The 54,068-nt window shown below is 41.9% G+C and carries 49 protein-coding genes and 1 pseudogene; 18 read left to right on the top strand and 32 right to left on the bottom strand.

What is annotated here, in order from left to right; translation table 11 throughout:
* Together V7K55_RS02710 and V7K55_RS02705 are read right to left on the bottom strand one after the other, a co-directional pair.
* Positions 1 to 5,026 (bottom strand): nSTAND1 domain-containing NTPase (locus tag V7K55_RS02710; RefSeq protein WP_334827924.1); only part of this gene is annotated, 5,026 nt, incomplete at its 3' end.
* A gap of 95 nt (positions 5,027 to 5,121) precedes the next feature.
* A complete protein-coding gene (locus V7K55_RS02705; protein WP_334827922.1) occupies positions 5,122 to 6,477 on the bottom strand; it encodes an ATP-binding protein in 1,356 nt (451 codons plus the stop codon).
* Between the two features lie 386 nt (positions 6,478 to 6,863).
* Between V7K55_RS02705 and mgtE the strand changes: the two genes are divergently transcribed.
* The 3 genes from mgtE to V7K55_RS02690 all read left to right on the top strand — a co-directional run bounded on the left by mgtE (position 6,864) and on the right by V7K55_RS02690 (position 10,755).
* Entirely contained in the window at positions 6,864 to 8,216 is a 1,353-nt protein-coding gene (mgtE, locus tag V7K55_RS02700) for a magnesium transporter (RefSeq protein ID WP_334827920.1), read from the top strand.
* A 122-nt stretch (positions 8,217 to 8,338) separates the two neighbouring features.
* Positions 8,339 to 9,352, top strand: coding sequence for an aspartate carbamoyltransferase catalytic subunit (locus V7K55_RS02695; RefSeq protein ID WP_334827918.1), 1,014 nt, complete (start codon positions 8,339 to 8,341; stop codon positions 9,350 to 9,352).
* Positions 9,353 to 9,552: 200 nt separating this feature from the next.
* A complete protein-coding gene (locus V7K55_RS02690; RefSeq protein WP_334827916.1) occupies positions 9,553 to 10,755 on the top strand; it encodes an FtsW/RodA/SpoVE family cell cycle protein in 1,203 nt (400 codons plus the stop codon).
* Positions 10,756 to 10,896: 141 nt separating this feature from the next.
* Here V7K55_RS02690 and V7K55_RS02685 read toward each other — a convergent pair whose 3' ends face one another.
* The 3 genes from V7K55_RS02685 to rpiA form a co-directional block, all read right to left on the bottom strand.
* The gene (locus V7K55_RS02685; protein WP_334827914.1) at positions 10,897 to 13,215 is read right to left on the bottom strand and encodes a COG1470 family protein; all 2,319 of its coding nucleotides are present in this window, start codon (positions 13,213 to 13,215) and stop codon (positions 10,897 to 10,899) included.
* 13 nt (positions 13,216 to 13,228) lie between these two features.
* Positions 13,229 to 15,463 (bottom strand): hypothetical protein, encoded by a 2,235-nt coding sequence (locus V7K55_RS02680; RefSeq protein ID WP_334827912.1) that lies wholly within the window; start codon positions 15,461 to 15,463, stop codon positions 13,229 to 13,231.
* A gap of 390 nt (positions 15,464 to 15,853) precedes the next feature.
* Complete coding sequence (gene rpiA / locus V7K55_RS02675) at positions 15,854 to 16,561, bottom strand: ribose-5-phosphate isomerase RpiA (protein WP_334827910.1); 708 nt, start codon at positions 16,559 to 16,561, stop codon at positions 15,854 to 15,856.
* A gap of 297 nt (positions 16,562 to 16,858) precedes the next feature.
* Here rpiA and V7K55_RS02670 point away from each other — a divergent pair, with 297 nt between their 5' ends.
* Positions 16,859 to 17,533 carry an S-layer homology domain-containing protein gene (locus V7K55_RS02670; protein WP_334827908.1) on the top strand — a complete coding sequence of 225 codons (675 nt, stop codon included), beginning with the start codon at positions 16,859 to 16,861 and terminating at the stop codon, positions 17,531 to 17,533.
* Between the two features lie 34 nt (positions 17,534 to 17,567).
* Here V7K55_RS02670 and V7K55_RS02665 read toward each other — a convergent pair whose 3' ends face one another.
* Positions 17,568 to 18,809, bottom strand: a complete 1,242-nt coding sequence (locus V7K55_RS02665; RefSeq protein WP_334827906.1) for a hypothetical protein — start codon at positions 18,807 to 18,809, stop codon at positions 17,568 to 17,570.
* Positions 18,810 to 19,238: 429 nt separating this feature from the next.
* Between V7K55_RS02665 and V7K55_RS02660 the strand changes: the two genes are divergently transcribed.
* A complete protein-coding gene (locus tag V7K55_RS02660) occupies positions 19,239 to 19,859 on the top strand; it encodes a CP12 domain-containing protein (protein WP_334827904.1) in 621 nt (206 codons plus the stop codon).
* 68 nt (positions 19,860 to 19,927) lie between these two features.
* Here V7K55_RS02660 and V7K55_RS02655 read toward each other — a convergent pair whose 3' ends face one another.
* The 12 genes and pseudogenes from V7K55_RS02655 to V7K55_RS02600 form a co-directional block, all read right to left on the bottom strand.
* The gene (locus V7K55_RS02655) at positions 19,928 to 21,043 is read right to left on the bottom strand and encodes an LptF/LptG family permease (RefSeq protein ID WP_334827901.1); all 1,116 of its coding nucleotides are present in this window, start codon (positions 21,041 to 21,043) and stop codon (positions 19,928 to 19,930) included.
* A 348-nt stretch (positions 21,044 to 21,391) separates the two neighbouring features.
* Positions 21,392 to 22,120 (bottom strand): LPS export ABC transporter ATP-binding protein, encoded by a 729-nt coding sequence (gene lptB / locus V7K55_RS02650; RefSeq protein ID WP_334827899.1) that lies wholly within the window; start codon positions 22,118 to 22,120, stop codon positions 21,392 to 21,394.
* A gap of 30 nt (positions 22,121 to 22,150) precedes the next feature.
* A complete protein-coding gene (locus V7K55_RS02645; RefSeq protein WP_334827897.1) occupies positions 22,151 to 22,648 on the bottom strand; it encodes an LptA/OstA family protein in 498 nt (165 codons plus the stop codon).
* A 231-nt stretch (positions 22,649 to 22,879) separates the two neighbouring features.
* The gene (locus V7K55_RS02640) at positions 22,880 to 23,272 is read right to left on the bottom strand and encodes a DUF309 domain-containing protein (protein WP_334827895.1); all 393 of its coding nucleotides are present in this window, start codon (positions 23,270 to 23,272) and stop codon (positions 22,880 to 22,882) included.
* The gene (locus tag V7K55_RS02635) at positions 23,269 to 23,634 is read right to left on the bottom strand and encodes a ferredoxin thioredoxin reductase catalytic beta subunit (protein WP_094328080.1); all 366 of its coding nucleotides are present in this window, start codon (positions 23,632 to 23,634) and stop codon (positions 23,269 to 23,271) included. The genes V7K55_RS02640 and V7K55_RS02635 overlap by 4 nt, the downstream gene beginning before the upstream one ends.
* Before the next feature lie 343 nt (positions 23,635 to 23,977).
* Positions 23,978 to 25,141: a DUF58 domain-containing protein gene (locus V7K55_RS02630; protein ID WP_334827893.1), complete on the bottom strand. Its 1,164-nt coding sequence runs from the start codon at positions 25,139 to 25,141 to the stop codon at positions 23,978 to 23,980.
* A 267-nt stretch (positions 25,142 to 25,408) separates the two neighbouring features.
* Positions 25,409 to 25,660, bottom strand: a complete 252-nt coding sequence (locus tag V7K55_RS02625) for a BrnA antitoxin family protein (protein WP_334827891.1) — start codon at positions 25,658 to 25,660, stop codon at positions 25,409 to 25,411.
* Positions 25,623 to 25,916, bottom strand: a pseudogene (locus V7K55_RS02620) (BrnT family toxin). Before V7K55_RS02620 ends, V7K55_RS02625 begins: the two are co-directional and overlap by 38 nt.
* Positions 25,917 to 26,046: 130 nt before the next feature.
* Complete coding sequence (locus V7K55_RS02615; protein WP_334827889.1) at positions 26,047 to 27,171, bottom strand: AAA family ATPase; 1,125 nt, start codon at positions 27,169 to 27,171, stop codon at positions 26,047 to 26,049.
* Positions 27,172 to 27,313: 142 nt separating this feature from the next.
* Positions 27,314 to 29,104 (bottom strand): translational GTPase TypA, encoded by a 1,791-nt coding sequence (typA, locus tag V7K55_RS02610; protein ID WP_334827887.1) that lies wholly within the window; start codon positions 29,102 to 29,104, stop codon positions 27,314 to 27,316.
* Between the two features lie 568 nt (positions 29,105 to 29,672).
* Positions 29,673 to 31,343 carry an ABC transporter ATP-binding protein gene (locus V7K55_RS02605; RefSeq protein ID WP_334827884.1) on the bottom strand — a complete coding sequence of 557 codons (1,671 nt, stop codon included), beginning with the start codon at positions 31,341 to 31,343 and terminating at the stop codon, positions 29,673 to 29,675.
* A gap of 196 nt (positions 31,344 to 31,539) precedes the next feature.
* Positions 31,540 to 31,836: a hypothetical protein gene (locus tag V7K55_RS02600; protein ID WP_334827882.1), complete on the bottom strand. Its 297-nt coding sequence runs from the start codon at positions 31,834 to 31,836 to the stop codon at positions 31,540 to 31,542.
* A gap of 479 nt (positions 31,837 to 32,315) precedes the next feature.
* Here V7K55_RS02600 and V7K55_RS02595 point away from each other — a divergent pair, with 479 nt between their 5' ends.
* Positions 32,316 to 32,624 (top strand): hypothetical protein, encoded by a 309-nt coding sequence (locus tag V7K55_RS02595; RefSeq protein ID WP_334827880.1) that lies wholly within the window; start codon positions 32,316 to 32,318, stop codon positions 32,622 to 32,624.
* 282 nt (positions 32,625 to 32,906) lie between these two features.
* On the opposite strand, the gene V7K55_RS02590 is transcribed toward V7K55_RS02595, so the two are convergent.
* Complete coding sequence (locus V7K55_RS02590) at positions 32,907 to 33,116, bottom strand: hypothetical protein (RefSeq protein WP_334827878.1); 210 nt, start codon at positions 33,114 to 33,116, stop codon at positions 32,907 to 32,909.
* A gap of 385 nt (positions 33,117 to 33,501) precedes the next feature.
* Between V7K55_RS02590 and V7K55_RS02585 the strand changes: the two genes are divergently transcribed.
* Entirely contained in the window at positions 33,502 to 33,819 is a 318-nt protein-coding gene (locus V7K55_RS02585; RefSeq protein WP_334827876.1) for a hypothetical protein, read from the top strand.
* Positions 33,820 to 34,020: 201 nt separating this feature from the next.
* On the top strand, positions 34,021 to 34,368 hold the full coding sequence (gene trxA, locus V7K55_RS02580; RefSeq protein WP_094328019.1) for a thioredoxin: 348 nt from the start codon (positions 34,021 to 34,023) through the stop codon (positions 34,366 to 34,368).
* A 130-nt stretch (positions 34,369 to 34,498) separates the two neighbouring features.
* Here the strand turns inward: trxA and V7K55_RS02575 are convergent, their stop codons facing one another.
* From V7K55_RS02575 to V7K55_RS02560, 4 genes are all read right to left on the bottom strand, one after another.
* A complete protein-coding gene (locus V7K55_RS02575; protein ID WP_334827873.1) occupies positions 34,499 to 35,032 on the bottom strand; it encodes a dihydrofolate reductase family protein in 534 nt (177 codons plus the stop codon).
* Between the two features lie 15 nt (positions 35,033 to 35,047).
* Positions 35,048 to 35,302, bottom strand: coding sequence for a TIGR03643 family protein (locus V7K55_RS02570; protein ID WP_094328016.1), 255 nt, complete (start codon positions 35,300 to 35,302; stop codon positions 35,048 to 35,050).
* Positions 35,303 to 35,341: 39 nt separating this feature from the next.
* Positions 35,342 to 37,144 carry an ABC transporter ATP-binding protein gene (locus tag V7K55_RS02565; protein WP_334827871.1) on the bottom strand — a complete coding sequence of 601 codons (1,803 nt, stop codon included), beginning with the start codon at positions 37,142 to 37,144 and terminating at the stop codon, positions 35,342 to 35,344.
* A 62-nt stretch (positions 37,145 to 37,206) separates the two neighbouring features.
* Positions 37,207 to 39,000 carry an ABC transporter ATP-binding protein gene (locus tag V7K55_RS02560; RefSeq protein WP_334827868.1) on the bottom strand — a complete coding sequence of 598 codons (1,794 nt, stop codon included), beginning with the start codon at positions 38,998 to 39,000 and terminating at the stop codon, positions 37,207 to 37,209.
* A 183-nt stretch (positions 39,001 to 39,183) separates the two neighbouring features.
* Between V7K55_RS02560 and V7K55_RS02555 the strand changes: the two genes are divergently transcribed.
* Positions 39,184 to 40,245 (top strand): L-histidine N(alpha)-methyltransferase, encoded by a 1,062-nt coding sequence (locus V7K55_RS02555; RefSeq protein WP_334827930.1) that lies wholly within the window; start codon positions 39,184 to 39,186, stop codon positions 40,243 to 40,245.
* A gap of 259 nt (positions 40,246 to 40,504) precedes the next feature.
* Here V7K55_RS02555 and V7K55_RS02550 read toward each other — a convergent pair whose 3' ends face one another.
* The 3 genes from V7K55_RS02550 to V7K55_RS02540 form a co-directional block, all read right to left on the bottom strand.
* Entirely contained in the window at positions 40,505 to 40,714 is a 210-nt protein-coding gene (locus V7K55_RS02550; protein WP_442949058.1) for a type II toxin-antitoxin system HicB family antitoxin, read from the bottom strand.
* Positions 40,701 to 40,967, bottom strand: coding sequence for a type II toxin-antitoxin system HicA family toxin (locus V7K55_RS02545; RefSeq protein WP_334827866.1), 267 nt, complete (start codon positions 40,965 to 40,967; stop codon positions 40,701 to 40,703). Before V7K55_RS02545 ends, V7K55_RS02550 begins: the two co-directional genes overlap by 14 nt.
* 237 nt (positions 40,968 to 41,204) lie before the next feature.
* Complete coding sequence (locus tag V7K55_RS02540) at positions 41,205 to 41,360, bottom strand: hypothetical protein (protein ID WP_334827864.1); 156 nt, start codon at positions 41,358 to 41,360, stop codon at positions 41,205 to 41,207.
* A 68-nt stretch (positions 41,361 to 41,428) separates the two neighbouring features.
* Here V7K55_RS02540 and V7K55_RS02535 point away from each other — a divergent pair, with 68 nt between their 5' ends.
* The 4 genes from V7K55_RS02535 to patX all read left to right on the top strand — a co-directional run bounded on the left by V7K55_RS02535 (position 41,429) and on the right by patX (position 45,173).
* Positions 41,429 to 42,199, top strand: a complete 771-nt coding sequence (locus V7K55_RS02535; RefSeq protein ID WP_334827862.1) for a pentapeptide repeat-containing protein — start codon at positions 41,429 to 41,431, stop codon at positions 42,197 to 42,199.
* Positions 42,200 to 42,241: 42 nt separating this feature from the next.
* A complete protein-coding gene (locus tag V7K55_RS02530; protein WP_334827860.1) occupies positions 42,242 to 42,859 on the top strand; it encodes a TenA family protein in 618 nt (205 codons plus the stop codon).
* 209 nt (positions 42,860 to 43,068) lie between these two features.
* Positions 43,069 to 44,838 carry an FAD-dependent oxidoreductase gene (locus V7K55_RS02525; RefSeq protein ID WP_334827858.1) on the top strand — a complete coding sequence of 590 codons (1,770 nt, stop codon included), beginning with the start codon at positions 43,069 to 43,071 and terminating at the stop codon, positions 44,836 to 44,838.
* Positions 44,839 to 44,945: 107 nt separating this feature from the next.
* On the top strand, positions 44,946 to 45,173 hold the full coding sequence (gene patX, locus V7K55_RS02520; protein ID WP_334827856.1) for a heterocyst-inhibiting protein PatX: 228 nt from the start codon (positions 44,946 to 44,948) through the stop codon (positions 45,171 to 45,173).
* A gap of 762 nt (positions 45,174 to 45,935) precedes the next feature.
* Here patX and V7K55_RS02515 read toward each other — a convergent pair.
* Positions 45,936 to 46,835: a ferritin-like domain-containing protein gene (locus tag V7K55_RS02515; protein WP_334827854.1), complete on the bottom strand. Its 900-nt coding sequence runs from the start codon at positions 46,833 to 46,835 to the stop codon at positions 45,936 to 45,938.
* Positions 46,836 to 47,036: 201 nt separating this feature from the next.
* On the opposite strand from V7K55_RS02515, the gene V7K55_RS02510 reads away from it, so the two are divergent.
* Complete coding sequence (locus V7K55_RS02510; RefSeq protein ID WP_334827852.1) at positions 47,037 to 47,237, top strand: hypothetical protein; 201 nt, start codon at positions 47,037 to 47,039, stop codon at positions 47,235 to 47,237.
* Positions 47,238 to 47,358: 121 nt separating this feature from the next.
* On the opposite strand, the gene glnA is transcribed toward V7K55_RS02510, so the two are convergent.
* Positions 47,359 to 48,780: a type I glutamate--ammonia ligase gene (glnA, locus tag V7K55_RS02505; protein WP_334827850.1), complete on the bottom strand. Its 1,422-nt coding sequence runs from the start codon at positions 48,778 to 48,780 to the stop codon at positions 47,359 to 47,361.
* Between the two features lie 359 nt (positions 48,781 to 49,139).
* Between glnA and apcB the strand changes: the two genes are divergently transcribed.
* The 4 genes from apcB to V7K55_RS02485 all read left to right on the top strand — a co-directional run bounded on the left by apcB (position 49,140) and on the right by V7K55_RS02485 (position 51,312).
* Positions 49,140 to 49,649, top strand: a complete 510-nt coding sequence (gene apcB, locus V7K55_RS02500; RefSeq protein ID WP_334827848.1) for an allophycocyanin subunit beta — start codon at positions 49,140 to 49,142, stop codon at positions 49,647 to 49,649.
* 134 nt (positions 49,650 to 49,783) lie between these two features.
* Positions 49,784 to 50,038 carry a hypothetical protein gene (locus V7K55_RS02495; RefSeq protein WP_334827846.1) on the top strand — a complete coding sequence of 85 codons (255 nt, stop codon included), beginning with the start codon at positions 49,784 to 49,786 and terminating at the stop codon, positions 50,036 to 50,038.
* Positions 50,039 to 50,058: 20 nt separating this feature from the next.
* A complete protein-coding gene (locus V7K55_RS02490) occupies positions 50,059 to 50,493 on the top strand; it encodes a DUF29 family protein (protein ID WP_334827844.1) in 435 nt (144 codons plus the stop codon).
* Positions 50,494 to 51,312, top strand: a complete 819-nt coding sequence (locus V7K55_RS02485; protein WP_334827842.1) for a TlyA family RNA methyltransferase — start codon at positions 50,494 to 50,496, stop codon at positions 51,310 to 51,312. It begins immediately after the preceding gene.
* On the opposite strand, the gene V7K55_RS02480 is transcribed toward V7K55_RS02485, so the two are convergent.
* From V7K55_RS02480 to V7K55_RS02465, 4 genes are all read right to left on the bottom strand, one after another.
* On the bottom strand, positions 51,309 to 51,569 hold the full coding sequence (locus V7K55_RS02480; protein ID WP_334827840.1) for a Calvin cycle protein CP12: 261 nt from the start codon (positions 51,567 to 51,569) through the stop codon (positions 51,309 to 51,311). The two genes, V7K55_RS02485 and V7K55_RS02480, sit on opposite strands and share 4 nt — an antisense overlap.
* A gap of 198 nt (positions 51,570 to 51,767) precedes the next feature.
* The gene (locus V7K55_RS02475) at positions 51,768 to 53,114 is read right to left on the bottom strand and encodes a GTP-binding protein (protein WP_334827838.1); all 1,347 of its coding nucleotides are present in this window, start codon (positions 53,112 to 53,114) and stop codon (positions 51,768 to 51,770) included.
* A gap of 110 nt (positions 53,115 to 53,224) precedes the next feature.
* Positions 53,225 to 53,530: a hypothetical protein gene (locus V7K55_RS02470; RefSeq protein WP_334827836.1), complete on the bottom strand. Its 306-nt coding sequence runs from the start codon at positions 53,528 to 53,530 to the stop codon at positions 53,225 to 53,227.
* A 370-nt stretch (positions 53,531 to 53,900) separates the two neighbouring features.
* The coding region (locus tag V7K55_RS02465) for a dihydroxy-acid dehydratase domain-containing protein (RefSeq protein WP_334827926.1) at positions 53,901 to 54,068 on the bottom strand (168 nt) is incomplete at its 5' end.

The raw sequence follows: 54,068 nt of genomic DNA, 5'->3' as shown, positions 1-54,068 counted from the left end.
CTTTGCCTGTGCTGACATCCCAGAGGTTGATCGTCTTGTCTAAACTGCCAGAAGCCAGTGTCTTGCCATCGGGGCTGAAGACTACGCTATTGACCCTACTGCTATGCCCAGTCAGGGTTTTCATGGCTTTGCCTGTGCTGACATCCCAGAGTTTGATCGTCTTGTCTAAACTGCCAGAAGCCAGTGTCTTGCCATCGGGGCTGAAGACTACGCTATTGACCCTACTGCTATGCCCAGTCAGGGTTTTCATGGCTTTGCCTGTGCTGACATCCCAGAGTTTGATCGTCTTGTCTTCACTGCCAGAAGCCAGTGTCTTGCCATCGGGGCTGAAGACTACGCTAATGACACTACTGCTATGCCCAGTCAGGGTTTTCATGGCTTTGCCTGTGCTGACATCCCAGAGTTTGATCGTGCTGTCTAAACTGCCAGAAGCCAGTGTCTTGCCATCGGGGCTGAAGACTACGCTATTGACCCAATTGCTATGCCCAGTCAGGGTTTTGATGGTTTTGCCTGTGCTGACATCCCAGAGTTTAATCGTGTTGTCTAAACTGCCAGAAGCCAGTGTCTTGCCATCGGGGTTGAAGACTACGCTATTGACAATACTGCTATGCCCAGTCAGGGTTTTCATGGCTTTGCCTGTGCTGACATCCCAGAGTTTGATCGTCTTGTCTTCACTGCCAGAAACCAGTGTCTTGCCATCGGGGCTGAAGACTACGCTAATGACAATACTGCTATGCCCAGTCAGGGTTTTCATGGCTTTGCCTGTGCTGACATCCCAGAGTTTGATCGTGTTGTCAGCACTGCCAGAAGCCAGTGTCTTGCCATCGGGGCTGAAGACTACGCTATTGACAATACTGCTATGCCCAGTCAGGGTTTTCATGGCTTTGCCTGTGCTGACATCCCAGAGTTTGATCGTGTTGTCAGCACTGCCAGAAGCCAGTGTCTTGCCATCGGGGCTGAAGACTACGCTAGTGACAATACTGCTATGCCCAGTCAGGGTTTTCATGGCTTTGCCTGTGCTGACATCCCAGAGTTTGATCGTGCTGTCTAAACTGCCAGAAGCCAGTGTCTTGCCATCGGGGCTGAAGACTACGCTAATGATCGAACTGCTATGCCCAGTCAGGGTTTTCATGGCTTTGCCTGTGCTGACATCCCAGAGTTTGATCGTCTTGTCTTCACTGCCAGAAGCCAGTGTCTTGCCATCGGGGCTGAAGACTACGCTAATGATCGAACTGCTATGCCCAGTCAGAGTTTTCATGGCTTTGCCTGTGCTGACATCCCAGAGTTTGATCGTCTTGTCTTCACTGCCAGAAGCCAGTGTCTTGCCATCGGGGCTGAAGACTACGCTATTGACCGTACTGCTATGCCCAGTCAGGGTTTTGATGGCTTTGCCTGTGCTGACATCCCAGAGTTTGATCGTGCTGTCTAAACTGCCAGAAGCCAGTGTCTTGCCATCGGGGCTGAAGACTACGCTATAGACACTACTGCTATGCCCTTCTAAGGTATTTACCTCAATTGCACGATTTTCTTTCTTCTCGTTGGACTTTAAGTAAACTGCTTGCCGTAAAATTGCTACAGTTTGCATTCGGGTATCGCTTCTTTTTAGTGCCGAAGATGTGCGTTTGAGTTTTTCACCTGCCTTTAAAGCTGCTATCAAAGCATCTGGATGTTGTCCAGAGACAAAAAACGCTTCTGAAGAATTATCAATAGCGTTAATTTCATTGATATCGGCTTGTTTTTTTTGCTCATTTGCCTCTACTGCCGATCGCCATGATAAACCTGCCAACCCAGCGAATACTAATACTGCGGCGACGGAACCAAAAAGAGCGCGTTTGAGAAAGTTATTCAGTTTCGCGTCACTCAGTTTTCTTTGTTCTCGTTCTTTTTCCAGTTCCGCCATCACCTGCTTTAACTTCGGTTCCTGTTGCTGGCGGATAAAGGCGGCGATGTAGTCATGTACCAGTTGATAACGGTCAGCCGGGTTTTCTGGTAGCAAAACCACCAAGCCAGATTGGACAAAAATCTCTAACACTAAATCTAATTTACTAATTTCAGAAGCTTGTTCCGCCCTAGCTTCCGATCCCCCCGCCTGGGTTGACCCCCTTAAAAAGGGGGTTGAAGAAATTAAGCCCCCCTTCTTAAGGGGGGTTGGGGGGATCTCCGAGAAATACGGCATCAAATCGCGTTCCAACTCAGCACGAGTTTTTAACGGGCGAGTTCCTTTTTCATCCGTCAGCAAATACAGTAATATTTCTGCTGCTTGCTGATTCTCAACGCCGCAATCATTAACAACTTCATCCAAATAACGCTTAACCAATTCGTCTTTAGTACCACGCTGCCGATATTCTGCCAGAGTTGTAATATTCTCCGTTTGCAGTTGCGCCCCCACAACCTGCAATTCAATGGGACGAACTTCGCCCAATTCTCCGGCTAAATCTTGCACCAGTTGTTCAACTAAAGCATCTTCTAAGCGAAAACTAGTATTTTCAGTTAAACGCTGAATAATTGACTTCGCATCAGCAGGTGAGAAATTCCCCAACTTGTAAAGCACATTATTACTGAGAATGTCATTGCCAATAATCTTGAGACTAGGCAAATCATTGCACTCTAGCAAGTAATGGATGTAATCTACCCGCAGCGATAAGATAACTTTTACTGATAAAACATTCAGACACTCTCCCAGAAACTCAAAGAATTGCTTCCGTTGTGCAGGTTCGGTGTAAACAAAGAAAAATTCCTCAAATTGATCAAAAATTAACACCGTCCGCAGGTTGCGCTGTTCGTTTTCGCGTAGTTGAGTAATTAAAAACTTTGTAGAGACGCGATTCATCGCGTCTGCATTAGGGCGTGAAGAAGACGAGAGAAGTAAAGAGTGGGTATTTTGAATATCAAAGGTCGAAGTTCCGAGTTCAGAGGTCGAAGTTCCGAGTTCAGAGGTCGGAGTTCCGAGTTCAGAGGTCGGACTTCCGAGTTCAGAGGTCGGAGTGCCGAGTTCAGAGGTCGGACTTCCGAGTTCAGAGGTCGGAGTTCCGAGTTCAAAGGTCGGAGTGCCGAGTTCAGAGGTCGAACTTCCGAGTTCAGAGGTCGAACTTCCGAGTTCAAAGGTCGGAGTTCCGAGTTCAGAGGTCGAACTTCCGAGTTCAAAGGTCGAACTTCCGAGTTCAGAGGTCGAACTTCCGAGTTCAAAGGTCGAACGTTGAGGTTCTGACTCTCCCGACTCAGAATAGACGCGATTCATCACGTCTCTACAAACTCCCGATTCCTCACTCCCTGCCAAAAGCTTCCCTAATTCTTCCGCCCAGTTGGTGTAAACCCGCATTACCACCGGCATATAATCTTGAACACCGATCGCTTTATCCTTTAAAGCTGGTACTAATCCCGCATTCACTAGAGAACTTTTACCTACACCCGATTGCCCATGAATTACTATCAACTTATAATCAGGGCGACCCATGCGTTCAATTAAACGTTCTACATCCAATAGGCGACCAGATGCAGCAATTTCTGGGGCAATGTTTCCTTGGGGAGAGTTTGAGCGCAATGTCTCTACAAGCGCCTGTTTTGTAGCTTCTAATCTACCCGCACCAATAAAAGCCCGCAAACCAAATTGCTGTTCAATAGAACGCTGTTGCTGTTTGATTTTGTATGCTTTGAGATATTCTTTCTGCTCAAAATAAAGCTGCTGCAAAAATCTCAGAATATCCAAGTAAAGCCTGACATCTTCTAGGGGATTACCCACATCTCTAGCAGTTTCTAAGCTGAGAGTTGCCTCTTGAATTTGACCCAAATGGTATTGAGAACGACCTAAAATAAACTGATATAAACTAAAATCTTTTGATTTTAAATCTCTTTCGGAAATCTCCGATCCAACCCCTGATATACTCGCTGATTCCACATTGGGAATCGCAGCAAAAACTTTCAATGCTTGCTGAACACGCTGATTTGCTTCAACCCAATTGTTTTTAGCCAAAGCCACCTCAGCTAAAAAACCGTAATCTTTGGCTAATTCCCTTGGCTGGTTGTTAGTTTGATGTACTAATAATGCTTGTTCTGCAAGACTCTGCAACATTCCCCACTTTTGCAAGTCTCGCAAGATATCACCGAATTTAACTACTGTATTAGCAATTAAATCTGGGCTGTTAAACTGGCTAATAAAATTTATATATTCTTGAATATAATGCCAAGTTGCTTGCCAATCTGGATTATTGATATCTTGATGTTTAAAAGCTTTGAGATAATAGCAAAAGCCAATCTCACCGAGGATTTTTATCTGTCGTTCTAAATTATTATTTTGCTGCCAAAGTTCTAAAGCTTTGTGATAATGCTGTAGCGCCGAATCTTTATGATTATTTATCTGTCTGACAAAACCTAATAAAGATTCTAAGTTAGCTTTAATTTCTAAATTATAAGCATCTGGCTGATTGAGTAAATATCTTTGCGCTGCTTCTAACTCATTTTCCAGTTTAATATATCCATCTACGCTAAATTTTAAGTTATTACTAAACCAAGAATTAGCCGTTTCGGTGACAAAATCTACTAATTCTTGTGTTGATATATCAAAATTCCTCGTAGTTGCCCAACTTTCCAAATCTGGCGCAAGCTGTATTAGTTGTTTGTAGATTTCATCGTCAATCCACAACACTAAGGGAAAAGCAAAATTCTTGCGAAACTCTTCCCGCACCTGATTCGCAGAAGTTAACATCACAGATAAATTCTGCACTGATTCTAAACCCACAACCATTACACAGGCTGGTATCTCTTCGCTGAATGCTTCTTGAATGGCACTATAAAGAGTCCTGTTAGATTGCTGCACCGCCAAAACGCGAATTTCGACTTGGCAGATTTCCCGTAATCTTTGGATGAGGCGATCGCGCAAGCTATCATAATTACACCGGGCCAAAATCAGCTTAAACTGTCCCACAGAGGATTCTATCGCCCAAGCTAATTGTCTCAGAGAGCGTAGGTGTAGCCCGTCGTCAACATCGCTGTTTACATGCTTATCTTCTGATGGTTTTTCTGGACTCATAAACTTATGTTGTGCGTGTAGGGTGTGTTACCGCGAAGCGTAACGCACCGAAAACATGAGATAGTGCGTTACGGAAGCCGTAACACACCCTACCGTTAAGGAACGTTCAACTCTCTGGCTTCAGCCAAAATGGGATTAACGTCAAACCAAGACTCGCCACCATCCCGATATTCAAATACAAACCGACTGCGGATCAATTTTTGATATCCTTGGTCATCACTCACCTTTTTCCTTTCCTTGACATGACGTAACAATTGCCACTCATCATCAGAAATCGGCAACATTATTTCATTCCGTCGAGAACGAATAACTTGCTCTAAGGTTGCACCGGTTAGGGGAAGACTCATTTCTTCCATAATCCAAGTATTAAGCAGCCTCAGCACGTCCCGCACATGACCACCGCTCATTTTACATAACCGTTCTAGGCTAGCCGCACTATCAAAAATCTCGGTAATTTTATTTAAACGCTCCTCTGGTGTGATATCAGGAAAAGCTCTGGCTAGTACCATCTGCTGCATGAGTGCCATTCCCTCTAGATGAACACTGCCATCAGTCCTTTGTACAGGTACCATTGGTAACACCTTGGGATCTTCTGGAAAACGCTGAGTCAGCATTCCGTAATCGTTGGAAAACTTCAAAGCCAAGGGCATGGTGTAGAGTAGATGACAATTAAGCCTTGTTAAGAACTCACCTTGATCGACAAATAAATATTCTTGCTGCGGACGACCCCAAGGTTTGGCACGATTATCTATGCGGTCAAGATTATCGACAATTACCACCAAACCATTTTTACCTTGCTGTTTGAGTTTAGCGATCGCAGGTTCCAATAATTCTTGATTAATCGCTTCTAGCAGTTTAGTTTTTTGCGGTGCTAAATACTGATTGAGTTTTTCTCGCAGCGTTGGGTCATTTTTCATCTTGCTAGTGATTTCACCAATACCCACAGACAGAGAAAGCTTATCTTTATCTGCCGATAAACCCACATCACCAACCCCCGGAACCTTAAGTTTCCCCCCCGTCACCTCGGAGTTTAAGACCTTCCAAGCACCTTGCAGCAACTCATTAAATTTGTTGGGTGTCTCCAATGTAATTTTATCCAGACTTTGACTCACCCGCCGAGCGATCGCTAACAGCACATCAGCAATATCCACATCGGTCATTTCCAAATCTTCGCTAGACTCAAAATAGACTACATGGAAACCTAACTTTTCTAGTTCTGCCTGTAAGCGTAATAGTTCTGTCGATTTTCCACAACCAATATGCCCAGTAAATAAAGTGCAAGTGGGTTCATTGGGCTTAAAAAAAGTAATTTTCTGCTTCAGCTTGCCAAGAATATCACCACCTCGAACCGAGGAAAAATCTATATAATACTTGCCATCAGAGCTATTGTTAACAAACAGAGTTCTGCTGGGATCGGTAGCCTGATAAAATTCCCGTAAATCTATGGGCATAATGCTGGTAGTGCAATTATCTCGTATTGTCTTAACATATCCTTGTTTAAAAGGATAAAGTTATTTACATCTTTGCATCTCACTACTTTGAAGAATTTTGCTTTTGCTGCCTCAAAGGTGAGTAAACAGTATTTTTAGGTAAATTCAATTATTAAATCAGGTAATGAACAGTTTGGTTTACCACCATGTCTAAGCGATCAAAACTCTTAGTATCTACCTGAGATTGCTATTCCGGGTTAGGATGATGACTAGCGATGCCTTAATTTAGATATCGATATTGAGTTGTTGAAATTTTATGGGCAGTAGTCCACCAGATGGCAGTATCAACCTCCTCTGAACTGGCGAGGAAGTCTCCCAGCGCGGGGGAGACTTAGGAGATATATATCATGCTCACACAAGATATTCGTGATTTGTTGACTGATACTACCGATTTAAACCAGTTGAAATGGGATTTAAATCGCTTGCAACCTGTGGATGTGGGAGATTACATTACACAATTGCCTGAGAAAGAACGCGCGATCGCATTCCGTTTACTCAACAAAGGTCAGGCAATTGATGTATTTGAATATCTGCCAACAGAGGTGCAGGAAGAACTAATTAATTCTCTGCATGATGTCCAAGTAGTGCAACTTGTAGAAGCGATGAGTCCCGACGAACGGGCAGAATTGTTTGATGAATTACCTGCTGGGGTAATCAAACGGCTATTGCAACAACTGAGTCCAGAACAAAGACAAGCAACAGCAACGATTCTCGGCTATCCAGAAGGCACTGCTGGGCGGGTGATGACAACCGAATATGTCCGGTTGCGAGAAGGATTGACTGTAGGTGAAGCCCTAAACAAAATCCGCCGTCAGGATGAAGACAAGGAGTCGATTTACTACGCCTACGTCACAGATGACAACCGGACGCTGGTAAAAGTAGTTTCACTGCGCCAGCTGCTGTTTACCTTTCCTGATGTTTCCATCAACGATATTGCTAGCGATCGCGTCATCAAAGTTAGAACTGAAACCCCTCAAGAAGAAGTGGCGCGAATTATGCAGCGCTACGACTTAATCGCTATCCCCGTAGTTGATCGAGAAGACCGGTTGGTTGGCATTGTCACCATTGATGATGTCATGGATATTTTGGAAGAGGAAGCCACAGAAGATATCCAAAAACTGGCAGGTGTGAGTGGTGATGAAGTTGCTTTATCCTCTCCTCTACTCACGATCCGCAACCGCTTGCCTTGGCTATTGGGCATCATGGCAATGTATATTGGTGCAGCCAGTGCGATCGCGCCATTTCAATCTGTAATTGCCGCAGTGCCAGTTCTAGCAGTAATCATGCCGATTTTTTCTAACACTGGCGGGACTGTCGGTATTCAATCATTAACGGTGACAATCCGCGGCTTAGGGGTGGGTGAGGTAACACCCAAAGATACAATGAAAATTCTTCGCAAAGAACTTCTAGCTGGTTTAGGTACAGCCGTAGCTTTAGCCACAACCATGATCCTACTTTCCTTAATTTGGGCGCGACCCCAAGAGCGATGGGTGGCTTTAATTGCCGGCATGGTCATGGCAACTAATACAATTGTGGCTGTTACACTCGGCACTTTACTGCCAATGGGTTTGACACGCTTGAAACTCGACCCTGCTTTGGTTAGCGGCCCGTTAGTCACTACAATGCTAGATACAATTGGGTTTTTAACATTCCTTAGCCTAATTTCTCTAGCTTTAAATGTTTTCCATTTACCAACGTGAAGGGATTGGGGATTGGGGCATAGAACATAGGGCATGGGGCATAGGGCATTGATTATTTCTCCCTCATCTCCCTCATCTCCCCCAGTCCCCAATCCCCAGTCCCCAGTCCCCAGTCTCCAAATATGCCTACCACTACCTGGAATCGTCATCACATTCTTTCCCTAGCTGACTTCACCACCACTGAATACGATACTGTTTTGCAAACCGCAGCCTCTTTTCAAGAGGTGCTATCGCGGCGGACAAAGAAAGTGCCAACCTTGCAGGGACAAGTGGTGGCAAATTTATTTTTTGAATCTTCTACCCGGACTCGCAGCAGTTTTGAACTCGCAGCAAAACGCTTAAGTGCAGATACGCTTAACTTCGCCGCCGCCACATCTTCCATGACTAAGGGAGAGACAATTCTTGACACGGCGAAGACTTATTTGGCCATGGGAACTGATATTATGGTAGTCCGCCATCGAGAGGCAGGAGTACCAAATGCGATCGCGGCCGAGATGGATCGTTTAGGTGTACGAGTTAGTGTCCTCAATGCTGGTGATGGTCAACATGAGCATCCTTCCCAAGCACTACTAGATTTATTTACTATTTGTACTCTAATTGACCCAGCCAGTCCCCGAATGAAACTTTTAAAGGGGAAAAAGATTGCCATTGTTGGAGATATTCTCCATTCTCGCGTGGCGCGATCGAATATTTGGAGTTTAATCGCTAGTGGTGCCGAAGTGCATCTCGCAGCCCCACCCACCCTGTTACCCAAGTTATTTGCCGAGTATATCTCTGAAGAGACAGAAGTTAAAAGTTATTCCCCCACTCCCCAACTTTTTCTACATTGGCAGCTAGAACCAGCTTTGCAAAACGCTGATTTTGTGATGACTCTGCGCTTGCAAAAAGAACGCATGACGGCTCATTTGCTGCCAAGTTTGCGAGAATATCATCAGCTATTTGGCATTACACGCACAAAGTTGCAACTTTGTAAACCTAATGTCAAAGTTTTGCATCCAGGCCCCGTTAATCGTGGTGTTGAAATTAGTTCTGAATTGATGGATGACCCAGAATTTAGTCTTATTCAATCGCAAGTTACTAGCGGTATCGCCGTTCGGATGGCGCTGCTGTACTTGTTAGGTAGCGGCAAGGCTTAATAACAGGTATGCGTAACTTACTTCCCTCTAATGGTACGGTGGGCATAGCCAAGGCAATTTATCAGAAATATTCAAATAGCCGTGTATTAAAGTTGACAACTCTAAGATTTATGGTTTTCAAGACTACTTATGAGTTATAAGTTATGATTTATGAGTTTTATTTCTAACTCCTAATTCTTAACTTTTTACCTGTACCGATCGTGAATCTACGCCGTTTGATTCCAATTTTTGATAGTTCAGTCTCCAACTGGGCACTAGAAGCGCGGTTGTTGCGCTGGTTAACGTTGATTTGGCTGTTCGTCGGCTTGATAATGCTATTTTCAGCATCCTATCCTGTCGCTGATGCCCGTCAGAATGATGGATTGTACTACTTTAAGCGTCAACTACTTTGGGTTTTAGTTTCCTTAATCGGATTCAATATTATTGTTAATTTGCCATTGCAGAAAATTTTGGGAGTATCCCATTGGTTTTTGTTGCTGTTTTTGGCGTTAATTTTTGTCACACTGATCCCAGGATTGGGAAAAAAGGCTTTTGATGCAGCGCGTTGGATTTCGATCGGGCCGATTCCGATTCAACCCTCAGAATTAATTAAACCCTTTTTGGTACTACAAAGTGCGCGGCTTTTTGGTCAGTGGGAACGAATCAGTTGGCGGATTCGCTTGGCTTGGTTGGGTATTTTCGGTCTGGTACTTTTAGGAATTCTTGCCCAGCCTAACTTAAGTACAACAGCACTTTGCGGTATGACTATTTGGCTAATTGCTTTAGCCGCTGGCTTACCTTACAAGTACCTGGGAGGAACCGCAATTGGTGGAGTAATGTTGGCAATACTCAGTATTAGTATTAAAGAGTATCAACGTAAGCGGGTGATGTCATTCCTTAATCCTTGGGCGGATGCTACAGGAGATGGCTACCAGTTGGTGCAAAGTCTACTCGCCGTGGGTTCTGGTAGAACTTGGGGTTCTGGATATGGGCTTTCTCAACAAAAGCTGTTTTATTTACCCATTCAGGATACCGATTTTATTTTTGCGGTGTTCGCCGAGGAGTTTGGTTTTGTTGGCAGTATAGTGTTGTTGGCACTTTTAGCGACATTCGCCACTCTCGGATTAATTGTGGCGCTGAAGGCTAAAAACCCAGTGCATCAATTGGTAGCGATCGGCGTGACGATTTTGATGGTAGGACAATCATTGCTCCATATTGGTGTGGCTACAGGTTCTCTTCCGACTACTGGCTTACCTTTGCCCATGTTTAGTTATGGTGGTAATTCCATGATTGCTAGCTTAATAGCTGCTGGGTTGCTGATTCGAGTAGCACGCGAGAGTAATGAAGCTGAAGTCGTTCCGTTGCAAAAACCCCTGCTGGAAAATGGGCGCAAGCGTCGGAGTTTTCATAAAACCAGGAAATAAATTTGGAGGCGCTCTTCAATTTCCATACATCTCTGCTTTTCACATCGCTCAAAAGGTATAGTTTATGAAATTTTGGTAAGTAAGATTGTGCTGGATAGATATCTTAACAATTAATTTACCAATAGCGATCGCTAATGCTTATTAAAAACCTTGCCTTAGAGGTAAGGGATTCTTAAATGGGCTATTGTTGGGTGGCAGAGGAGGTGGAATTGGGTTAATGCTAGGTATAGGAGTAGGCACTACTTTTTTGATAACTGTGATTGCAAACCCTCTTTGCTGGGGTTGTTGTTTGCCAGATATATCATTAACTTGCAGCGAAATTTGAGATGGGAAGGCTAGATTGACTGGAAGTTGCTTTGAGCCAGCTAGTGGAACGTCATCCCCGTATGGCTGAAGTTTAACCTGAATATTTTCCCCTTCTACTCTCCAACTCAGAGTAGCAGTTGTTCCTTCTTTCAGTTCTAGATTTTGTTGTTCGCTACCGTTGATTGTGAAAGAAACAATCTTAAATGGTTTAGGCAATATTTCTATTTTAGATTCAGTCTTTTTAGCACTAACTTTATCACTTCCATTATTAGAAAAAGCTTTGATTTCAAAGCCAAATTTACCAGCTTTGTATGCTGTTAGAGGAACATTCGTACATCGTAGCTGTTGATTTTGTTGTGTACACAGCTTTTTAAGCTTGGGGTCTGCAAGATTGCCTTGACTAAATTTATAAGTAATTGGTTCGCTATATGATGTACCATCATCTGCACTACCAGCAAGCTGAACTTTTGCCAATAATAATGGACGGGCAATTGTCCAACTTAAAAGAATATTTTGACCCTTTGTATACTGTGGTTTATCTGTTTGAAAACTAAGCATTTCAGCAATTTGTTTTTCAGCTATTTCTACTTGGGTTGTTTGGCTTACGACTTGAGTCTTGGGAGAAAGGATTTCTATGCCATTACGATAAAAAGCTTGTAATTCAAAAGTGTAACTTCCTTTGGTTTTAACTCCCGTTTTAACATTGCTACAAATTAGCTCTTGTTTTTCTTGTACCTGACAAGGGGGTATTTGATTAGTACTTCCTTTACCTAGTGTTTCAGGAATGCCATTCCTAAAATCATAGGTAATTGGCTGAATTGCTTGGGAACCTTTAACCATCAGAATCAACATTTGCAATTGTTGATAATTGTGAATATCCCACTTTAAAGCTACTTCATCCTCCTCTTCAGTAATTCGAGGATTATTAGCACTGAAATTTTCTAATCTTAAAGGATCGGGGTTTAAAATTCGCCAAATGATAAATCCTATCCCTCCCAATAATCCTAAAATTGCCAAAATTAACAGAAGAAATTGCCACCAAGGACGAGGTTTCCATACCAAATTTCCTTGGGGTAATGTGTTGGGTAGGGGTAAATTTTCTTGGTCTTTGATATCGAGTTGAAAGTTCACTACTAACCCTGCACCAAACCAAGGTCGTCGCCACCAAGGTCTAGGTTTGACCGTCAAATTAGCCACTGCATTTTTATTAGGTAATAATCTGACCTCAGTCGGATCAAATTTGTAAGTATATAGTTGTTCTTCGTCTCGACTTTTTAAGTCTAATATCAGTTCTCGGACAATATTCCCCTGGTTTGTTACTGATAATTCGTACTTGCCAAGACTCCGGCTAACTTGTGCCAAAATGGTATTAAGTTCTATATCTAGGCGATAATTTGTTGGAATCTGGATATATACCAAATCTAGTAATACTAAATCGGGAGAGTTTTCTGAATACAAACGGATTGTCGGAGAATAGCTTCCCGCCAGGGTATCCCCAGGTGGGTGAAATTTCAACAATATTTGACCTTGAGTACCAGGATTGAGTTCTAGTGCAGTCACATCAGATACCAACCCTGTACCCTCAAATCCAGTTGTCGGATAATTGATTGTGAACCAGTCTTCGTCTAAATCTGGGCAACTCAAGCGAAACCTGTCTACGAGATAAGAGCGATTATCAACTATTACCTCCACTTGCAGAAATTCACTAGGATTGAAAATTAGCGGCTTGTTAGGGTTGGTGTTCGGTCTAAGGGAAAATGTCGGGTCATTCACCCGAATTGAAGTCTGTTCTTTGAGCAGAACCTTGATTTGGTTGGGGAAGGTTATGGGTGTGTCTTGGGGATAATGTTGAGGGGAATCGACGACTAATGTATAGTCATAGGTTCCGGGGAGAGCATTTGCGGCGATTTGAAACTCAAATTTTACTTCGTCACTATTCTCTTGGGGAGCTAATGCTAAACTTTCTCTAGGCGAACTAGACCAACCGGTTAAATTTTGAAATACTTCGTCAAAAACGAAATATAAGTCAACAACTGCACTTTGATCTCCTTGATTAATCACAACTATATAAAGTTCGATAGTATCTCCTGGCATCCCAAATTGAATTCCAGGTGGATTGATAATAACTTGTAGCGGATTGAATTTAGCTTGCATATTATCGACTTCCTTATTTGATGCGGTGTAGTTTGACCTGAAAATCTTCACTACCACTCACAATCATGGTTCCTTGATTAGTTTTCAAGTCGATACTATTGATTTTTTTAGAACTTTGGTAAATTGTTTTACCTTCTGCTGCCTTTATTTTGTCGAGTTTATGTTCGGGGGTTAAGTACCAAATTACCACTCGTCCATCATCGCCACCACTTACTAAGAGACTACCATCATCACTAAATGCTAGACTACGCACAGATGTTTTTGATGCTGCCCAACGATCTATTGGCGAACAATTGAGTTCATTTATTTTTTCCTGGGGATTGGAATTTTTGCGAGTTTGGCACTGATTCAAATTCCAAATCGTAATGAATCCTGCCGAATCGGAGGTTGCTAGGATTTTTTCTGCCGAGTTAGGAACAAAAGCCAATCCCCAAATATAGTCTTCACGCCCAACTAATGGGTCTAGTTTTTCTAGACTTTGCACTGATAAAGCTGGGAATTGTTTATCAGATTGGGTTGGATTCCATTGCCACAAGATAAAACGCTTAAAGTTTCCAGCAATTACTAGAGTTTTTGCATCTGGGCTGAGATTTAATGCCCGGACTTGGAAACCTGATAGTCTCAATGTACTTTGTCCGTCGATAACTTGCGGTTCTGGCAGAAAATCGCTGTTAGGCGCTGGTCTTGACCATATTCTAACTTTACCACTGCCATAGCCACTGAATAAATTAAGTGAGTTTGATGTGAAAGCTAAGTCAAAAACGCGATCGCCTTTTGCTTTAGGATCTTTAAGGTCTTGAAGTTGACCGATCTTTGCACCTGATGGTACATCTCTGAGTTCAATTACACCATTATCTAAACCAACAGCCACACGATCGTTTTGTAAAGGCATGAAGCGTAAGACTTCTACAGCGTCATCGGTAATTGCCATCAAACCCTTGGGCTGTTGGCGTTGATCGCAAGCAACGGGTTGCCCAGAGTATGTTACTGTATCGTCGGGGTCTAAACTATCAGCACCAATTCTCCAAAGTCTTAATGTACAATCATCTGAGCCACTGACCACAGATAAACCAATACCACTAAAACGGACTGAGTTTACGGAACGTGTATGCATTACATCTCTTGGTTGCAGTAATAATGCTAGGAGTGCAGCTAATAGTGCGATCGCAGCCAGTTGCAGCCATAGAGGTATAATTGGCTGAGTCTCCACTTCTAATGTCTGCGTAGCTGGGTCTGTACTCCCTAAACGTTGGTCGGATAATTCAGATTTGGCTTCTAATAAGAGAGTTTTGCCAATTCCTACCCAAGGGCGTTTTGTTTTCACATCGAGGATAACTTTACTTGTTTCTCCTAGATGGAGGTTGGCAATTTCAGGAAGCTTTTTGAAAGTACATTTTCGCCAGTCTCTACCCTGTACCTGCACATTAATTTGCTGGTTGAGGTTGCTAGCGTTTTTAAATAGTAATTCAAAAGAAGCTGTATGAGATTTCCAGTTAGGCAACCATGCCGATTTACTAGGAATTCTTAGGTGTTTTTGGGTGGTGGTAAAATCTATAAAACCTACTGGCAAAACTTCAATGTTACCTTCAGCATTGGTTGGATAACCATTATTGCTAACAGCTTCAATAGTAAAAGGGTAATTTTGACTGGGCGCTTGGACTACAGAAGGAGGTTGACATTGAAATGTGGCTTCTGCTAATCCACCTGGATCTAGAGATAATCGGCGTTCTGCACTACCTGTCAGCCAAGATGGATCGACACCTGTAAAACGTAGCACCACATTAGTTTGTTGTTGCCCCAAATTCCGCACCCGTACTGGTATATCTACAGAATTGCGGGGATAAACTTGGAACTCTCGCACAGGTAATTCTACACTTAAATGTGTTGGTCTGTTATCTCGCTCGATTTTCAGGCGCAGCACAAGTCTGCACTGTTGTGCTAATTGGGGTGAAAAAATATTCACCATCAGGTTAACAGTACCGACAAATCCCGGAATCGGTGTATTGAATATGAAGACTTGGAATATGGTACTACTTCCTGGTGGTTTAGCTGCTGCCACCTCTGGTTCGAGTCGATACCAGCGATATCCTGTATTCCGGGTTTCTCCGGCGGCGGTAATTTCTATCTGAAAATTGACAAAGCGATCGCTATCATTATTGACAGTTACCTCAAATGATACAGGAGTATCACCTGGACGAAAGGTTAGGTTTTGAGTAGAAAGACTGGCATTAATAACGCTTTTTTCCATACTATTACTTATAATATTTTTTTATACTCTGGATGATTAGCACTATCAAAAAATTAATGTCTGCGAAAACGTGACTATTGCTGATGGTAATAATATCAGTATTGTTACTACTATTACTGCTATAGGAATCCGGTTTGATTTCTGAAAAGATACGTAAGGTGCGTTACGAACTCCGTTCTAACACACCCTAAAATAGGTAATTTTGTTCAAAAATCAAATAGTAGTCCTATATGTCGGTCTAAGTAACAGGCTTGTATAAAAATGGGAATAAACTTCACAATTCATTAATGCAGAGTTAGATAAATTTTGGTTAAATTAATATTTTGATGAACTAAATCTGTTACTTAATTTTGGATTTTAGAGACATCTAAAATCCAAAATCTATAACTCTTATAGTTGCCGCACTAATGGCTGACCATCTTTAACTTCACCAACTAAAACTAAATCGACACAGTTGACAAAGATACCATTTTCCAGAACACCGGGAATGTTATTCAATATCTTTTCTAGGCTGACTGGATCTTCAATAGAGTCAAATCTGACATCTAAGACAAAGTTTCCTTGGTCAGTAATCACTGGGCCAGCTTTTTTTACACCCATGCGGAGTTCTGGTTTACCACCGAGTTTTTTGATGGCATTGGTAACAGGAGTAATTGCCATTGGAATCACTTCCACAGGCACTGCGAAACTAGAACCTAAGCGGTCTACCAACTTACCACTATCGACGACGACGATAAACTGTTCTGCTAGGTAGTCTACGACTTTTTCACGGGTATGTGCTGCACCACCGCCTTTAATCAAATTCTTCTGCGGATCGACTTCATCTGCCCCATCAATGGCAATATCTATGTGGTCAATAGCATCCAAAGTGGCGAGAGGGATACCGTACTGTTTCGCCAGCACTTCTGACTGAAACGAGGTAGGAATGCCAATGATATCTTTGAGTTCGCCAGACTTGAGGCGATCGCCTAAATACTGAATCGTATATGCTGTAGTTGACCCCGTACCCAACCCCACAATGGAACCCGACTTGACTAGGGCGGCGGCGGCTTTGCCAACTTCTTGCTTCATCAACTTTACGGGATCTGCTGCTGTCATTCCCAAAACTCCTGAAAAACTGACTATAGTCCATATTAGTGGGCAGATAACGTCAAAAGATGAAAGGTAAAAAACAAGTTTTTGCTGATTTCTACTTCCTTTATTAGGAATTTACAAAAAATAAAACATCCTAGTGTTGGGAACAAAGGAAAAGCTACGCCCTCCGTAGCTACGCAACATTGTCCAGCCTAAATTCGTCACTAGCTGAGTTACAGGTTATTAGGAATACCAAACTTCGCCTTAATCTCAGTAACGTAGTTTTTTCAATTCATTTAACAGCTAAAAGTGGTTATGGTAATGCGTCAGCTTTCAATTACTCTATCTTTAGTGGCACTACTACAAAATTTACCAGCTATTGCTCAAGTGCCAGAAACTACTTCTGTAATCCCATCTGATTCCATTCAACAGGTAACTGCTGCTAAATGGATGACAAACTTTTCTGATGGCAAATTTTATCCAGAAAGGTTATTGAGTCGGGCCGAATTAGCGTCAATTATGGTCAAAGCATTTCGGCTAGATAAAAGAGAAGCTGTTAGCAAAGAAAATTTAGTTATTCCAGATGTTCCACGTTCTTATTGGGCATTTAATGATATACAGACAGTCTTAAAAACTGACATCATGAAAGGCTATCGGGGCAATGAATTCTTTCCTAACCAAAAGGTGACAAGGGCAGAAGCTCTGGCTATTTTCGCCCAGGCTTATGGTGTATTTCAGTTTCCTGATCAGGCTGTTAATGAGATTCTGGCTTCCCATCCAGATGAAAAGTCCATCCCAACTTGGGCTAGAAAAGCGATCGCTACAGTAGCTAGTGAGGGATTTCTCAACACAGATGCCCAAGGGAATATTTTCCCATTGAAACCCGTTACCCGTGGAGATATGGCTTATGTATTGAGTAAATATTTACAACGACAACATCAACAACCTGAAACACCAGAAGTTCCGATGATTCCAAATAGCCCACAATCACCCTAGCTAAATTTTATTTAGTCAAGTAACCTACTTACAATCAGTTTTGACCTGGACTTCTATACTTGTCTCGAAGTTGGCGAAGATATAAGGAATTAGACTGTGTTGGTTGCTGCTGCACATAATTCCCATAATTAGGCTGTGTTGGTTGCTGCAAGCTAGAATTGCCATAATTAGACTGTGGTAATTGTGTCGGCTGCTGCAAACCATAATTACCATTTATGGGGGTGACAATGCCTTGACCTGGCATCTGGTTAGAGTAAGGTGAAATATTACTTGGTGCGCCAGAGGTAACTGGGGGCGTTATTGGTGATACATTAGGCACTACCTGACCGTTATTTAAATTACTGTAGGGATTTTGCGGTAAGTTCGTACCCGTTGATGTATAACCTGTACCAGTAGTTAACCCAGTATTAGGCAATACCTGACCGTTATTTAAATTACTGTAGGGATTTTGCTGCAAGTTCGTACCCGTTGACGTGTAGCCCGCCCCCGGAATTAATCCATTACTTGGTAGAGAATTCTGACTGGATAAGCTGTTAATAGGTGGCATTAACGTTGTTCCTGAGCCAGAGACTTGACCCACAGTATTTGGCACTGTTGAAGTCCCATTGAAGCTAGACAGCTTCTGATTTGTCGATTGGTTGAGTGCTGCTTGCAGAGGGTTGATGGAGACAGAATTTTGAGTCTTGCTAGTTTGATTTGTGAATCCAATTCCCAGACTAGAGGATGTTTGTTCGTCCCCTGTTGCTTCAGATGGTGCAGTTAAGGTATTAAGACCTAGAAACTGGTTATTACTATCAACCGTCCCCATCCGCAACGAATTTTCTGCTTGGACAACAAAGGGATTTTTCAAAATTGGGGGAGTATCACCCTTAACGCCTGAAGCAGGATTTAGCTTGGTATCGCTATCAGACTTTTGTTTGTTAATTACATCTTCTAATAAGCTCGTGCTATTTTTTTCCTGAGTCTTTTCTTTGGGAGTATTTGGCGTTGCTGAGAGACTTGCTTGTTCAAAGTCATTAAACAAAACTGGTAGGTTATCAATATCGGCTGCGATCGCTCTATTTTCTGCTGACAAGGAAGAGTCAACAGGCGTTTGTGAAGAGACTTGGCTTTTTTGCTTATAAACAAAAATATCTGGGTTTGACCAGTATTCCCAGGTTACTAGCCCTACGACAGATAAAAAAATTCCAGTTCCCCAAAAACCAGGTCGCCCTAGATTCCATAACCTGGCTTTGAGATAGCGTAAGTATGCGGGAGGATAATAAGGATGTGGCATGGGATTGGTAATTGAAATTTACTCGAAATCAGGAAAACTTGACGGGTTCTGAAGGTGTTGCTGTTTAATGCTTTTGCTTTCCTCAATAGGAAATATCTCAACTAAAGTTAGATACTGATTTCATCCTAACTTCTCCATCAGTTATTAGTCATTACCAATAGACATGTAGTAGTCAAAAATTTACTTTTTAGTGGCTGGAGCCTTTGGGAAGATTTTTGAGAAAGTTATGGCAATTTATGGTTAGTTTTTTGGTATCGGTCACATTGGATATCATCAGGAGTTGACAGTTGCTCTAAGTTTATTGTTGTAGCTGGACAAAAGTTCAACTTTTTTACTTTCTAGTTAGCAAACTGTGCGCTGCAATGCTTCGATACATACGCCTCTGAGGGCGCTGTGCCGCACTGTATTATTTACCAGGAGACTACAGCAATGATGAGAGCTGAAGATATCATGACCAAAAACGTAGTTACCATTCGGGGTTCGGCGACTGTTGCTGAAGCAGTGGCGCTGATGAAGGAAAAAAAATTGCGGGCGCTGGTTGTGAATCGTCGCCATGACAATGATGCTTATGGTATCGTCACAGAAACGGATATTGTCTATAAGGTAATTGCCTACGGTAAAGATCCAAAGCAAGTTTGGGTTTACGAGATTATGAGCAAGCCCTGCATTGTGGTCAATCCTGATTTGGGTGTGGAATACGTAGCCCGGTTATTTGCTAACACTGGTATTCATCGCGCACCTGTGATTCAAGGCAAGCTCTTGGGTATCATCTCAATTACCGACATTTTAACTAAAAGCGACTTTGTAGAAGCGCCAAAAGCGCTACTGCTGGAGGAGAGAATTCAAAAAGCAATTGAACAGTCTCGCGCTATTTGCACTGAACAAGGTGCTTATTCTAAAGCCTGTGCAGCCGCTTGGGATGAGGTAGAAGAACTTCAAGCAGAAGCCGCTCATCAGAAAGCTGAGGGTATGGTATCAGCCAAAGTCTCTTTTGAAGAATACTGCAAGGAAAATCCAGATGCACCGGAATGTCGAAATTATCATCCGTAATTGAAGTGTGAGGATGAGGGGAAGATGGGGAAGCAAGGGAAAAATTATTATTCTTCATCCCCCTCAATTTACCGTTTGGCAACTCGCATCAACAAGAATAGACCGATTCCCAAGAAAAGAAAGTTAGGCAACCAAGCGCCCATAAAGGGAGAGAGGGCACCTGCTTGCGCGATCGCACCACTAATAAAGAAAATTAAATAGTATGAAAAAATAACTACAACGCTAATCCCAAAGCTGGTACCTCTTCCAGTTCGCTGGGGGATACTTCCCATTGCTGCACCTACTAAGCCAAAAACTACGCATACAAAAGGTAAGGAAATTTTTTGTTGAATCCGCACTTCGAGTTTACGAATTTTTTGGCGATCGCCACCGAGAAGTTCTACTTGTAGTTGATCTAGTGCTTCGGCAATATTCATCTCACCATAGTCACGGCTTTTTTCTGCTAAACTTAACGGCGTGCGCGGTAGTTGCAGTTGTTGGTGTTCAAATCTGACGATGTTGCGATAAGAGCGATCGGCAGCAACAAAATAAATAGTACCGTTGTAAAAATCCCAGACATTTTGAGAAGGATTCCACTGGGCAGATTCTGATACTACAATTTGATTCAGATTTTTTGTTGAGCGGTCTATAATTGTCAAACCTTTCATCCGCTTACCATCAAATTGGTCGGCGTAAAACAAGCGTGTCAATATTCTATTTCTAGAGCCATCAGGCTGTGTAACATCTTGGTATTCGGGATAGAAAATATTTTGCTGATTAAAAGTGGGCTTGTCTGATTTAAGGGCTTTATCCAGAGTCATCGCTGCTTGGTAATTTGCTGCCGGTGCAATTTGTTCGTTGAATACAAATGTCATTCCTGTGACTACAAGACTCAACATCACAGCAGTTAGCACTATGCGATAGACGCTAACCCCACAACCACGCAGGGCAATTAGTTCGCTCTCACTAGAAAGACGACTGTAGGTCATCAAAGTAGCCAGCAGCGTAGACATCGGGAAGGCTAAAACGATAAAGTTGGGAAACTTTAACAAAAAAACCTGAATGGCAATGTCTATGGGTAGCCCAGATTCTACAATTTTTCTGATCAGATCGAATACAGCATCAATGGTGACACCAAGTGATGAAAAAGCTCCGACACCAAACAAAAACGGCGCTAACAATTCGCTAGCAAGGTAACGATCCATGATCGTCAAAGGTAGCAGCAAACGGAGCTTGTAGAAAGACGGGAAGTTCTTTGATATCATAAGCAATTTGAACAGTTAAATATTGGCAACCCTGGTGAAGGCAGGAAGCAAGAGGCAGGGGGCAGAAGTAATAAAAGTAGTCTTCAGATTTGGTGTTGAAGTCTAAGTTATTTACCTCACTTAGTTGCAAAACTTAGTTGCAAACGGCTGTATTTAGAATCAAAATTTAGTTTTCAATGGGTAAGAAAGTAGAATCGAATAAATTAGATTAAAATTTTAATTTATTTAATTTAATTTCAATTAAATATAAAAATAGCCTTTGAAATTATTAACTAAATAATTGTAAATTTAAACTTGAAAATTATCCCCTAAATAATATTGCCGCACGAGGGAATTGCTGTAGAGTTCGTCAGCAGCACCAAAAGCGAGAATTTGTCCCTCACGCATGATGTAGGCGCGATCGGTGATGGCGAGGGTTTCGCGGACATTATGATCTGTAATTAAGATTCCCATGCCGCGATCGCGCAGTTGTGCGACAATTTGCTGAATTTCTGAGACTGCGATCGGATCGACTCCCGCAAATGGTTCATCCAAAAGTAAAAATTTTGGCCCTTCTCGGCCAGCAGCTAAAGACCTTGCTAATTCAGTCCGCCGTCGTTCACCACCAGAAAGTTGAATTCCTTTGCTATTGGCTAATTTTTCCAAGCGAAACTCCCGCAATAAAGTTGTGAGTCGTCTTGACCACTCCCATCGTGGCACATTCGTTTGCTCTAGCACCAAAAGAATATTATCCTGTACCGAGAGTTGGCGGAAAACACTTGGTTCTTGTGCTAGGTAGCCAATACCCAGTCGCGCCCTTTGGTGCATTGGCATTCCCGTAACATCCAGATTACCTAGCCAAACTTTTCCTTGATTGGGCTTTTCTAAACCTGTGGCAATGTAAAAGGTCGTCGTTTTACCAGCCCCATTGGGGCCTAGTAAACCAACGACTTCGCCCTGAGCAACAGAAATATTGACACGATTGACAATTACTCGCTTGCCGTAAGATTTGTGAATATTCTCTAAAACAATTTTCACGCTGGAAGCACCCTTTCTTGGTGGTAAATGCTAATTAGAAGGCTTCAAAGGGGGTGTTTTTGGGGCAGGTGTCGCGGTTTGTCCACCATTATCTGATTCCTCGATCATGTAGATAGACTCTACCTGACGGTTGGATTGGGGTAAGGCAACAAATCGCCCTTCATCAATTAAATACGTTACCTTCTCTGCCCGAATACTGTTACCGCCCTGTTGCAAAATATAGACGTTGCCACTGAAATCAATTCGGCGCTCTTTACTAAAGTACTGTGCTTGAGCAGATGTTGCCTGAATCTGACGAGAAGGATACAACATTTGCACGTTACCGCGAGCGGTGACTACTTGATTTTTGGCATCATATTCTTGCACATCAGCGCGGATGGTGAGGGGGCGATTGTCTTTAGATGTTTGTGCAGTAGCGGTTTGCACTTGGGTAGGGAAGACAAAAGCGCCCCAGAGTGCAGCTGGGAGCATTAAAGCTAATCCCAAGCGACGGATCTGGGATATGGGCAATTGATAGCAGGGCATCATAGCAATTGGGGATTTAGGATTTCAGCTTGCATTCTAATTATCTCAAGTACTTTATCCAGATATGAAATATCCAATCTGGAGTGATTTCCGATAACTACTGGCTGAAATAGTGACGCTACCCCCAACCTCAAGGTTTCAGGTAATTGGCATCTGAGTGAAAATGACGTAGGCACAATTCATAAATTGTGCCTACGAAGGATTTCGAGCAACGCATAATTAATTTACCAGATGTCAATCAGTAGATAGCACAATTTTAGGTAAAGATAAGACCTGATTTTCACCTAGATCGCCAGATGTAATCTTATCTGGCCCGATTTGTTGTAATGTCGCTAACAATGCTGCACTCTGACTCAATAGCTCATCTATATCAACACCGCCGTAACTAGATGGGTAACGGCGCAGGCGATTGCCACCTTCTCCAAGTAGAATTACTGCACCTCGCCAGTTGCGATTTTCTAAATGATACAGTGCTACAGAAATTTGGAGAATGCCTTGATAAAAGGTTTTTTCTGGTTCGCCAGATTCAATCCATAAAGCCTCTAAAGTGTCATGACAGGCGTAGAACTGACCAGAATTGAACTGTTCTACGCCTTGCCAAAACTCTTGGGGGATGGTTTCGCTCATCCCATGCTGTCTCGGACTTCTTTAATTGTTTCGAGAGAGATATCTTGTTTTTCGCCAGCAAACTCGTTGTCAGGGGTGAGGAACAACATACAATGGCACTCTTTGCGTTCTCTCATTGGCACACAGGGACAGTTCCAATATGTAGCGTGAACTTCAGCCTCTTTATCTTCATAATGGCGACAGGGACATAAAGGCGCACCTAGTTCGTCTTTATGTTTGGCTAGCCCTTCAATCACAACTGCGGTAACAGAAGGTTCAGAACAGAAGTATGTTCCAGTCCGCTTGGCGTATTGTTCGGAAAAATGCCGCATTGCCTCTAGGCTTCTATCGCTGGATTTTGTGTTATGTTCTGATGTGATCATGTCGCTCATAATTTAAATATTTCTTTGCATTGTACCTCAGTCGCACTAAGGGATTACTGGGTGTATTTCCCCAACCTTACCCGCCCAAATTGTTTTACTCTCGCTCAAAGGCTGATATGTCCGGTGTGCTGGGATCAGAAAAAATCTTAAAAATCACAGAAGTTTAACTTCTAAGCTAATCAAAAATCAAGTTGTATCTTGAGGCAGACTATTGCCCGAATACTTAGAAGTTTCGGCTATACGAACAAAGCTTGCCTCTATAGGCTAAAACCTTTACAATCTGTAGAGATCGGCTTTGTTAGTATAGCCCTTCTAGGGTGTGATTTTTTGTCTAAAGTATTGATTAATACGAATTTAATGTTTTTTGTAGTTGGGGTTGTAGAGCGCGATCGCTCTGCACAAAAATACCAGGATGATCGCGATTGATTATCTCTTGTTCTGCTGGTGAAGAAATATTTGGCCACAAAACCCAGCGACTACCTTGAGGAAGAGTAGCAACACTCAGGGGGTTTTGAGTCAGCCAAATCAAAGGATAACTTTTAGGAACTACTGAACTGGCATCTTCTAGGGCTGTGGTTGCTGCTAGGGTTTCTAGGACAAAGCGATCGCCTTTGATTAAATCTGTGGATGCTGTCCATAGTTGCACCTCTAATTGCTGTTGCTGTGCGTAGAAATACAGTGAAGCTGCGGCAATTACTGCTTGTTCAAAGTTTTCTTCTTCCCAATTGCTAGCACTATCAAGGGCAATAACTATTTCTTGTCCACCTGTTACCATTTCTAACTCGCGCACCCTTAATTCACCATAACGGGCGCTAGTTCGCCAGTGAATTAGGCGGGTGGGATCTCCAAGGCGATAAGGACGGAGCGATCGCACCAGCCCTGTTGTCGCTGTCTGCAATGGTCTACCACGAGGATCTCCCCTTTTGCTCTCTTCTTGCCCCATTTCGTCCACTAAGGGGCAGGTAGCTAAGGGTAAGATTGTGGGATAGACGATCGCTGTCGCAGCACAATCACGTTGACGGCGACACCAAAACAATCCCAAAGGCGCACCTGAACCTAGTTCGACAGTGTGCCAACGATAAATGCCCCGGCGCTGGGTAGGGTGGTAATATACCCAACGGTAACTACCTTGGCTAGGAATTGTTTCAATTGCTTTTTGTACTGGTTTCCCTAAGACGAAAGATAGTATATCTTCGACTTGCAATAAGCTGACAGGCTGTTGTGTCTGATTGCGGATTTCTAATTCCACAGTCAGATCGTCGCCGGCTGACACAGGTTGTATGGGACTGCGGGTGATGGATAGACCTGTGAGCGATCGCGGCGGTAAGATGGCTGCTACACCCAAAAGAGCAAAACTGATGCCGCTAATGGCATACAGCCAACCAGCCATCGTATTGATACCTGCTCCAAAAAAACAAATAGCCGTTGCTGCTAGTACCCAACCGCCATAAGTAGGGGCACAAGCGCGGTTTTCTAACCAATTGGTGATGGGTTTAATAATTTTCATGTTTCTTTTTTAACCCAACACCACCCAAAATTCACAGTGTCTGAGGGGTTGTGCCTGATGTTCTTATTGAAACACGTATAGCGCCTTTACCAATAACCCTGGATATTGTGTCTGAGGGGTTGTGCCTGATGTTCTTATTGAAACCGCTCTATAATTTGGTTTATCCGATCCACGTTTATTGAGGCTAGTCCCTAACCCCGCCCATGAGTACATAGACGAAGAATGCGGGACAGAATCTTGTTCAACTTCCTTCTTCATGAAACATCTTTACATCTTGTGAGCCTCTGCATAAATGCGTAGTGCCGCAGCCATTTTCTTTTCATAATCCTCGCCTTGAGATTGGAACCAAGCCAGCGTTTCAGGATCTACTTGGACAATAACATTCATTGGTGTTACAGGTTTCCACCACCGTGACTTACCGAAAAATTCCTCGGTTAACGGAGGAATATCAGATGTATCAATTTCCTTTTCTGTGAGTGAGTCAACTTTGTCCCAGTTCGTCCTTGAGGAATTGTTCATATCGTTTTCGTTCATAAGGCAGAGCTTTGCGAAGTGAAATAATTCGGATTGTTTGCTCGTCTGGTTCTGTAAAAACTACAACCACAACACGTCCATCAAGTATTCCCAACCCAATCCATCGATCCTCGCCTTAGTCTTGACGTTCGTCTAGAGAAATACGTAGTGGTAGATTGAACATTCTGGGCGCGTCTGCAAAATCAAGTCCATGCTTTGCAATATTTGCTTGGTTCTTTTGGTGATCCCACTCGAATTTCATACCTTGTATTTTACTGGATTTTCACCATACGCCTCAAGAACTGTGGTGCTTGTGATAAGTGACTTACAACTCTGTAATTCTATGCTGATAATTGGCGATCGCAATGGGGGTAGTAGATACTTTGACATTCTCAAACAAGATACTCCGCCAGTTGCTCATGAGTGGGAACATCAGCAGATTGAAAGGTTTTGAGGTCTATTTTTGATGGTTGGGTTAATGCTGCTAAACGGTTACATTGAATGGCAATACAACGATCAAAGATATTTCTCACAAATCTACCATTTCCAAGTTTTCCTATTTGATGTTCAAATTGATTAACTAAGAGATGCACTGCTTCTAAAGTCTTCTCTGAGAACAGATAGCCGTGCTGTTCACACCTGACTTTAAAAATCTCGGTTAACTCGGACGGACAATAGTCTTCAAAGTGAATCGACCTTGCAAATCTGGACTTTAGACCAGGATTAGATTCAATAAATCGAGACATTTCCCCTTTATATCCTGCAACAATAACTACCAGATCCTCTCTGTAGTCTTCCATCATTTTTAAAAGAGTATTGATTGCCTCTTGTCCGTACATATCGCCGCGTCCGTCTGGAACAAGGGAGTAAGCTTCATCAATAAAAAGTACACCACCAAGAGCAGATTCAACTACTTTTGCTGTTTTGGGTGCTGTTTGTCCCAAGTATTCTGCAACTAAATTAGTCCGATCTACTTCAAGAAAATGGCCTTTTGATAGAACACCAAGATTTTTGTATATCTCGCCTAAAATCCTAGCTACTGTGGTTTTGCCTGTTCCGGGATTTCCCGTGAATACGAGGTGTCTAGTGATTGAAGGAGCTTTTATACCCGCTTGAGCTTGCATCTGGGCTACTTTTGCAATATTTACCAACTCTTGAACGGTAGATTTTACAGCACTTAATCCAGTTAATGAATGAAGTTGATCTAAACATAGCTGAAGCTCATTAGTGACTACTTCAGGTTGATTAGCATTAATGTGAGGTTGCTTGTGAATCTCTTTACAAACTTCTGCTGCCCATTCGTTGCCTATTTGTTTAATGTCAGTACCCAATAGGTTACGAGCTGTTTTTATTGCATTTTCTTTAGAAGCAGCTTCAGCAAAAAACAAGCAATCAATCTCTAACTGTTTTTCAGGCTTTTCTAGAAAATTATAAGCATCATCAATGCTACTCCAAGCAGCCCATAACCAAGAATTGCCGGAAGCACAGATACTAAAGACTGTGGAATTCCACGACATATATATACACCAGACAGTGAACACAATGAATTACACAGTGTTATATTACCCACTCAGGTATTAAGTTATTCATTTTGCTATTACCAGAAAATAAAAAGCCCGCATCAGCGGGCTTTTTAAATCAATTAAGTTATTGCTTTACTTACCGTTTCGCCAACTTCTTCGACATCTTCCGTAGGCGAATAGATTGGGGTGTAACTTCCACCAATTCATCGGCCGCGATGTATTCCAAAGCACGCTCTAGGCTCATGTCTATCGGTGCTTGCAGTTGCACCAATTCATCGCCACCAGCAGCCCGGTGGTTGGTTAATTGCTTGGTCTTACAGATATTTAGTTCCAAATCTTGGGAACGAGTGTGTTCTCCCACAATCATACCTCTGTAAACCTTTGTGCCGGGAGTGATAAAGAATGCTCCTCTATCTTCAGCGTTTCTCATGGCGTAGAAGGTAGAAACACCTTCTTCAAATGAGACTAAAACGCCTTTATTACGGGCTTCAATATCGCCACTCAGTTGACGGTAATCTAAGAAGCTGTGGTTCATGATGCCTTCACCACGAGTCATCCGCATGAATTCACCCCGGAAACCAATCAAACCACGGGCGGGAATGACAAACTCTAGTTGGGTGCGATCGCCACTACCTGGTTGCATATCTTGCATTTCGCCTTTGCGTTGTCCCAGGCGTTCAATACAGCTACCCACACCATCAGCAGGAATGTCTAACACCAGGAGTTCAAACGGTTCGCAAGGTTGACCGTTGATTTCGCGGTAAATTACCTGTGGCTGAGATACCTGAAACTCGAAGCCTTCCCGACGCATGGTTTCAATTAAGATACCTAAGTGGAGTTCTCCACGACCGGAAACAAGGAATTTATCGGGAGAATCGGTTTCTTCCACCCGCAAAGCAACGTTGGTTTCGAGTTCGCGGAATAAGCGATCGCGTATTTGACGGGAAGTCACCAACTTACCTTCTTGACCAGCAAAGGGCGAATCGTTCACCCAGAAGGCCATTTGCAAGGTTGGTTCATCCACTTTAATTAGTGGTAAAGCTTGCGGATTGCTGGGATCAGTAATGGTTTCCCCAATATAAGCATCAGCGAAACCAGCCACCGCCACAATATAACCTGCGGTTGCTTCTTCCATGTCTATGCGCTTTAGTCCTTCAAAGCCCATCAATTTGGTAATTTTACCCTTGACGATGGTGCCATCTTCTGTAATTAAAGCTGCTTGTTGTCCTGCTCGGATAGTACCGTTGTGAATTCTGCCAATTACAATCCGTCCCAGATATTCAGAATAATCTAGGGTTGTAACTTGCAATTGCAGAGGCTTATTGCTGTCGCCTACTGGTGGTGGGACGTGTTGCAGAATCGCGTTAAACAGGGGTTGCATATCTACCGATTCTGCTTCCAGGCTTTCCTTCGCAAAACCTGCCATACCAGAGGCAAACAGATAGGTAAAATCGCACTGGTCTTCATCTGCACCTAATTCTAAGAACAGATCCAACACTTTATCAACAGCAACGTGGGGGTCAGTTTGTCCACGATCAATTTTGTTGATGATAACGATGGGGCGTAGCCCTTTTTCTAAAGCTTTTTTGAGGACAAAGCGTGTTTGGGGCATGGGGCCTTCGTTGGCATCGACAATTAGAAGACATCCGTCAACCATGCCGAGTACGCGTTCAACTTCGCCACCAAAGTCAGCGTGTCCAGGAGTATCAACAATATTTATTAGTGTTTCTTTGTAGCGAACCGCCGTATTTTTAGACAGGATAGTAATACCCCGTTCCCGTTCTAGGGCGTTGGAGTCCATAACGCAATCCGGAACGTCTTCGCCTTCGCGGAAAATGCCGGATTGTTTGAGGAGTGCATCAACCAAGGTGGTTTTACCGTGGTCAACGTGGGCGATAATGGCGACGTTGCGAATTGGGAGCGTCATAGAAACTTTTGGTGAACTCTATATGGGGTTTTGAGATTTACATTTGAATGCTAGGCTTTTTTAACAGAATTAGGTATGATTAGCAAAACTCTGTAAAGAACCTTTAATAATTCTAGCTTAATCGTCACAATTGCGGTGAGTTTTGTAAATGCTGCTGAGATGCAAAGTTAGGCGGGCTAAATCGTGTGCTTAAGGTGAAATTATTTACCCTATATTTTTAGAAACCATAACCGAGGTAGTTGAAGGGTAGGTAAATGTCTGGTTAAAATTTCTTAGATATTTTTTGCCCTGTAAATTAGCTTGACCTCTGCAATTATTGACACCAGCATTTATAACTAGTGTTGACATCTCAAATGTCAATGTCTGGGGGCAGTTTTACCAGCCAATTTTTGAGAAATTAAATACCATCACTACCCCCAAACTTATATAAGTTTATCATGTCAGGAAAAATAAACTTTTTTCTCTAGATATAGTAGTCGTAAATTATTTGCAAAAATCAATTAACCGCAGAGGCGCAGATAGGGGAATCGGAGATTTTTACTACTTATTATGTCCTGACTTTGTTTAGTTAAGCGCGTGCTAGTAAGGGAGCAGCAGCTAGTAGGGTTTTGGTATAAGGGTGCTGAGGATTGGCAAAAATCTTTTTTGTCAGACCGATTTCAACAATTTTACCGTCATTCATCACGGCAATCCGATCGCACAAAAATCGCGCTAACCAAAGATCGTGGGTGATGAACAGATAGGTTAACTCAAATTCTTCTTTTAATTGCAACATCAAATCCAGCACTTGCGACTGCACGCTAGCGTCTAACATACTCACTGGTTCATCGCAGATCAAAAGTTTGGGGTGAGTAATCAAAGCGCGAGCGATCGCAACTCTTTGCTGTTGTCCCCCAGATAAATCTGATGGATAACGCTCATAATAGACTTCTGGCGGTGTTAAACCAACTTTCTCTAGCATCCAAAAAACCTGTTCTTTTGCCTTAATCGGATCGGCTAGATTGTGGATAAATAAAGGATCGGCGATACTTTGTCCCACCGTCATCGCTGGATTAAGACAAGCATGAGGATCTTGAAAAACCATTTGGATTTGTCGCCGTGAGGAGCGAATTTCTTGACGCGACAGTTTAGTTAAATCTTGTCCTAAAAACTCTACTTTGCCACTGGTGGGGCGAATTAGTTGCAAAATTGTTCGTGACAGCGTACTTTTACCACAACCTGATTCCCCAACTAAGCCGAGAATTTCTCCTGGATAAAGATCCAAGTCAATCCCATCTACTGCTTTTATTGTCTGGGTTTGTGTCTTAAACAGTCGTTCGATAAAGTTAGGCTCTATCGTATAGTATTGTTTGAGTTCAGTAATACTCAAAATTGGGGATTTATCATTAATAATCGGTAATTGCTTTTCTGAGTCATTGGCAATTATCAATTCTCCATCATCTTTTACTGCTTGAATGTGTAAAGCTGCTTTTAAGAGCGATCGCGTGTATTCATGTTGAGGCTCCCTAAATACGGTTTCTGTAGAACCCATTTCCACCATTTTGCCTTGGTACATTACGCCAATGCGATCGCAATACTCAGCTACCATTGCTAAATCGTGAGAAATCAGCAATAATCCCATGTTTTCTTCACCGCACAGACGAGTTAATTCTTTCAATATCTGCGCCGAGACAGTAACATCTAAGCTGGTGGTGGGTTCATCAGCAACAATCAACTTGGGGTTGAGGAGTAAAGCTAATGCGATCGCAACCCGTTGGCGCATTCCACCGCTAAACTCATGGGGATACTGATTCCAGCGACTAGCCGGAATATTCACCTTTGCTAAGGTAGCAAGTGCTTTTTTTTTGGCTTCTCGCGTTGATAATTCTGGTGAGTGCGCCTGGAGGGTTTCGATACAATGCTTACCAATCGTCATCAACGGATCGAGGCGTGTCATGGGATCTTGGAAAATTAAAGCGATCGCTTCTCCTCGAAACTTCCGCAACTGGTTAGGCATCAAGTCAAATACTGACTGTCCTTGAAATGTCACCCGTCCCTCAATCCGACTAGAGGCTGGTAGTAAACGCATTACTGCCCGCCCGATAGTTGACTTACCACAACCCGACTCTCCCACCAATCCCATTTTTTCACCTGGTTGCAAGGTGAAAGATACATCATCAACCGCCCAGCTTGCCTCTTCTCCACTCCGTTGAGGATAGGCAACTCGCAGATTTTCGATACAGAATAAGGCTTCACTCATAGTTAGTTATCAGCCCTGGGCTACCAGCTTTTATAATTTCAAATTTAAGATAGTCTATCAGATTAGTATTTAACCTCCGCTATGCAAACATCTTTATTGTCTTAGCTAATTTTTTATAGTAGTGATTTATACCGCTTGTCTCAATTTTCATCAGTTAATATTAGGAGACAAGCAGGTATTTTTACTATTAAGCTAATTAATGTTCGCGATCTGGATGATAACCATCGTTTATGCCTTGCTCAGTTTCTAGTAGCCGTGAAATAAGCACGTCTGGTTTTCTACTAATAACAGACCTAACTTTATCAATAGCAGTTACTTCACTGATTTTTACAACCATTTCCCAGAGAGTATCTTCCTCTGTATCTTTGTTGTAAGTTCTATGTTTAAACCACAATAAATCATCCCAAGCTCCAATAATTGTGGCGAAATACCACTTATCTCGTACTAGTATCCAGATTTCTTGTTCTAAGTAAGTCTGTAGAAGAGATTTCACAATGACTAAGATATGAAAAAGATTGTGCTACATATTAGGTAAGTATTAACAGCTAAGACAACAGTTAAAATACTGATATATTTTAGTATCAATTATATTTATATGATTTAACAACTAGCAAGCCTAAAATCTCCGAAAACTATGGTTAAGCCAATATATCACCTAATAATTGCCTGAATTTAGGAAAGAATACCTGTATAAAATACAATTCATGATTTAGTATTTGCTGTTACAGACAAGAAGTACCTACTACAGCATTATCACTGAAGCAATAGATACTATCCCCCAATTAGTGCGTATCCACCCAACCTTTAGCACATTAAATCAGATCGGCCAGTTCCAGATATTGATAAGGTAGTTTAGCCGATTAATTCACCCATTTGTGGGAGGTAATTAGTAAGCCAATAAGTGTATTTTGATTATAGTAAGACCAACCGAAGATGGTTTGAAGCAGGATTTACGCAACAGATGTATCAATCATGTTAAACCTGATATTCGCCAGATGTATAAACATCAAACCCTTGCTGGTTTCAATAGCTTTGTTACTGGCTGTACAAACTTCTGCCAATGCTGAACAACCCCTTCCTAATTTGACTCCAGCACAAACTCAAAGTTTATCCCGTGACTTAGTTCCATATAATTCTCAAGACTTTTTTAGGCAAGGAAAAGACTCGATTGAGAGAGAAATTCAAATTCTCAGACAAAGACAACTGTCCTCAATAAAACCTGTTCTTAAGATTGATTTAGTGCGGCAGATTAAAAGACCACCTACTCAGCAAAAAATCTAAATCTTATCTAAGTAAGAATTATTATGCTTCTATATAGCGGTTCTTAGTCAAGTGAAGTACAAGAACCCCACCCCCAACCCCCTCCCCGCAAGCGATGAGGGGACTATGATGTAACTCATGTGATTAGGAAAGGCTATAAGACCTTGGATCGCTATTTGTTGTACTGTTAATTATTGATCTATAGCAACTCAGCTATACCCAGGCATAACAATGGGTATGATCTGCTTTTTGATAACAGAGTTTTTACATGTTGAATAAACTTTGCAATAAAATTTTACAATCTTAATTGTCTAGCAAACTCATCAACGCTTGAACTTCAACGTCTTGCGGCTCTGACAACTGACTCTGTAACCTTAATAATTGACTCTGTAATGCTTCTACTACATAGAGCATATTAGACTCTTGGGCAATTCTTAGCTGATTTTCTTTAATTTGGATCTGTTTAAGCAAGTCATTTTCAACGTGACTTGAGTTGTAATATTGAGCAATCATAGCTTTACATTTTGTATCAATCTAATCTATGGAGTGCAATTAAACTTATCTCCAATGTATTATTCCACACTTTTGTCATTTTTTTTATATCTGGTTATTTAATTTTCATTACTCGTAGTGTTCATGGGTGTGGGAGATTTAATCCACTGTGTCGATCTTTTTAGAGGCTTTTACAAAAACGGGAATTATGATATAAGATTGGTTGACTTAGGGATAATTTTAGATAACGCACATTAAGACTTACGCATGAATAACGGAAATGCTAGGCACAGAGAACACGGAAAAATAATAGTTTGAGAGACTTTTTGCGTAAGTCCTCACCGATAAGCTTGTGTGTTATTTTACTGAGAATTATCAGTATTTTCAATAATTTTTTGTGAACGGCATGAACTTAAAGTTTATAAAGAAAAACATTTTTCCTTTTGTAAAAGTTATATCTACAGTGCTTATAACCAGTGCAATTGGATTAGAATCGTGGAATATTTATGCCGGACTAACTAATATTAATGTACCAAGCAGCCTGAATCCAATTTTTTGGATTGAGCGTTTTGCCATGACGTGCCATTTTACCCTGGGTATTATAGCAGCTTTTTATGCACCTTCAATAAAAAAGATACCAATCCAGTATGCTACTTATACTTTTTTTGTAGGCACAATTGGCTTGTTAGAACTTTTCGATCGAGATGACGCTTCTACGTCTTGAAGGTGTGAGATTTTTGGATTAGGTAGGTTGGTAGCGATCGCATGATGCACCATAAGATTATCAAATCCCCGCTAGTGAGCAAAAGTCAGTTGCGGGGCTTTCTCAATGTAAGTGACTGGTGAATCTGACAGGCAGAAGGAGGTATAGTTTGTATAGTGAGTTTTTTACTGCAATTTTAGTTTGATACTAAGGAATAAAAAAATGTCTACTGATACTCAGATAGTTAATTACGTTGAAGAAAGTGAATTTGATGTTGTTTTAAATGGAAGTGAAGAGAAAGTTGTTGTTGTTGATTTTACAGCTACTTGGTGTGGCCCCTGCCGGCTGGTCAGTCCGTTAATGGATCAACTCGCCCAGGAATACAAAGGCCGCGCCAAAGTCGTGAAGGTAGACGTTGATAACAATAAGCCAATTTTCAAAAAATTCGGTCTTCGCAGTATTCCAGCAGTTTTAATTTTCAAAGATGGCAATTTAGCAGAAACCATCGTGGGAGTTTCTCCTTACGAGCAGTTTAGCGAAGCTGTTCAGAAGCTTCTTGAGGTTGTTTAAACTTAATTCGTAATTAAAAAATATCCGATTCCTAAAAACGGCAATGACGTTTCAGGTGGTGTTTAAATTCCCCGAAGTTTGGTGCATTGAACTTATCGCCACCTAAAGCGTAATTATGAGCTATACATTTTTAGTGATTCACTTTTCGCCTATAATTTGATTGCAGTAAACCACTAGAATATTGTTTCGAGTTAATCAGATCCAATTGTTCTTCAGGGCTAGGCGGTGGGAAAAGCTGTATACCGCTACCTAAGATAGTTGGAATAGTTGAAATAATATATTCGTCAATCAAACTGTGCTGAAGAAACGAATTGATTAATGCTCCGCCACCAACTAGCCAGATATTTTCAAAACCTTGAGCCTCTATATTTGCTAAGGCGTTATTGACTGGATCGGAAACAAATACAACGTCCTCACGGTCAGATTGGAGATGGCGTTTGGTGAAAACGAAAGATTTCTTGCCCGGATAAGGCCATTCATCAAAACCAAGCCCTACTTCATAAGTATTGCTGCCCAAAACAATCGCATCAATGGATTCGTAAAAATCACCATAACCGTAGTCTTCCCCCTCTATATCAAGGATTGATAGCCAATCAATTCCGCCATCGCTGCGAGCAATATAGCCATCCAAACTAGCTGCAATGTAGAGTGTAACTTTCGTCATTTTGCTTTCAATTAGTTACGTTTTTTGATTGTGCGATTTAAACCGACCTGCAATAAATTCTCGCTTAGATAAATGCTTTGTATTGCGTTTGGTGACTCGCTCTCGCCACATTTGGAAACTAGATTCTTTCATTTCGCGCCTCATTAAGGCAATTACCTGTTTCTCTAGCAGCCCAAACTGAGCTTCAATAGCATCAAAAGATGTTCTATCTTCCCATGCCATCTCAATGATGCGATCGATGGTTTGTGAATCGAGGTTAGGTAGCTTCATTCCTTTTCTGACAATTGGTAAATTTGAGCTATATATATTTTACTTTTCATTTTGAAGAACCGTTGTGTCTGCTGCACCCAGTTGCAAGGCATAAAGGTTGGCATAAACACCCTGCTGATTGACGAGTTCGACGTGAGTACCCTGCTCTACAATTTCTCCCTGCTGAATTACTAATACTTTATCTGCCTGGGTAACTGTACTGAGACGGTGGGCAATTACGAAGCTGGTTCGACCTTGCAGCAAACGTGCGATCGCAGTTTGTACTAGCGCTTCTGTGCGTGTGTCAATACTACTGGTGGCTTCATCGAGAATCAGAATTCGGGGGTTAATCAACACCGCACGGGCAATACTGATTAGTTGTCGCTGTCCCTGGCTCAGGGGCGCTCCCCGTTCACCCAATTGGGTTGTATAACCTTGTGGCAGTGAGGTAATGAACTCATGCACATTTGCCAGTTGTGCAGCCTCTTCGATATCAGCTTGGGTACTATAGGGAGCGCCAAAGGCAATGTTTTCGGCGACAGTGCCACTGAACAAAATATTATCTTGTAGAACGATGCCAATTTGACGGCGTAGACTTGCTTGAGTAACGCTACGCACATCAATATCATCAATTTTCACTGCACCACCAGAGACATCATAAAAGCGCAAAATCAAGTTAATAATTGTGCTTTTTCCCGAACCAGTCGGCCCGACTAATGCAATCATCTGTCCTGGATAGGCGTGCAAATTCACGCCTTTAAGAACCAATTGATCTGGGTTATAGCCAAACTTGACATTTTCAAATGTCACTTTCCCCTGAATGGGCGGCATTTCTGTCGCATCGGGTGCATCTTTGAGTTCTGACGGTTCATCTAGTAATAGAAAGATTCGCTCTAATCCGGCGAAAGCAGATTGAGCTTGGGTGTAAAACTGGCTGAGAATCTGGATCGGGCGGAAGAACTGCTGGACGTAAAGTAAAAAGGATGTCACCACACCCACTGTTGCAGATCCAGTGACTGCGAGATAGCCGCCGTAAGCCAGCACACCTGCGGTTGCAAGTGTGTTGAGAAAATCGATGGAGGGCAAAAAGGCGGAAGTAATTGCTACAGCTTCGACGTTGGCATCACGATTGGCGGCGTTAAGAACATCGAATTCTGCGATATTCATCTGTACCCGATTAAATGCCTGTGCTTCTCTGACGCTGCCAATATCTTCCTCCAACTTGGCGGAAAGCTGCCCAATAGTCTGTCGAGTAACACGAAACCTGGCTCTTGCCCAACGGGCAAACAAACTTGTGGTAAAAATCATCAGTGGCACAACCAGGTTGCTCAACAATCCAAGTTGCAGGTTGATGGAGAGCATAGCAATGATTATGCCGACCAAACTGAAAACGTTGCCCAGCATTTGGGCGATGGTTAATCCAAATGCCTGATTTACAGTATTGACATCATTTAGCAGACGGCTCATTAAATCGCCCGCTTCGCTGCGATCGAAAAAGCTGAGGGGCAGACTTTGGATTTTAGTAAAAATATCTTGCCTCAATTGAGCCAGCAATCGCTGCATAATCCAGCCGACTCGAATAATTTGACCCCGAATTGCTATGATGCCAAGTCCGTAATTCAGCGCTAGTAGCCCTAATAAAATTAAGAGTCCCTGCAAATTACCTTGGGCAATTAGGCGATCGACCGACCAACCGAGGAAAAATGGGCCAATTGCTTGGGTTGCGGCCCCAATAAATACTAATGTCAGGGCGATGGGAATTTCTTTGCGATAAAGTAGCAGATATTGCAAAAAGCGTTGCAGGGTGGAGATTTGCTTACTCGCTCGATCGTCAGATGCAACAACGGGAATAGTGCCTCTCATAGCAATTTTAGATTTTGAATTTTGGATTACAAGGCTGTTATAAAAATCTCAAGCGATGCTATTTACGTTAGTTTGGGATCGTTTTTTTGTTTCGTCTTTACCTGAGATTCCAAAATCACACCGTAGAGAGGGCTGGTTTCCATCAATTCCTCGTGAGTCCCTTGAGCTACCAATCGGCCTTTATCAACTAGAAAAATGCGATCGGCATTCTTAACGGTGCTAATACGTTGAGCTACTACAAAAGTTGTGCAAGTTTTTTGGCGCATTAAGCCATCTAGTTCGGCTTGAATATGGGCAGCAGTAGCGGCATCTACGGCTGAAGTGCTATCGTCTAAAATCAGAATGCTGTAATCGGTTAGTAAGGTACGAGCGATCGCAATTCTTTGTTTTTGTCCACCAGATAAACCCACACCCCGTTCGCCCACAATCGTCTCGTAACCATCGGGTAGACTGATAATAAAATCGTGCATTTGGGCGGTTTTTGCAACCTCAATTACTTGCTCTAGGGTTGCATTGGGTTTGGCGTAGGCAATATTTTCGCGGAGTGTGCCAGAGAAAAGAGTGGTTTCTTGAAATACAATGCCAATTCGCGATCGTAGGCTTTTAAGTGTAAAACTTTTTACATCTCTTCCGTCAATGCGAACTGCTCCCCCGGTGACATCATAAAAGCGGGGAATTAAGTTCATAATTGTGCTTTTCCCGGAACCAGTCATCCCTAGAACGGCGATTAGTTCGTTGGGTTTGGTTTCAAAGGAAACTTCTTTGAGAGCTTCGTTACTGGCTCCCGGATAGCGAAAGGAAACATTTTCAAAGGTGATTCTCCCACCGCAGGTTTCAAATGGCACAGCACCGGGACAATCGCGGATTTCTACCTCAGCATCAACAACTTCATAAACTCGTTCCGCAGAAGCAGCTGATTGAGCGATCGCAGGTGCAGCAAATCCAATCAACAAAATCGGTTGGAGAATCAATGCTAAGTAGGAATTAAACGCCACCAGTTCGCCAATGGAGAACCTACGCCCAATCACCTGCGCTCCCCCATAGCCGAAAACTGCCAGTGTTACCAAGTTACTCAGCAAAAAAATAAACGGGAAGGTATTGTGGATGGCGTTAATGGTCTTCATGTTTGCCTTCACTAAACCATCATTTAGGGTCGTGTAACGCGACCTTTCGGCTGATTCCCGCACAAAGGCTTTCACTACCCGTATTCCTAGCAAGTTCTCTTGTAATACGGCATTAAGGTCGCTCAGTTGCTCTTGGACTTGCCGAAAAAGTTTATTATTGCGACCGACAAATTGTGCCATCAACCATGCTGATATGGGTACTGCTGTTAGGGTAATTAGTGCTAGTTCCCAATTCATCACCAGCAAAACTACCGCAATAGTCACCAGTGTGACAATTCCACCAATGACCTGAATTAAACTAGTTCCCACAAAGGTACGGATCTGCTCAATATCGCTGGTGACACGGGTTAACAGTTGGGAAGTCTGCGCCTGGTCGTGATAGCTGAAACTGAGATTTTGAATTTTGCTGAAAATCTTGTTTCGCAGGTCATAAGCTACACCTTGAGATGCGGCTTCTGCCAAATAGCTTTGTCCAAAGTTAAATAAACCACGAGCGATCGCGGCGAGTACCATCCAGGCGGCGCTATATAGCACAATTTGGAGGTTGTTTTGGCTAATACCTTGATCGATTCCCCATCTAAATAGTTGGGGGGTAACGGCATTTGCGATCGTCAACAGCAACAGGCTGACCAATGCTCCTAGCGAAGTCCATCGGTAAGTGCTTAAACTCTTAAGCACACGCTGCATCGACTGTATCGACGAAGTTTCTCGGAGTTCTGGTTGCTGAACCACTTAAATGCACCCCTGTATCTTTGGAAAATTATCTCGCACTTTGATTGTAAAAAAACAACTGGTCAATGGCGAATATGGAATCTATTTGTGGTGACAATTCTAAATTTGGGGACAGAGGCATGGGAAAATACGTCTTTGGCAAGCATTGCGGCTAGTCCATTTGAATACCAAAGAACAAGAATAATGGCTCAAAATTTTTATAGCGATTCCCAACTTCCCTCAGATATGTCAACTGCTATCAGTCGCACAGCAAAGCCAAGTTCTGAGTTCTACTCTATTTTTTCTGAAGAAGAAATTTTAGGGATAATTAATGCATTAGAAGTCAAACGAGAAATACCTCTAAAGTATTCTTATAAAGGTAGAGGTGCAAAAATATGGGACGACTTTTATTTGAAATATGTTATTCCCAGATGGTATCGAAGAGCAAATGTAGAAATTGACCTTTTAAAAGATAACTTTAAATACATTGATGACAATATTAAAGCTGGTGAAAGAGTAAATATTATAGACGTTGGCGCAGGTAATTCATATCCAGCTAAAAAGTTTATTCTAGGACTGAATGAGTTAGGAAAAGTAAATAAATATGTTGCCTTGGATATTAGTGAAGAATTGCTTCAGGTCTCCAGAGATAATTTCAAAAAATGGTTTCCAAGAGTTGAGTTTATCAGTTCTACAATTGATATAGAAAATAGTTGTGTACCCAAAGTTTTATTTCAAAATCAAGCTAGTCTTGAAATTGATAATAAAGCAAAAATATTCTTACATTTAGGTGTCACTATTGGAAACCATCAAAATAGAGACGAGGTATTCAAAAACTTTAGAGACAGCATGGAAAAAAATGATTTATTGGTGTTCACTAATGAGATTGGCTCTAACTCTACATGGAATGGAAACGTCAGAGGTGGCTGCAAGTATCATGTAGAAGAAATATATGGATGGGTTAAAAATAAGATTGGGATTAAGTCTGAAGATTGTGAATTGGTGAGAAAGTATGATTTGAAAACCGATAGCATAGTTGCCAATATGAGATTCCATCATGATTACACTATAAATTTTAGTCGGATGGGGATAGATAAAAATATTGAAATTTCTGAAGGGGAAGAAATTACTATTTGGCGACATCATAAATATGAAATCCCCCAACTTTTGCAAGAACTAGAACGTTCTGGATTAGAACTTATTCAATATAGTACCGACAAATACAAATCACATATTATGGTAATTTGTAAGGTTGCCAGTAACTAACATTTTCAAATACACAATACCCGATTTATTAAATAAGTCGGGTATCTAAGTTTTCACGAATGATTTAGAACTGCTATATAGGAATAGTATTTTATTTTTGAAAAATTCTAAGTATGTGTAGGGTTCGTTACGCCAAAGCTAACGCACCCTACGGGTATTTCAAAAATCAAAGATGAGTCCTATAGATACGATTATGGTAGATAGTGCCAAATATTTCTGATGATACTAAAAACTCAGTTTGACTTAGTTGGCGAGTCAATTATATATACATCAAACGCGGTCTAGGTTGAGGAACCAAACGTCCTAAATCCTTAGCTGTTTCTATCCATTGCTGCATAACTAATTCTACATTATGCAAGGCTTCTTGATAAGTATCACCGTCAGCAGCACAACCTGATAATTCTGGTACTTCTGCAATAAAGGCTTGATCTAGTTCACTCCAATAGAGAATAATTTCATAGCGAAACATTATTTTTACTTCCTAGCTTATATTTGATAATCACTGCACGAACTTGTTTAATTTGATAGCTTTTGGCTTTTCCTCTCTTCTGTTGCAGGTTTAATATTTCCTCAACATCGGCTTTGACAAAAATGCGATTATCGCCACGAATCCGTTCGTCAAAGCCTAGTGTATATAAGAGTTGCCACAGTTGGGCGAAAGGGATATCTGTATCAGAAGTCCCAGAGAGAATTTTTTCTAAGAGTTTGTCTTGCTGACTCACGTTTTTCTAACTGCTTTAATGTTTCTATAGTCTCATATTTATATAAAATCAGGACATCCAAGAGCAAATTTATCTTTTTACCACGGCTTCACTGATTTACTTGATTAAAGAAAATCCTCATTATTTGGATATTAGAGATGCTTGATTTAAAACGATATTTTGCACAGACTTTAGTGTTGTTACCTCAGTTTTGACTATCCTATAGATGCATCATTGTGCTTGACATTGATAGCTTGGTTATTCCTCTACAATGCGGAAATGCGATCGCCTAGCAGACGCACCAGAAGGTATAGCCTGGTCAACACGGTGTATTAAACCCAACCTGTAAGCACTATACTCAAACTTACAAGTAATATAGGTAACTACAGAGGTCAAATTCTTGAGATTGCTCATATCATAATGCTGAGGTATAAATCCGTCTCAGTTAGTATTGAATATTGAGTAATAAATATTACGCGAATATGAAGAACCAAATTCTCGGTGCAGCCGTATTTTTAACCACCATTAGTTTGACAACAAGCGTACAAGCGGCAAATTCTGAACATGTTAGACAATTATTGGCAACCAAACAATGTCAAAACTGTGATTTGACTAATGCAGGTTTAGTGATGGCTGACTTATCTGGAGCCAATTTGAGCGGTGCTAATCTCACAGGTGCTAACCTCAGTCGTGCAAACTTGAGCGGCGCAGATTTGCGAGGTGCAAACTTGAGTGGCGCTAGTTTATTTGGTGTTAATCTCAGCGAAGCTAAATTTAGTGGGGCAAATTTGGCGGGTACTGATTTGAGAAATACCTATCTAGCAAATGCAGAAATGAAAGGTGCTTACCTAAATGGTGCTAACTTCCAAGGTGCAGTTGGTATCCCATCACAAATTGCTTCACCAGATGAATTTTATGCTTTAGGCATAGCAGAAGGGCAAAAAGGCAACCAACAGCAAGCAATCGGTTATTTTAATCAAGCGATCGCTATTAAACCAGAATTTGCAGGCGCTTATTTAGCTCGTGGTGTCGCCCGTTACCAAATACTAGATAGACAAGGTGCATTCCAAGATGCCCAAGTTGCTGAAAAGTTGTTTACATCTCAAAACAATACCCCTGGAACACAAACAGCCCAGGCTTTTATTAAAGAACTGAAAACACCCGTAAACGATCAAGTAAGCACTGGTAGTCCCAGTTTCGTTGACTTTTTGGGAAGTCTTGGCTCAGTCTTACTCCAGTTCTTCCCTTTTTAAGTGTTTCCTTTTTGAGAGGATAAAACAAATGACAAACGACAAATGACTTTATCTAATGAATTATGGGTAGTAAATCAAGACTTAGCTCAAGCTTGCTTAGAGCATCCTTTCGTTCGAGGCATTGGCGATGGTACTCTTGAGCCGGTGAAATTTGCTTACTACGTAGGGCAAGATGCTTTTTTCTTAGAAGCTTTTGCCCGTGCGTACAGTATCGCCGCAGCTAAAGCACCAGACTGGTTAGGTTTCACCACGTTTCATAACTTAGCTAGTGGAGTTTTAGAAGAACTGGGGCTGCATAGTGGCTATGCTTCTCAATGGGGAGTCAATTTGCATTCTGTGGAACCTGGAACCGCCACCCGCCGCTATACTGACTTTTTGTTAGCAACTGCTTGGAGTGGAGATGTGGGTTTAACTGCGGCGGCGATGTCTCCCTGTATGCGTTTGTATACCTTTTTGGGAGAACAATTAGCTCGTAATGGTATTCCTAATCATCAATATGCAGACTGGATTTGTACTTACAGGAGCGCAGAATTTCAACTATTAACACAACAATTAGAAAGTTTTGTTGACAATTATGCCACTACCAATTCTGTTGTGCATTCAACCTATCGTTATGCTATGTTTTGCGAACGCGATTTTTTTCAGGCTGCGTGGGAGTAGCGAAAACTGCTGTTATCATCTGCTTAAAAATAGTCTAGACAAATTCTTGAATATATACACCTCGTCTCCTCACCCACAATCATCATTTCTATTAAAAAGGTTCTGAGTATTTTTAGGACTTACGCAAAATGGCTTCCCGCAGGATATTACCCCTACCAGAAAATCAAGGTTTGGGTTATTTTTTGCCTAAGTCCTGTCTAAATTAAGCAATGGTTAATCAGACATACACAGCTGATGTCTTAGTTGTCGGTGGTGGAACCGGAGGCACTGCGGCTGCTATCCAAGCAGCGCGACGGGGAGCCAAAACGATTCTGGTAAGTGAATTTTCTTGGTTGGGGGGAATGCTAACTTCAGCTGGAGTATCTGCACCCGATGGTAACGAATTAGAAGCTTTTCAAACGGGGTTATGGGGTGCGTTTTTGCAGGAATTGCGACAACGACAGCCCGGAGGATTAGATAACAGTTGGGTAAGCTTTTTTAGTTACGATCCTCGAATTGGGGCGGAGATTTTTGCCAATTGGGTGCAGGAATTGCCAAATCTGCACTGGATTTTTGGACAAGTGCCAATAGATGTGTTCCGCCAAGGTAATTCTATTACTGGTGTGCGCTTTGCTGATTTTGCTGTCACAGCCAAAATTATTCTCGACGGCACAGAATTGGGAGATTTATTAGCTTTAGCTGAGATACCTTACCGTTGGGGCTGGGAATTGCAATCTGAATGGGGAGAACCCAGCGCCCCAGTGGATTTTAACTCTTTCACCAAGAAATATCCGGTACAAGCGCCTACTCATGTAGTAATTATGCAAGATTTTGGTGATGCGATGTCTCCAGAAATTCCGGCTGCCCCTAACTATGATCCTTCAGAGTTTACAGGCGCTTGGGATAGTTATGGAGCAGAGACATTTTTGAATTATGGACGTTTACCTGGTGGGCAATTCATGATTAATTGGCCAATCTGTGGCAATGACTACGGCCAAGGATTAGGGCGGCTGATAGAGTCAGATGTGTCCAGAGGTGAATTTATCCAAGAATCTCGCTGGCACAGTCAAAATTTTGCCCATTTTATCCAAAATCAGCTTGGTCGCCGCTATGGTTTAGCAGAAAAAGTATTTCCTCACACTTCTACAGCTTTTGCACTGCATCCTTATTACCGCGAAAGCCGCCGCTTAGTGGGGCTAACTACTGTCCGAGAACAGGATATTTTGCCGATCGCTGAAGGGAGAGTTGCATCTATATTTAATGATGCGATCGCAGTTGGTAACTACGCTAATGACCATCATTATCCTGGTGTTCAATTCTCACTGCAACCAAAATCTATCCGTTGGGGCGGACGTTGGACTGGAACTCCCTTTACAATTCCTTACAACTCCCTAATTCCAGCCACTACAGATGGTTTCTTGGTTTGTGAAAAGAACATTTCTGTCTCCCACATTGCCAATGGGGCCACCAGATTACAACCTGTGGTTATGGGCATTGGTCAAGCAGCAGGGATGGCGGCAGCGATGTGTGTTGAGTTAAACTGCCAGCCGAGGCATTTACCTATTCGGGCGCTGCAAACAGCTTTATTAGCAGATAATCGCTCAAAAACAGCAATTATTCCTTTATTTAATCTTCCACCCAATCGTTCGGATTGGCTGCACTGGCAACTGTATTACTTAAATAACCCACAAGCCTATCCAGATAGTGGTTATTGCCCTTGCCCATCGGAGAATGAGTACCCTGACTCTGCTTTTGACAAGGCATTAATTCGGGAAAGTAACTGTTTCAAAGGCATTTTCTCCCGTTTGGATCGGCAGGAATACAGATTTGCGGTAACAGCACCAGCTGCATATCAAGGGCAAAATTGGCAGCTTGTGACTTTGCGATCGCATATTGACGAGCAATTAAGCGCTTATCCTCACCAACAATTAGTTACATTGTGGGGTCGTTACAACCACTTTGGTAATTGGTTATTAGTCGAACATTTAAACGGAGGATAAAAAGAGTTTATTTTCAGTAAAACAGAATACTTTTTGATGAATTGTCCGGATATTAATCAAAAAGCTAAGTATCAGTGAAGTGGAGAGTTCCAAAATAGACATTTGCTATGCGTGCTGCCATTTCACTTTTAGTATCGAGTCTGGTGTTCGGCCCCTTAGCTTCTAACTGCCAAGCAATGGTCAATCACTTATCAACTGGGCTACTTTCCACGCCTGTTTCGGAACAGTGGCTCTCGGCAGCATCTGAACAAAATCCAGATGATGCGCCACGTCATCGCGGTAGTGGGCGTAGGGAAGTAACGCAAAAATTCGGAATTACCTATGTTGTGGTTTAACTACCGTAGGATAATGCCTCTTTTTCCAAAAGAACCAAGTTACCAGAAAACACGTTGTTGTGTTAACATTTTTCACACAGTTTTTCTGGCAGAGATATATACAGTTGACACACGAAAATCTTCAGCGATCGCTTAGTATTTCAACTGCAAGCTTTGTATATCATAAGTTGGTGTTAGTCCTGACGATCAAAACGCAAATCAAATGAAGTGCCTCGATCAACAGCATTAACAACTCCTCAAATGCTCATATTCCTGGGAAGCTCTGCGTCTCAATCCTCAACGACTCTAAAAATAGATGTTACTTTGGCTATCAGTTAATCTAAAGCACATCTAATTTAGACATTTTGCTTGTTGAAGAAACAGTATTAAAGCAACTTCACTTTATTCCCCAACAGGTTTTCTTCTTATTCATTGAGTAGCTGGTTTCTATATGAGCAACTATTTCATTTGAGCTTATCTAGAAGATAGATTCGCACAAGTAGTATAAGTTGATTGCACTTAGCAACATATATTACTATTTATGACCCAATCTTCCACTCTGGTTCTTTTGCTCACAAATGGCTACCAACATAAGTAGATATTAAGAAGTATCTGATAACTCAATAGATTATCTTACTCACTTAATTATTTTACACCCAAGACCAAATGCAAAATTTTGCATTTGGCCTTTTTAAATTCTTTTTTGATGAATTTTACTTAAAGAAAAGGGAATAGAGACAAAGGAAATTAAAGAAATAACCCATGCCCAATTCCCAATACCCTTTACACTTTTGTTTTCTTGCGGTTATTTTCTGTTTTCTGGATACCGGTGAGGAACATCGGCACAAACTTCTCGATAAACATCTGAGGATCGCGCTGCCAAGCCTTTTGTGCAGCCTGAATCCTAGTAAATTGCAACTCAGGAGCTAACAAAGTCTGGGGTAAGCGTTCCATTAGATACTGGGGACGTTGCCAAAGCGGCATAGTATTTGCCACTTCTACTAGGTTGGCAACTCGTCGTAGTTCTGCACCCAAGGTAATATCCATTCCTGATTCAAATGCCGCTTGTTCAATTGCGGTATATTTTCGCTTGGCTTGCTCTACTTTTTGCTGATGTTCTGGACTCTTACGCGCGAGTTCTCCTAGCCAACGATTACCCCAACGGACATGTCCTGCTTCCTCTGGGAGAATTTTTTCAATGGTTTCCCGAATTTTGATGTTTTCTTCTGTCTGTGGTGCTTGCTTAAGTGCATAAATGTGGGCAGAAAAATACTCACAACCTCGTTTTTCGGTGGCGTTAATTGCCGCAAGGGAAGAAATCACAAAATCTTCGAGTTCTTGGACTGGATCTTGTTGTTCGTGGTCTAGCAGGCGTTCAAATTCATTGATATAAGAGGAACCAGGCGGCTTACCGATATCTGCTCCCAGGTCTACCAACAAGTCAGTTAGCCACATGGCATGACGAGCTTCATCTGAGATGTGATGAGACAAATCCCGCACCAGTTCTGGTGGCTGTCCATTCAGTTGTTCAATTAGGTCAGTCAGGTCTTTGCAACTGCGTTGTTCGCTGTAACGGTAGCGGTTGAGGGTAATTAAATGGATTTCGCGATCGCATACCACCCGTTTCAATATCTCTCTAGCACCTAAAACATTCTGAAATTTACGTGGGTAGGTAACTGTCATAAATTATGTAAATTTTTGTAAATTATATATTTGATCGTAACTTACTTTGCAAATGCTGTATTTGTGCCATGAATTGGACTATTGTCAGCAAAAGTAAATATAAATTTATGTAAAAAGTAGCTTATGTTACAGAATTATTGTTATATTACTCTTGTGAGAAAACAAAAATTATATATTCACCAAATAGAGAGGACTATGGTTATGTCTATTGCAGATAAATCTCGTGCATTAATGGTGCGTGAACATCAGCAAGTCAAGAATCGCCAACAATCAATACTGATGCGGGCTGCACAAGAACTTGGTCTTCCTGAAGAAGCATCTAACTACTGGAATCCGATTCAAGGGAAGGTAGATGCTAACACTCGGATGATTTATGGCCCCAGCCACGCTTCCATGAGCTAAGTTTCAGGAATTATAAGCTAGATTTTTTGAGTGAATGTCTCAACTGACAACTCTGAAAAAAAAGCCACCCTCTCTTTAGGGTGGCAAAACTTATTATTTTTTAGTTAGATACGACTCTTAATTAAGCATCGTAGTAGAGGTAAAACTCGTAGGGATGAGGACGCAGTTGCAACTGCTTGGCTTCGTTAAGCTTGTAGTCAATCCAATTTTCGATAAAGTCTTCCGTGAATACGCCTGATTCTGTCAAGAAAGCGTGATCGTTTTCTAGTGCTTGCAATGCCAGTTCTAAAGAACTTGGAGTTGACGGAACCTTTGCAAGCTCCTCTGGGGAGAGTTCATAGATATTCTTATCTAAGGGTTCACCAGGATGTATTTTGTTTTTGATGCCATCAAGACCAGCACAAAGCATTGCAGCAAATGCCAAGTAGGGGTTAGATGTAGCATCTGGACAACGGAATTCTAAACGCTTGGCTTTGGGGTTCTTACCAGATAGAGGAATACGGATAGAAGCAGAACGGTTCCCTTCGGAGTAAGCCAAGTTAACAGGAGCTTCATAACCAGGTACTAAGCGCTTGTATGAGTTGGTGCTAGGGTTGGTAATTGCTAACAGCGCTGGTGCGTGTTTGAGAAGACCACCAATGTAGTACAACGCCATATCGCTCAAACCAGCATACTTATCACCTGCGAACAGAGGTTGTCCACCTTTCCAAATCGACTGGTGACAGTGCATTCCTGAACCGTTATCGCCAAAAATTGGTTTTGGCATGAAGGTGACGGTTTTGCCATATTTCTTAGCAACGTTCTTGATGACATATTTGTAAATCATCAACCAGTCAGCCGCTTCGATTAACTTCCCAAATTTGAAACCTAGTTCGCACTGACCACCAGTAGCTACTTCATGGTGATGCTTTTCAATAGGTACACCTAATTTTGCCATCATCAACAGCATTTCTGTCCGCATATCTTGGGAAGAATCTGTTGGTGAAACAGGGAAATAACCTTCTTTGAAGCGTGGTTTGTAAGCCAAGTTGGGTTTTTCGGCTGTACCCTCTTTCCCAGAATTCCAAGCACCTTCTTCGGAATCTAAAAAGTAGTAGCCTTCGTTAGCAGTTTGTGCAAACCTAGCACTGTCAAAGATAAAGAACTCAGCTTCAGGGCCAAAGAACGCTGTGTCACCAAGACCAGTGGAAACCAGGTAATCTATTGCTTTCTGGGCAATAACGCGGGGGCAACGGTTATACGGTTCACCTGTGCGGGGGTCTTTAATACTACAAATTATACTTAGCGTTGGCACTTCCATGAATGGGTCGATCCAAGCTGTGTTGGGGTCGAGTACCATCGTCATGTCTGATTCGTTGATCGCTTTCCAACCGCGAATGCTGGAACCGTCAAAAGGTACGCCATCAGTGAACGCAGTCTCATCGATTTGGTTCTGGTACAGTGTGAGGTGCTGCCAAGTTCCTACTGTATCGATGAATTTGAGATCAATCAGTTCAATTTTTTCATCTTGAATTTTCTTCAAGAGTTCTTTTGGTGTAGTCATTGTTACTCCTTCTCTACCAATTTCCTAAAGTAAACCAGAATCTTTCTTCCAAAGCATCCTAACCCTGCTGATCTCAATCAAGCCGTGACACACCAGAAATATCTTAAATACTAGACATTAGGGGATTTTGTAGCCTGTGCTACAGATATCTGGATTACAGGTTATATTAACCTTTCAGCAATCATCTGTACAAAACTGGAAAGTTCATCATATATGGGTCAACTTTGGCATAGAATCCTTAAATAGTGGATAGATTGTTTTTGTGCCAAATCTATTTTAAATAGCACAAAAATTTGCTGGTGCGTAAGTGCAGCCAAATAAATATCAAACCATAAATAGCAAGATTGGGAGAAAAAAGAATGCGCGATGCGGTAACAAGTTTAATTAAGAATTATGACTTAGCTGGTCGGTATTTTGACCGGAATGCGATCGATAGCCTAAAGTCTTACTTTGACAGTGGTACAGCAAGAGTACAAGCGGCGGCGGCAATAAATTCTAATGCGGCTGGACTTGTTAAGCAAGCTGCTTTGAAGTTATATGAAGAACTGCCAGAATTGATTCGTCCTGGCGGAAATTCCTATACAACTCGTCGCTATGCGGCTTGTCTGCGGGATATGGACTACTATCTTCGCTACGCCACCTATGCGCTGGTTGCTGGGAATACAAATGTATTGGATGAGCGTGTGCTGCAAGGACTGCGGGAAACTTACAATTCGTTAGGAGTGCCTATTGGGCCTACCGTTCGCGGTATCCAAATTCTCAAGGATCTGATTAAGGAGCAAGTAGCAGCAGCAGGTGTGGTTAATACTGCTTTTGTAGATGAACCATTCGATCACATCACACGCGAGTTGAGCGAGATCGATATTTAGCATCTAGCTCTGGTGGCTAAGAATCGCGGAACTATACAAACAAAGTTCGCATAAGTGGAATTAACAAATATCGCACTTTGGCTTGACTGGCAAGGTGCGTTTACTTTTCTTAATACAAAAGAATAAACTATTTATTGTCTGACACATTAATTAGTAGTACAACGAGACTTCAACCTGTTTGGATAGGAGGAAATCTTAAACCAACTCGTTTTAATGTTTTAGACCCTCCAGTAATTGATGTATTAGTACCAGGTTCATTAGTTTTTCCTCAAAATCCAGCCTATAAAAAAGACGAAATAGAGCATAATTTTAAAGACATTGATGTAAGGAAATGCGGGGTGGACTTAAGAAAACTGCGATCGCACCAGAACCGCCACAATAGAAGTTAGCGAGGTTTAAGGCACTGATTATGGAGGAATTATTAACCCTGAAAGACTTGCTTGTTAAGGGCGATGTTCAAGGAGCATTGATTATAGTTGAAGAATTAGAGGAAATGAGCCGAAATCACATTATCAAAACGATTCGTAGCTATGCAGTAATTTTGCTGTTAAATCTGATTAAACAACAAGCTGAAAATCGCACGGCTCGCTCTTGGGAAGTCTCAATTCGGAATTCGGTTCGGGAAATTCAACGAGAAAATAAGCGGCGTAAAGCTGGAGGCTATTATCTCGCGCCAGAAGAATTGTTAGAAATCTTAGCAGAAGCCTATTTAAATGCCATTGATGAGGCTTCCTTAGAAGTAGAAGAAGGTCGTTATGAAGCCGAAGAATTAGAAAAGCTGGTTCACCAAGAAGAAATCATCAATCTTGCTTTGGCTTTAATTTTACCAGGAGAATCAAGTTAATTGGCTAAACAGCGACTCGATACACTATTAGTAGAGCGAAATTTATGTTCTTCTCGCGCCCTAGCACAACGGTTAATTCAGGCGGGGGAAGTTACTGTTAATCAGCAGTTAGTTGATAAAGCTGGTACAGAAGTTGATATTTCGGCTCAAATAAATATTAAAGAGCGATCGCCTTTTGTTTCTAGAGGCGGTGAAAAACTTTCCAAAGCTTTGTCAGTATTTGCCATTCCTGTAGTAGAGCGCATTTGTTTAGATGGTGGGATTTCTACTGGTGGTTTTACTGATTGTCTCTTGCAAGCTGGAGCTAAAAAAGTTTACGGTATTGATGTCGGTTACGGACAAGTTGACTGGCGATTGCGAAATGATTCGCGGGTGATTTTGCGGGAACGCACCAATTTACGGCAACTACGACCAGATGAGTTATATGGCGAAAATGACCCGATTCCTGATTTGGCGGTAGTTGATGTATCGTTTATTTCTTTAACTAAAATTCTACCTGCTTTGTGGCAACTAACTCAAGCTAACCGAGAAGCTGTGTTGTTAGTCAAGCCACAATTTGAAGTTGGCAGATCCCGTGTGGGTAAAAAAGGCGTTGTGCGAGATCCAAACGACCAAGCTGATGCTATTTTCCAGGTGTTGCAAACAGCCCATGAATTAGGATGGAAATACAAAGGCTTAACTTGGTCGCCGATCACTGGCCCGGCTGGGAATATCGAATATCTTTTGTGGTTGAGAATGGAAAGTGAAACACCATCACCTGATTTAGAGGCGATTAAGCAAATAACGCAATCAGCAATAACTGATTTACGGAAAAGTTAAACGTCGTAGATTAGACATTCTACAGAAGCTGGATGGCGATCGCAATAATTTTCCAAAGAGGTTTTCTTTAATTTTGCTCGCTGTTGATCGGCTTTCTCAGCTTGCAATTCTTCCACAATGTCCCAAGCTACGGCACAACCCGCAGAATTACTACCATCTAGCTCACAAGTTGTCCGCGCTTCACTAATGGCTTCAGTAATCGCTTCTTCAATATTTGCCGCCCCAGCAGTTTCAAATGAGTTTAAGGTAGTTGTCATGATCCTTTCACCTTTAATTTATACAGATAGATATTAGGGGATAGGGAATAGTTTTATTTCCTATAGCCTGTTCCCTGTAACCTGTTCCCTTAATCTTGCATCCCAAATTCAGAATGTCAGTCAATTGTCAGAGGAGTTTGATAGAAGTTCATAAACACTTGTAAACGGTAACAAATACTTAATAAAACTTATTTATTATCAATACTTTATGCCTAGCTCTTGTCGCAAGCGATACAGAATTGTATTCTGATCGACTTGAGATAAAATTTCTTGAATGACGCTGCTAGCGCCCAACTGTCCCCAAGTGCAGCCTTTTTCGAGATAGACTTGGGCGGCTTTGCCAACTGAATATGCACCATAACCGGCGATACCAGCTTGAGCGATCGCACTGCCAGCAAAAGCAGTAATATTGCTGGGATTATCACCACTGGTTATTGCAGCCGTAGTTTTACCTAAACCCAAAAGAAAACTACTACCTAATTCCCCTAGTAGCAAACCACCAGAACTAAATAAAATCGTTTTTAAAATTTTCCCAGCTTCATAGCTAGTCATCGGCAAACCATATAATCTAGCGAGAGCGCGAATTAAAGCTAAATCGGCAACAGTTCCGCCAAGGATATCTAAGAAAGCGATGGGATTGAGCATTACTGCTAAAGCTTTGTATTTGGTAAACTGCCAAATGATATTTTCAGCTTCTTTTTCGCGTAATTCGATGGTTTTTTGAGCGATGGCGGCTTCTGCATCCCGTGCTTGGATGAGAGCATTTAAAGCCAGAAGCGATCGCCCTTCCCGATTCAGAATATTCAGAATTGTCTCTTTGAGTTCGTCTACTTGGGGTAGTGGTGTCTCCCATTCATAACTGACACGTCCATCAGGCCACTCAACCCGGACTTCCATTACTGCTGGTTCCGCCGCCACCATCACAATTTCATCAGGTAGTAGAGGTTTCGCTTCGGGATGTCCAGCACCCAATTGTTGTAAATTTTGGTAAATCGCTCCCCGGTCTGTATCTGGGTAAAGGTCTATTTTGTTAAATACTAAAATCAGGGGTTTTTGCGATCGCCTTAATTCCAGCAGTGCCTGATACTCAGTGCGCGTGATATCACCAGATACAACAAACAAAATCAAATCCGCCTGATGCACTACTTCTCGTGCCATATCTGCCCGTGACTCACCCTCAATTTCATCTAAGCCGGGGGTATCAATTAATTCTACTAATACCTTCCCACCGGGCTGCCACCGCACCGAACGGGGCCATTGAGTAACACCATTTAGAGGCCCAGTTTGCAGAATTTTATCTCCCAGCAAAGCATTTAAAACTGCTGATTTACCACGACTCACCAAACCAAAAGCAGCAATTCTAATCACGTTAGAGTCTAGCTTTTTGAGTGTGGAGTTCAAAGCTTCCAATTCCGGTTTCATCAAACCTGCTAATTCTGGGTTAGATGACAACTGTCCTGATTTGCGAAGATATCCATACCAAGACAGGGCTTGTCTGAGACTGGCGCGGGCACGATTTAAATGGGTTTCTTGCAGATTTCGCACGAACTTAGGTTGATTCAAGGTTGGACAAACAACAGGCTACATATCCATTTTGATCTAATTCCAAGGTTGTTAGCCTGTTTTGTCAAATTAGGCAATTGTGCGATATCTATTCAGAACATGGGATTGTGTTCATTATCCCAACATTTGCGATCGCGCCAGTTTCTGCCGGTATGTTCGCACTCAGATGGATCGTCTATCCAAGGAATCGATGTAGAGTAGTGCGAGGTTCCAATTGAAGCGAAGAAGCTAGCAGTGAATAAAGGCAATAATAAGGATAAAGTTATTAATGTAAAAATGGGGAGAGCGATTAAATATCCAGTGAGTAGCACAATATTAGTTTTAGTCCAAAAATCTGCGTCTATTTTATTATTTTTTGAGCTAATTTTTAACCTAGTTGTTAAATTCGAGAAAAGCATAATGCAACCCTATGAATGCCAGTTGATATAGTAATTTCATTTGATTTGCCAAAGCAAAGCTGACCGAAAGCTAGCCGGATCGGGTTTTAGCTATCAGTATGTTTAGCATAAATCAAACAAAAATTCTATACGAGTACGGATTTTTACGTAAGAACATTATTGAAGCTATGTACTCTGATGTCAAAGGTGCAAGTGGCTACTTTTTAGAAGCTTTAACTTTTGGACGTTAAAAAGTATTTTTCATGAAAATATGTTGAAGTTTTGGCACTCGCCTTTAGGTAAATTCTGGGAAATTTAGGGATATCTGCATTTTGAATGAATTGGGAAGCCTACACCGTACTGTCAGTCCAGTGTAGGTAGTTCACATTATTTAGAACAAATCTAAATCTGTCACAGCACCAAGACTGCTAGAAGATACCAATTTGGCATATTTCGCCAACACACCTTTAGTGTAACGCGGAGCAGGAGGTTGCCAATTGGCACGACGACGGGCTAATTCTGATTCGGATATATTCAACTGCAATAAACGAGCCGGTGC

Source organism: Nostoc sp. (genome assembly GCF_036919895.1).
In the GTDB taxonomy this organism is placed as follows: Bacteria; Cyanobacteriota; Cyanobacteriia; order Cyanobacteriales; family Nostocaceae; genus Nostoc.
This window is presented reverse-complemented; position numbering and strand designations above follow the sequence as displayed.

Excerpts from the sequence above, each read along its gene's own strand:
- V7K55_RS02585 (WP_334827876.1), top strand. The coding sequence starts at position 33,502 with ATGAACTTAAAGTTTATAAAGAAAAACATTTTTCCTTTTGTAAAAGTT.
- V7K55_RS02635 (WP_094328080.1), bottom strand. The coding sequence starts at position 23,634 with ATGATCACATCAGAACATAACACAAAATCCAGCGATAGAAGCCTAGAG.
- V7K55_RS02525 (WP_334827858.1), top strand. The coding sequence starts at position 43,069 with ATGGTTAATCAGACATACACAGCTGATGTCTTAGTTGTCGGTGGTGGA.
- trxA (WP_094328019.1), top strand. The coding sequence starts at position 34,021 with ATGTCTACTGATACTCAGATAGTTAATTACGTTGAAGAAAGTGAATTT.
- V7K55_RS02535 (WP_334827862.1), top strand. The coding sequence starts at position 41,429 with ATGAAGAACCAAATTCTCGGTGCAGCCGTATTTTTAACCACCATTAGT.
- V7K55_RS02645 (WP_334827897.1), bottom strand. The coding sequence starts at position 22,648 with ATGATGCCCTGCTATCAATTGCCCATATCCCAGATCCGTCGCTTGGGA.
- rpiA (WP_334827910.1), bottom strand. The coding sequence starts at position 16,561 with ATGACAGCAGCAGATCCCGTAAAGTTGATGAAGCAAGAAGTTGGCAAA.
- V7K55_RS02570 (WP_094328016.1), bottom strand. The coding sequence starts at position 35,302 with ATGAAGCTACCTAACCTCGATTCACAAACCATCGATCGCATCATTGAG.
- V7K55_RS02660 (WP_334827904.1), top strand. The coding sequence starts at position 19,239 with ATGATGAGAGCTGAAGATATCATGACCAAAAACGTAGTTACCATTCGG.
- V7K55_RS02550 (WP_442949058.1), bottom strand. The coding sequence starts at position 40,714 with ATGTTTCGCTATGAAATTATTCTCTATTGGAGTGAACTAGATCAAGCC.
- V7K55_RS02530 (WP_334827860.1), top strand. The coding sequence starts at position 42,242 with ATGACTTTATCTAATGAATTATGGGTAGTAAATCAAGACTTAGCTCAA.
- V7K55_RS02575 (WP_334827873.1), bottom strand. The coding sequence starts at position 35,032 with ATGACGAAAGTTACACTCTACATTGCAGCTAGTTTGGATGGCTATATT.
- V7K55_RS02625 (WP_334827891.1), bottom strand. The coding sequence starts at position 25,660 with ATGAACAATTCCTCAAGGACGAACTGGGACAAAGTTGACTCACTCACA.
- V7K55_RS02490 (WP_334827844.1), top strand. The coding sequence starts at position 50,059 with ATGGAGGAATTATTAACCCTGAAAGACTTGCTTGTTAAGGGCGATGTT.
- typA (WP_334827887.1), bottom strand. The coding sequence starts at position 29,104 with ATGACGCTCCCAATTCGCAACGTCGCCATTATCGCCCACGTTGACCAC.
- V7K55_RS02695 (WP_334827918.1), top strand. The coding sequence starts at position 8,339 with ATGCCTACCACTACCTGGAATCGTCATCACATTCTTTCCCTAGCTGAC.
- mgtE (WP_334827920.1), top strand. The coding sequence starts at position 6,864 with ATGCTCACACAAGATATTCGTGATTTGTTGACTGATACTACCGATTTA.
- V7K55_RS02705 (WP_334827922.1), bottom strand. The coding sequence starts at position 6,477 with ATGCCCATAGATTTACGGGAATTTTATCAGGCTACCGATCCCAGCAGA.
- V7K55_RS02555 (WP_334827930.1), top strand. The coding sequence starts at position 39,184 with ATGGCTCAAAATTTTTATAGCGATTCCCAACTTCCCTCAGATATGTCA.
- patX (WP_334827856.1), top strand. The coding sequence starts at position 44,946 with ATGCGTGCTGCCATTTCACTTTTAGTATCGAGTCTGGTGTTCGGCCCC.
- V7K55_RS02670 (WP_334827908.1), top strand. The coding sequence starts at position 16,859 with ATGCGTCAGCTTTCAATTACTCTATCTTTAGTGGCACTACTACAAAAT.
- glnA (WP_334827850.1), bottom strand. The coding sequence starts at position 48,780 with ATGACTACACCAAAAGAACTCTTGAAGAAAATTCAAGATGAAAAAATT.
- V7K55_RS02595 (WP_334827880.1), top strand. The coding sequence starts at position 32,316 with ATGTTAAACCTGATATTCGCCAGATGTATAAACATCAAACCCTTGCTG.
- V7K55_RS02605 (WP_334827884.1), bottom strand. The coding sequence starts at position 31,343 with ATGAGTGAAGCCTTATTCTGTATCGAAAATCTGCGAGTTGCCTATCCT.
- V7K55_RS02480 (WP_334827840.1), bottom strand. The coding sequence starts at position 51,569 with ATGACAACTACCTTAAACTCATTTGAAACTGCTGGGGCGGCAAATATT.
- apcB (WP_334827848.1), top strand. The coding sequence starts at position 49,140 with ATGCGCGATGCGGTAACAAGTTTAATTAAGAATTATGACTTAGCTGGT.
- V7K55_RS02510 (WP_334827852.1), top strand. The coding sequence starts at position 47,037 with ATGTCTATTGCAGATAAATCTCGTGCATTAATGGTGCGTGAACATCAG.
- V7K55_RS02615 (WP_334827889.1), bottom strand. The coding sequence starts at position 27,171 with ATGTCGTGGAATTCCACAGTCTTTAGTATCTGTGCTTCCGGCAATTCT.
- V7K55_RS02630 (WP_334827893.1), bottom strand. The coding sequence starts at position 25,141 with ATGAAAATTATTAAACCCATCACCAATTGGTTAGAAAACCGCGCTTGT.
- V7K55_RS02470 (WP_334827836.1), bottom strand. The coding sequence starts at position 53,530 with ATGCTTTTCTCGAATTTAACAACTAGGTTAAAAATTAGCTCAAAAAAT.
- V7K55_RS02540 (WP_334827864.1), bottom strand. The coding sequence starts at position 41,360 with ATGAGCAATCTCAAGAATTTGACCTCTGTAGTTACCTATATTACTTGT.
- V7K55_RS02680 (WP_334827912.1), bottom strand. The coding sequence starts at position 15,463 with ATGGAAAAAAGCGTTATTAATGCCAGTCTTTCTACTCAAAACCTAACC.
- V7K55_RS02655 (WP_334827901.1), bottom strand. The coding sequence starts at position 21,043 with ATGGATCGTTACCTTGCTAGCGAATTGTTAGCGCCGTTTTTGTTTGGT.
- V7K55_RS02685 (WP_334827914.1), bottom strand. The coding sequence starts at position 13,215 with ATGCAAGCTAAATTCAATCCGCTACAAGTTATTATCAATCCACCTGGA.
- V7K55_RS02590 (WP_334827878.1), bottom strand. The coding sequence starts at position 33,116 with ATGATTGCTCAATATTACAACTCAAGTCACGTTGAAAATGACTTGCTT.
- V7K55_RS02515 (WP_334827854.1), bottom strand. The coding sequence starts at position 46,835 with ATGACAGTTACCTACCCACGTAAATTTCAGAATGTTTTAGGTGCTAGA.
- V7K55_RS02565 (WP_334827871.1), bottom strand. The coding sequence starts at position 37,144 with ATGAGAGGCACTATTCCCGTTGTTGCATCTGACGATCGAGCGAGTAAG.
- V7K55_RS02665 (WP_334827906.1), bottom strand. The coding sequence starts at position 18,809 with ATGCCACATCCTTATTATCCTCCCGCATACTTACGCTATCTCAAAGCC.
- V7K55_RS02640 (WP_334827895.1), bottom strand. The coding sequence starts at position 23,272 with ATGAGCGAAACCATCCCCCAAGAGTTTTGGCAAGGCGTAGAACAGTTC.